54 protein-coding genes (1 of these 54 only partly in view) are annotated in these 57,400 nt (G+C 55.5%); 30 read left to right on the top strand and 24 right to left on the bottom strand.

The window, feature by feature from the left end; all coding sequences use genetic code 11:
- On the top strand, positions 1 to 1,052 hold the 3' portion of the coding sequence (gdhA, locus tag INF68_RS05535) for an NADP-specific glutamate dehydrogenase (protein ID WP_023311263.1). The gene continues 292 nt to the left of window position 1, outside the view; 1,052 of the gene's 1,344 nt are visible here — the last part of the coding sequence; its start codon lies off the left edge, out of view; it ends in the stop codon at positions 1,050 to 1,052.
- A gap of 69 nt (positions 1,053 to 1,121) precedes the next feature.
- On the opposite strand, the gene INF68_RS05530 is transcribed toward gdhA, so the two are convergent.
- From INF68_RS05530 to INF68_RS05520, 3 genes are all read right to left on the bottom strand, one after another.
- On the bottom strand, positions 1,122 to 3,029 hold the full coding sequence (locus INF68_RS05530; RefSeq protein WP_126786193.1) for a DNA topoisomerase III: 1,908 nt from the start codon (positions 3,027 to 3,029) through the stop codon (positions 1,122 to 1,124).
- A gap of 4 nt (positions 3,030 to 3,033) precedes the next feature.
- Positions 3,034 to 4,077 (bottom strand): selenide, water dikinase SelD, encoded by a 1,044-nt coding sequence (selD, locus tag INF68_RS05525; protein WP_008500702.1) that lies wholly within the window; start codon positions 4,075 to 4,077, stop codon positions 3,034 to 3,036.
- Between the two features lie 115 nt (positions 4,078 to 4,192).
- Entirely contained in the window at positions 4,193 to 4,744 is a 552-nt protein-coding gene (locus INF68_RS05520; RefSeq protein ID WP_109844432.1) for an NAD(P)H nitroreductase, read from the bottom strand.
- A 167-nt stretch (positions 4,745 to 4,911) separates the two neighbouring features.
- Between INF68_RS05520 and sppA the strand changes: the two genes are divergently transcribed.
- The 3 genes from sppA (at position 4,912) to pncA (ending at position 8,498) form a co-directional block, all read left to right on the top strand.
- Positions 4,912 to 6,768 (top strand): signal peptide peptidase SppA, encoded by a 1,857-nt coding sequence (sppA, locus tag INF68_RS05515; RefSeq protein ID WP_126786194.1) that lies wholly within the window; start codon positions 4,912 to 4,914, stop codon positions 6,766 to 6,768.
- Between the two features lie 62 nt (positions 6,769 to 6,830).
- Positions 6,831 to 7,847 carry an asparaginase gene (gene ansA / locus INF68_RS05510; RefSeq protein ID WP_008500705.1) on the top strand — a complete coding sequence of 339 codons (1,017 nt, stop codon included), beginning with the start codon at positions 6,831 to 6,833 and terminating at the stop codon, positions 7,845 to 7,847.
- A gap of 9 nt (positions 7,848 to 7,856) precedes the next feature.
- Positions 7,857 to 8,498 carry a bifunctional nicotinamidase/pyrazinamidase gene (pncA, locus tag INF68_RS05505; protein WP_064791064.1) on the top strand — a complete coding sequence of 214 codons (642 nt, stop codon included), beginning with the start codon at positions 7,857 to 7,859 and terminating at the stop codon, positions 8,496 to 8,498.
- A 45-nt stretch (positions 8,499 to 8,543) separates the two neighbouring features.
- Here the strand turns inward: pncA and INF68_RS05500 are convergent, their stop codons facing one another.
- Both INF68_RS05500 and msrB read right to left on the bottom strand, forming a co-directional pair.
- A complete protein-coding gene (locus tag INF68_RS05500; protein WP_126786195.1) occupies positions 8,544 to 8,822 on the bottom strand; it encodes a YeaC family protein in 279 nt (92 codons plus the stop codon).
- 41 nt (positions 8,823 to 8,863) lie between these two features.
- Entirely contained in the window at positions 8,864 to 9,277 is a 414-nt protein-coding gene (gene msrB, locus INF68_RS05495) for a peptide-methionine (R)-S-oxide reductase MsrB (protein WP_008500710.1), read from the bottom strand.
- 340 nt (positions 9,278 to 9,617) lie between these two features.
- Between msrB and gapA the strand changes: the two genes are divergently transcribed.
- Positions 9,618 to 10,613, top strand: a complete 996-nt coding sequence (gapA, locus tag INF68_RS05490) for a glyceraldehyde-3-phosphate dehydrogenase (protein WP_023311257.1) — start codon at positions 9,618 to 9,620, stop codon at positions 10,611 to 10,613.
- A gap of 74 nt (positions 10,614 to 10,687) precedes the next feature.
- The gene (locus tag INF68_RS05485) at positions 10,688 to 11,572 is read left to right on the top strand and encodes a D-hexose-6-phosphate mutarotase (protein WP_126786196.1); all 885 of its coding nucleotides are present in this window, start codon (positions 10,688 to 10,690) and stop codon (positions 11,570 to 11,572) included.
- Positions 11,573 to 11,650: 78 nt separating this feature from the next.
- Here the strand turns inward: INF68_RS05485 and INF68_RS05480 are convergent, their stop codons facing one another.
- On the bottom strand, positions 11,651 to 12,397 hold the full coding sequence (locus INF68_RS05480) for a MipA/OmpV family protein (protein ID WP_126786197.1): 747 nt from the start codon (positions 12,395 to 12,397) through the stop codon (positions 11,651 to 11,653).
- A gap of 431 nt (positions 12,398 to 12,828) precedes the next feature.
- Here INF68_RS05480 and yeaG point away from each other — a divergent pair, with 431 nt between their 5' ends.
- The 3 genes from yeaG (at position 12,829) to INF68_RS05465 (ending at position 16,722) form a co-directional block, all read left to right on the top strand.
- Positions 12,829 to 14,763 carry a protein kinase YeaG gene (yeaG, locus tag INF68_RS05475; protein ID WP_008500713.1) on the top strand — a complete coding sequence of 645 codons (1,935 nt, stop codon included), beginning with the start codon at positions 12,829 to 12,831 and terminating at the stop codon, positions 14,761 to 14,763.
- Positions 14,764 to 14,838: 75 nt separating this feature from the next.
- Entirely contained in the window at positions 14,839 to 16,122 is a 1,284-nt protein-coding gene (locus INF68_RS05470) for a YeaH/YhbH family protein (protein WP_032651499.1), read from the top strand.
- A gap of 99 nt (positions 16,123 to 16,221) precedes the next feature.
- On the top strand, positions 16,222 to 16,722 hold the full coding sequence (locus tag INF68_RS05465) for a YbaK/prolyl-tRNA synthetase associated domain-containing protein (protein WP_126786198.1): 501 nt from the start codon (positions 16,222 to 16,224) through the stop codon (positions 16,720 to 16,722).
- Between the two features lie 21 nt (positions 16,723 to 16,743).
- Here INF68_RS05465 and yoaI read toward each other — a convergent pair whose 3' ends face one another.
- Complete coding sequence (gene yoaI, locus INF68_RS05460; RefSeq protein ID WP_010430055.1) at positions 16,744 to 16,848, bottom strand: small membrane protein YoaI; 105 nt, start codon at positions 16,846 to 16,848, stop codon at positions 16,744 to 16,746.
- A 145-nt stretch (positions 16,849 to 16,993) separates the two neighbouring features.
- Between yoaI and INF68_RS05455 the strand changes: the two genes are divergently transcribed.
- A complete protein-coding gene (locus INF68_RS05455) occupies positions 16,994 to 17,440 on the top strand; it encodes a DUF441 domain-containing protein (RefSeq protein WP_023311252.1) in 447 nt (148 codons plus the stop codon).
- Here the strand turns inward: INF68_RS05455 and INF68_RS05450 are convergent.
- Positions 17,424 to 18,215, bottom strand: coding sequence for a helix-turn-helix domain-containing protein (locus INF68_RS05450; protein ID WP_126786199.1), 792 nt, complete (start codon positions 18,213 to 18,215; stop codon positions 17,424 to 17,426). The two genes, INF68_RS05455 and INF68_RS05450, sit on opposite strands and share 17 nt — an antisense overlap.
- Positions 18,216 to 18,314: 99 nt before the next feature.
- Between INF68_RS05450 and INF68_RS05445 the strand changes: the two genes are divergently transcribed.
- Positions 18,315 to 19,502, top strand: coding sequence for a CynX/NimT family MFS transporter (locus tag INF68_RS05445; RefSeq protein WP_109844440.1), 1,188 nt, complete (start codon positions 18,315 to 18,317; stop codon positions 19,500 to 19,502).
- Positions 19,503 to 19,533: 31 nt separating this feature from the next.
- Here INF68_RS05445 and INF68_RS05440 read toward each other — a convergent pair whose 3' ends face one another.
- A complete protein-coding gene (locus INF68_RS05440; RefSeq protein ID WP_126786200.1) occupies positions 19,534 to 20,241 on the bottom strand; it encodes a CTP synthase in 708 nt (235 codons plus the stop codon).
- A gap of 101 nt (positions 20,242 to 20,342) precedes the next feature.
- Here INF68_RS05440 and INF68_RS05435 point away from each other — a divergent pair, with 101 nt between their 5' ends.
- Positions 20,343 to 20,687 (top strand): DUF488 domain-containing protein, encoded by a 345-nt coding sequence (locus INF68_RS05435; RefSeq protein ID WP_126786201.1) that lies wholly within the window; start codon positions 20,343 to 20,345, stop codon positions 20,685 to 20,687.
- Here INF68_RS05435 and INF68_RS05430 read toward each other — a convergent pair whose 3' ends face one another.
- Together INF68_RS05430 and INF68_RS05425 are read right to left on the bottom strand one after the other, a co-directional pair.
- Positions 20,688 to 20,993, bottom strand: a complete 306-nt coding sequence (locus INF68_RS05430; RefSeq protein ID WP_023311247.1) for a hypothetical protein — start codon at positions 20,991 to 20,993, stop codon at positions 20,688 to 20,690.
- An 80-nt stretch (positions 20,994 to 21,073) separates the two neighbouring features.
- Positions 21,074 to 21,328, bottom strand: coding sequence for a DUF333 domain-containing protein (locus tag INF68_RS05425; protein ID WP_126786202.1), 255 nt, complete (start codon positions 21,326 to 21,328; stop codon positions 21,074 to 21,076).
- 309 nt (positions 21,329 to 21,637) lie between these two features.
- On the opposite strand from INF68_RS05425, the gene INF68_RS05420 reads away from it, so the two are divergent.
- Positions 21,638 to 22,666 (top strand): sensor domain-containing diguanylate cyclase, encoded by a 1,029-nt coding sequence (locus INF68_RS05420; protein WP_126786232.1) that lies wholly within the window; start codon positions 21,638 to 21,640, stop codon positions 22,664 to 22,666.
- Between the two features lie 45 nt (positions 22,667 to 22,711).
- On the top strand, positions 22,712 to 22,810 hold the full coding sequence (locus INF68_RS05415) for a YoaK family small membrane protein (RefSeq protein WP_029739841.1): 99 nt from the start codon (positions 22,712 to 22,714) through the stop codon (positions 22,808 to 22,810).
- Positions 22,811 to 22,940: 130 nt separating this feature from the next.
- On the opposite strand, the gene INF68_RS05410 is transcribed toward INF68_RS05415, so the two are convergent.
- The 3 genes from INF68_RS05410 to INF68_RS05400 all read right to left on the bottom strand — a co-directional run bounded on the left by INF68_RS05410 (position 22,941) and on the right by INF68_RS05400 (position 26,623).
- Positions 22,941 to 23,189 carry a GlsB/YeaQ/YmgE family stress response membrane protein gene (locus INF68_RS05410; protein ID WP_008500746.1) on the bottom strand — a complete coding sequence of 83 codons (249 nt, stop codon included), beginning with the start codon at positions 23,187 to 23,189 and terminating at the stop codon, positions 22,941 to 22,943.
- Positions 23,190 to 23,474: 285 nt separating this feature from the next.
- Complete coding sequence (locus INF68_RS05405; protein ID WP_370552422.1) at positions 23,475 to 24,959, bottom strand: diguanylate cyclase; 1,485 nt, start codon at positions 24,957 to 24,959, stop codon at positions 23,475 to 23,477.
- 113 nt (positions 24,960 to 25,072) lie between these two features.
- Positions 25,073 to 26,623, bottom strand: a complete 1,551-nt coding sequence (locus tag INF68_RS05400) for a cyclic diguanylate phosphodiesterase (protein WP_227412798.1) — start codon at positions 26,621 to 26,623, stop codon at positions 25,073 to 25,075.
- A 205-nt stretch (positions 26,624 to 26,828) separates the two neighbouring features.
- Here INF68_RS05400 and INF68_RS05395 point away from each other — a divergent pair, with 205 nt between their 5' ends.
- Entirely contained in the window at positions 26,829 to 28,328 is a 1,500-nt protein-coding gene (locus INF68_RS05395; RefSeq protein ID WP_126786203.1) for a cyclic diguanylate phosphodiesterase, read from the top strand.
- Between the two features lie 290 nt (positions 28,329 to 28,618).
- Here INF68_RS05395 and INF68_RS05390 read toward each other — a convergent pair whose 3' ends face one another.
- The 3 genes from INF68_RS05390 to icd form a co-directional block, all read right to left on the bottom strand.
- Entirely contained in the window at positions 28,619 to 28,864 is a 246-nt protein-coding gene (locus INF68_RS05390; RefSeq protein WP_063440335.1) for a DUF2543 family protein, read from the bottom strand.
- 74 nt (positions 28,865 to 28,938) lie between these two features.
- Complete coding sequence (locus INF68_RS05385; RefSeq protein ID WP_029739846.1) at positions 28,939 to 29,286, bottom strand: DUF1304 domain-containing protein; 348 nt, start codon at positions 29,284 to 29,286, stop codon at positions 28,939 to 28,941.
- 77 nt (positions 29,287 to 29,363) lie between these two features.
- On the bottom strand, positions 29,364 to 30,614 hold the full coding sequence (icd, locus tag INF68_RS05380) for an NADP-dependent isocitrate dehydrogenase (RefSeq protein WP_008500752.1): 1,251 nt from the start codon (positions 30,612 to 30,614) through the stop codon (positions 29,364 to 29,366).
- A gap of 117 nt (positions 30,615 to 30,731) precedes the next feature.
- Here icd and rluE point away from each other — a divergent pair, with 117 nt between their 5' ends.
- From rluE to INF68_RS05340, 8 genes are all read left to right on the top strand, one after another.
- Positions 30,732 to 31,385: a 23S rRNA pseudouridine(2457) synthase RluE gene (rluE, locus tag INF68_RS05375; RefSeq protein WP_023311239.1), complete on the top strand. Its 654-nt coding sequence runs from the start codon at positions 30,732 to 30,734 to the stop codon at positions 31,383 to 31,385.
- A 9-nt stretch (positions 31,386 to 31,394) separates the two neighbouring features.
- Positions 31,395 to 31,868: an NUDIX hydrolase gene (locus INF68_RS05370; RefSeq protein ID WP_045358066.1), complete on the top strand. Its 474-nt coding sequence runs from the start codon at positions 31,395 to 31,397 to the stop codon at positions 31,866 to 31,868.
- Between the two features lie 40 nt (positions 31,869 to 31,908).
- Positions 31,909 to 33,021 carry a tRNA 2-thiouridine(34) synthase MnmA gene (mnmA, locus tag INF68_RS05365; RefSeq protein WP_032657963.1) on the top strand — a complete coding sequence of 371 codons (1,113 nt, stop codon included), beginning with the start codon at positions 31,909 to 31,911 and terminating at the stop codon, positions 33,019 to 33,021.
- Positions 33,022 to 33,047: 26 nt separating this feature from the next.
- The gene (hflD, locus tag INF68_RS05360; protein WP_023311236.1) at positions 33,048 to 33,677 is read left to right on the top strand and encodes a high frequency lysogenization protein HflD; all 630 of its coding nucleotides are present in this window, start codon (positions 33,048 to 33,050) and stop codon (positions 33,675 to 33,677) included.
- A gap of 19 nt (positions 33,678 to 33,696) precedes the next feature.
- Positions 33,697 to 35,067, top strand: coding sequence for an adenylosuccinate lyase (gene purB / locus INF68_RS05355; RefSeq protein WP_044596802.1), 1,371 nt, complete (start codon positions 33,697 to 33,699; stop codon positions 35,065 to 35,067).
- A 123-nt stretch (positions 35,068 to 35,190) separates the two neighbouring features.
- Positions 35,191 to 35,862, top strand: coding sequence for a two-component system response regulator PhoP (gene phoP / locus INF68_RS05350; RefSeq protein ID WP_126786235.1), 672 nt, complete (start codon positions 35,191 to 35,193; stop codon positions 35,860 to 35,862).
- On the top strand, positions 35,863 to 37,326 hold the full coding sequence (gene phoQ, locus INF68_RS05345; protein ID WP_023311181.1) for a two-component system sensor histidine kinase PhoQ: 1,464 nt from the start codon (positions 35,863 to 35,865) through the stop codon (positions 37,324 to 37,326). It begins immediately after the preceding gene.
- A gap of 92 nt (positions 37,327 to 37,418) precedes the next feature.
- Positions 37,419 to 38,540, top strand: coding sequence for a cupin domain-containing protein (locus INF68_RS05340; protein WP_109844452.1), 1,122 nt, complete (start codon positions 37,419 to 37,421; stop codon positions 38,538 to 38,540).
- A gap of 89 nt (positions 38,541 to 38,629) precedes the next feature.
- On the opposite strand, the gene pepT is transcribed toward INF68_RS05340, so the two are convergent.
- The gene (gene pepT, locus INF68_RS05335) at positions 38,630 to 39,853 is read right to left on the bottom strand and encodes a peptidase T (protein WP_032665021.1); all 1,224 of its coding nucleotides are present in this window, start codon (positions 39,851 to 39,853) and stop codon (positions 38,630 to 38,632) included.
- Between the two features lie 237 nt (positions 39,854 to 40,090).
- Here pepT and potA point away from each other — a divergent pair, with 237 nt between their 5' ends.
- From potA to potD, 4 genes are read left to right on the top strand one after another with little or no spacing between them, the layout of a single operon-like run.
- Entirely contained in the window at positions 40,091 to 41,239 is a 1,149-nt protein-coding gene (potA, locus tag INF68_RS05330; RefSeq protein ID WP_170864495.1) for a spermidine/putrescine ABC transporter ATP-binding protein PotA, read from the top strand.
- A complete protein-coding gene (gene potB, locus INF68_RS05325) occupies positions 41,223 to 42,080 on the top strand; it encodes a spermidine/putrescine ABC transporter permease PotB (protein WP_096151223.1) in 858 nt (285 codons plus the stop codon). Before potA ends, potB begins: the two co-directional genes overlap by 17 nt.
- Positions 42,077 to 42,868, top strand: coding sequence for a spermidine/putrescine ABC transporter permease PotC (gene potC, locus INF68_RS05320; RefSeq protein ID WP_023311176.1), 792 nt, complete (start codon positions 42,077 to 42,079; stop codon positions 42,866 to 42,868). The genes potB and potC overlap by 4 nt, the downstream gene beginning before the upstream one ends.
- A complete protein-coding gene (gene potD / locus INF68_RS05315; protein WP_023311175.1) occupies positions 42,865 to 43,899 on the top strand; it encodes a spermidine/putrescine ABC transporter substrate-binding protein PotD in 1,035 nt (344 codons plus the stop codon). Before potC ends, potD begins: the two co-directional genes overlap by 4 nt.
- A 46-nt stretch (positions 43,900 to 43,945) precedes the next feature.
- Here potD and INF68_RS05310 read toward each other — a convergent pair whose 3' ends face one another.
- The gene (locus INF68_RS05310) at positions 43,946 to 45,175 is read right to left on the bottom strand and encodes an EAL and HDOD domain-containing protein (RefSeq protein ID WP_193525276.1); all 1,230 of its coding nucleotides are present in this window, start codon (positions 45,173 to 45,175) and stop codon (positions 43,946 to 43,948) included.
- Positions 45,176 to 45,411: 236 nt separating this feature from the next.
- On the opposite strand from INF68_RS05310, the gene INF68_RS05305 reads away from it, so the two are divergent.
- Positions 45,412 to 47,343 (top strand): methyl-accepting chemotaxis protein, encoded by a 1,932-nt coding sequence (locus INF68_RS05305; protein ID WP_126786205.1) that lies wholly within the window; start codon positions 45,412 to 45,414, stop codon positions 47,341 to 47,343.
- Between the two features lie 45 nt (positions 47,344 to 47,388).
- Here INF68_RS05305 and cobB read toward each other — a convergent pair whose 3' ends face one another.
- The 5 genes from cobB to lolC are packed head-to-tail and all read right to left on the bottom strand — an operon-like array spanning position 47,389 to position 52,327.
- Positions 47,389 to 48,210, bottom strand: a complete 822-nt coding sequence (cobB, locus tag INF68_RS05300; RefSeq protein ID WP_045357033.1) for a Sir2 family NAD+-dependent deacetylase — start codon at positions 48,208 to 48,210, stop codon at positions 47,389 to 47,391.
- 14 nt (positions 48,211 to 48,224) lie between these two features.
- Positions 48,225 to 49,136 (bottom strand): N-acetylglucosamine kinase, encoded by a 912-nt coding sequence (gene nagK / locus INF68_RS05295; RefSeq protein WP_126786206.1) that lies wholly within the window; start codon positions 49,134 to 49,136, stop codon positions 48,225 to 48,227.
- 53 nt (positions 49,137 to 49,189) lie between these two features.
- Positions 49,190 to 50,434 (bottom strand): lipoprotein-releasing ABC transporter permease subunit LolE, encoded by a 1,245-nt coding sequence (lolE, locus tag INF68_RS05290; RefSeq protein ID WP_032657985.1) that lies wholly within the window; start codon positions 50,432 to 50,434, stop codon positions 49,190 to 49,192.
- Positions 50,434 to 51,135 (bottom strand): lipoprotein-releasing ABC transporter ATP-binding protein LolD, encoded by a 702-nt coding sequence (gene lolD / locus INF68_RS05285; protein WP_109844458.1) that lies wholly within the window; start codon positions 51,133 to 51,135, stop codon positions 50,434 to 50,436. The genes lolE and lolD overlap by 1 nt, the downstream gene beginning before the upstream one ends.
- Entirely contained in the window at positions 51,128 to 52,327 is a 1,200-nt protein-coding gene (gene lolC / locus INF68_RS05280) for a lipoprotein-releasing ABC transporter permease subunit LolC (protein ID WP_032668182.1), read from the bottom strand. Before lolC ends, lolD begins: the two co-directional genes overlap by 8 nt.
- Positions 52,328 to 52,584: 257 nt before the next feature.
- Between lolC and INF68_RS05275 the strand changes: the two genes are divergently transcribed.
- Both INF68_RS05275 and mfd read left to right on the top strand, forming a co-directional pair.
- A complete protein-coding gene (locus INF68_RS05275; RefSeq protein WP_126786207.1) occupies positions 52,585 to 53,658 on the top strand; it encodes an acyltransferase family protein in 1,074 nt (357 codons plus the stop codon).
- Positions 53,659 to 53,807: 149 nt separating this feature from the next.
- Positions 53,808 to 57,254 (top strand): transcription-repair coupling factor, encoded by a 3,447-nt coding sequence (gene mfd / locus INF68_RS05270; protein WP_023311167.1) that lies wholly within the window; start codon positions 53,808 to 53,810, stop codon positions 57,252 to 57,254.
- The last annotated feature ends 146 nt before the right edge of the window (positions 57,255 to 57,400 follow it).

Genomic DNA, 57,400 nt, shown 5'->3' with positions numbered 1-57,400 from the left:
ATCCGTCCGTGAACCTGTCGATTCTGAAATTCCTCGGCTTCGAGCAGACCTTTAAAAACGCCCTCACCACGCTACCGATGGGCGGCGGGAAAGGCGGCAGCGATTTCGACCCGAAAGGCAAAAGCGAAGGGGAAGTGATGCGCTTCTGCCAGGCGCTGATGACCGAACTCTACCGCCACCTCGGCCCGGATACCGACGTTCCTGCCGGTGATATCGGCGTGGGCGGACGTGAAGTGGGCTTTATGGCCGGGATGATGAAAAAGCTCTCCAACAACAGCGCCTGCGTCTTTACCGGCAAGGGGCTGTCGTTTGGCGGGAGCCTGATCCGCCCGGAAGCGACAGGATACGGCCTGGTTTACTTCACCGAGGCGATGCTCAAGCGTCACGGTTTAGGCTTTGAAGGCATGCGCGTCGCGGTGTCCGGCTCCGGTAACGTGGCGCAGTACGCTATTGAGAAGGCGATGCAGCTTGGCGCTCGCGTGGTGACCGCCTCAGACTCCAGCGGCACGGTGGTGGATGAAGCCGGCTTCACGGCAGAGAAATTGGCGCGCCTGTGTGAAATCAAAGCCAGCCGCGACGGGCGCGTGGCGGATTATGCCCGGGAGCTTGGCCTGACCTACCTGGAAGGAAAACAGCCGTGGGGCGTGCCGGTGGATATCGCCCTGCCGTGCGCAACACAAAACGAGCTGGATGTGGACGCCGCGCGTACCCTGATTAGCAACGGCGTAAAAGCGGTGGCCGAAGGGGCGAATATGCCTACCACCATCGATGCGACGGACCTGTTCCTTGAGGCGGGCGTGCTGTTTGCGCCGGGCAAGGCCGCTAACGCGGGCGGCGTGGCGACCTCCGGCCTCGAGATGGCGCAAAACGCAGCGCGTCTCGGCTGGAAGGCGGAGAAAGTGGATGCGCGCCTGCACCACATCATGCTGGATATTCACCATGCCTGCGTGGAGTACGGCGGCGAGGCGTCGCAAACCAACTACGTGCGCGGGGCAAACATCGCCGGGTTCGTGAAGGTGGCGGATGCGATGATTGGTCAGGGTGTGATTTAAGGTTTATCGCGTGCGGCCGGGTGCCCTCACCCCGGCCCTCTCCCACGGGGAGAGGGAGAAAAACGTGTGTCAGGCCGCGCTCTTTTTCTTCTTGAACGGTTTCTTCGCGCCGCCACCGGGCGCAACCATGTCTCTGAACGTTTTCACCGGCGTGCTGCGCGCCTGATCGATCAGCTGATAAAGCGTCCCGACCAGCGGCTGCATAAAGTCCTGATAGCGGCACTGCTTCTCGCTGATCTGCGTCAGCACCGATTCCCAGTGCGCGGTCATGTCCGGCCTGGCGGCCAGCTCCGGCAGAGAGTGGATTAGCGCCCGGCCCGGTTCCGTTGAGTGGATGTAGCGTCCCTTTTTCTCCAGGAAGCCACGCTTAAAGAGCAGCTCGATGATCCCCGCTCGCGTCGCTTCCGTCCCCAGACCGTCGGTGGCGCGCAGGATCTTCTTCAGATCTTTATCCTGCACAAACCGGGCGATCCCGGTCATCGCCGACAGCAGCGTCGCATCGGTGAAATGGCGCGGCGGCTGGGTCTGGCGTTCAACCACTTCACCCTTCTCGCACAGCAGTTCGTCATCTTTGGCGACCACCGGCAGCGGCGTGCCGTCGTTCTCCTCGTCGCGCTCTTTGTTACCGAGCAGCGTGCGCCAGCCAGCTTCTGCGAGGAAACGCGCTTTGGCGATAAACTTGCCTTTGGCAATCTCAAGCTCAATCACGCACTTACGGAATACCGCGTCCGGGCAGAACTGCATCAGGTACTGACGGGCGATCAGGTTATAGACCTTCGCTTCGTTCTCGGTCAGGTTGACGTTGCTGGCGCGCGCCGTCGGGATAATCGCGTGGTGGGCATCGACTTTTTTGTCGTCCCAGCAGCGGTTATGGGTATCCGGGTTTACCGCCGGCTGCGGGAGCAGATCCGGCGCGTGCACGCTAATGGCGTTCATCACCGAGTGGCGACCGGCAAAGTGCTCTTCCGGCAGATAGCGGCTGTCCGAACGCGGATAGGTGATGAGCTTATGGGTTTCGTAGAGCTTCTGGCAGATATCCAGCACGTTCTGCGCGCTCAGTCCAAACTTTTTGGCCGCCTCAATCTGAAGTGCAGAAAGCGAAAACGGCAGCGGCGCGGGTTCTGATTCCCGTTTATCGTTATAGCTGGTGACGATAGCCGGCTGCCCGGTAATGCGGTTAACCACGTGATCCGCCAGCGGACGATGGAGCAGACGCCCCTCTTCATCCTGATACGATTCACAGGCATCGCTCGGCTGCCAGACGGCGGTAAAGCGCTCGTCCTTAGGCGTGACGATATGCGCTTTAACCTCAAAGAAGTCTTTGGCGACGAAGTTCTCAATCTCTTCGTCACGACGCACGACCAGCCCCAGCACCGGCGTCTGCACGCGCCCCACGGAAAGTACGCCCTGATAGCCCGCGTTGCGCCCGAGGATGGTGTACGCGCGGGTCATATTGATGCCGTACAGCCAGTCGGCGCGGGCGCGGGCTAATGCCGAGACGCACAGCGGAATAAATTCGCTGTTGGCACGCAGGCGCGAAATCGCCCGCTCGACGGCCTGCGGGTTGAGGTCGTTTATCAGGCAGCGCTGCACCTGCTGGCGCTTTTCCGGCGCCAGCTCCAGGTAGTCCAGCACCTCATCCACCAGCAGCTGCCCTTCCCTGTCCGGGTCACCCGCGTGCACGATTTCAGCGGCGTCATGCAGGAAGCGCTTGATCACGTTGAGCTGTTTGGTGACTGAAGGTCGGGGCTGCAGGCGCCATTTTTCCGGCACGATGGGCAGATCGTTTAAATTCCAGCGGGCGTAGCGGCTGTCGTAGACGTCCGGCTGCGCCTGCTCAAGCAGGTGACCAATACACCAGGTGACCACCTGCCCGTTACCGCATTCGATAAAGCCGTCACCTTTGCGATGCGGCTTAGGCAGCACGTCGGCGATAGCACGGGCCAGGCTCGGCTTTTCGGCAATAAACAACCGCATCGAATTAACGGATCTCAATCATCGGTCGACCGCCGCGCGCGGTCACCAGCTCGCCGATCGCCGTCAGGGTGATGCCGAACTCGGCGGCAGTGGCCTGAACCTCGGCTTCGGATTCCGGCGTGACCGCCAGCAGCAGGCCGCCGGAGGTTTGCGGATCGCACAGCAGGTTGCGCCACTCCTCAGGCATTTCGCCCATCAGGTGACCGTAGCTGGCGAAGTTGCGCTGGGTACCGCCCGGGACCGCGCCCTGCGCAATATACTCCTCCACGCCCGGCAGCTTCGGCACGTCCTGATACCAGACCTGCGCCTGCACGCCCGCGCCCTGACACACTTCAGAGAGGTGTCCCAGCAGACCAAAACCGGTGACGTCGGTCATCGCTTTCACGCCGTCGATATTGGCAAACGCCGCACCGGCAAGGTTCATCTGGCACATGACTTCGGTTGCTAGACCTTTGTGCTCCGGTTTCAGCAGGGATTTTTTCTCGGCGGTGGTCAGCACGCCAATGCCCAGCGGCTTGGTGAGGAACAGTTTGCAGCCCGCCTGCGCGGTGCTGTTGCGCTTCACGCGTTCGGTCGGCACTACGCCAGTAACGGCCAGGCCGAAGATAGGCTCCGGCGCATCAATAGAGTGACCGCCGGCCAGCGCAATCCCCGCCTGCTGGCAGGCAAAACGACCGCCATCAATCACTTCACGGGCCACTTCCGGCGGGATGGTGTTGATCGGCCAGCCCAGAATGGCAATCGCCATGATCGGCTTACCGCCCATCGCGAAGATATCGCTGATGGCGTTGGTGGCTGCAATGCGCCCGAAGTCGAACGGGTTATCGACAATCGGCATAAAGAAGTCGGTAGTACTGATAATGCTGGTGCCGTTACCTAAGTCATAAACTGCAGCATCGTCACGCGTTTCGTTGCCGACAAGCAGGTTCGGGTCGACAAACTTCGCCTGTTCACTGTGCAGGATAGTCTCCAGCACTTTCGGGGAAATTTTACAACCGCAACCGGCTCCGTGGCTGTACTGCGTTAAACGAATGGTTTGCTCGCTCATGGACGTCTCCTGTCATCTCAATCGCGCTATGGTAGCGCTCATTCCATAAAGAGGTAAGTATGACTGTCTGAATTCTGCGGCAGATGCTCAGAATCCAGACAGTTTAGGTGCGTTATCAGAAACGGCTGACGAAAGGCGTGGTGTCCGGAATGCTGATGTTGCTGGAGGCTTTAAGCTGCGGGGTGCCGAGATAGAGGAAACCGACAATTTTGTCATGCTCACCGCAGCCAAAACCGTCACGGACCGCCGGGCTTTCAGTCAGCGCACCGGTACGCCAGATACCGTTAAAGCCCTGCGCGACGGCGGCCATCTGCATCGCCATCACCGCACAGCCTGCGGACATTTCCTGCTCCCAGACCGGCACCTTATGGTCAGCCTGGCATTTCGCCACGACGGCGATAATCATCGGGGCGCGGAACGGGGCATTGCGCGCCTTGTCGATACCTTTCTCATCCTGCCCGGCGGCAACCGCGCCCTGCTCCAGCAGCTGACTGAAACGATCGCGGCCTTCGCCTTCAATCACAAAGAAGTGCCACGGCTGCAGCGTGCCGTGATCGGGGGCACGCATGCCGGCACGCAGAATGTTCTCCAGCTGCTCGCCTGCCGGGGCAGGTTCGGCCAGACGGGAAGCGCTACGGCGGTTAACAAGCAGTTCGAGTGCGTCCATTGGTTAACTCCTTTCTTGAAATTTACTCACAAAATTAACACGACGGCAGATTTTGTTACAGCCTGGCAGGCGATTCCTGCTGACAAGTGGCGGTTGGGTCATTACGATAACCCAACATTACCGTCCAGTGGCGACGGAAACAGTCATTTTCTGGTTAGGGAGAATACATGCGAACCCTTTGGCGAATCATTGCCGGTTTCTTTAAATGGACGTGGCGACTGCTCAACTTCGTCCGCAACCTGGTGATGAACATCTTCTTCATTTTTCTGGTTCTGGTTTGCGCGGGAATCTGGATGCACATCAGTAACGCAAATCAGGCGCAGCATTCGACCCGCGGGGCGCTGTTACTCGATATCACCGGCGTTATTGTTGATAAACCTTCCGCCAGCAGCCGTCTGGGCGTAATCAGCCGTCAGCTGTTTGGCGCGACATCAGACCGTCTGCAGGAAAACTCCCTGTTCGATATCGTCGATACCATCCGCCAGGCCAAAGACGACCGGAACATCACCGGGATCGTGCTGGATCTGAAAGATTTTGCCGGAGGCGATCAGCCGTCGATGCAGTACATCGGTAAAGCGCTGCGCGAATTCCGCGACAGCGGCAAGCCGGTGATTGCCGTGGGCGACAGCTACAGCCAGGGGCAATATTACCTGGCGAGCTTCGCCAATAAGATCTGGCTCTCACCGCAGGGGACGGTGGATCTGCACGGCTTTGCCACCAACGGTCTGTACTACAAATCCCTGCTCGACAAGCTGAAGGTCACCACCCACGTCTTCCGTGTCGGCACGTACAAATCCGCCGTCGAGCCGTTTATCCGCGACGACATGTCTCCAGCCGCCCGCGAAGCGGACAGCCGCTGGATTGGCGAGCTGTGGCAGAACTATCTCGGCACCGTTGCCGCTAACCGTCAGATTACGCCTGAGCAGGCATTCCCTGGCGCGCAGGGCGTGCTCGAAGGCCTGCGTAAGGTTGACGGTGATACCGCAAAATATGCGCTCGATAACAAACTGGTCGATGCCCTGGGCACCAGCGCCGAGATTGAAAAATCCCTGAGCAAACAGTTTGGCTGGAGCAAAGAGGACAAAAATTACAGCGCCATCAGCATGTATGATTACTCGACGAAAAAGCCGGATGAGAACGGTGACAGCGTCGCGGTGGTCTTTGCCAACGGTGCGATCATGGACGGTCAGGAGACCCCGGGGAACGTGGGCGGCGATACTACCGCGTCGCAAATCCGCGATGCTCGCCTCGATCCGAAAGTGAAGGCAATTGTCCTGCGGGTCAACAGCCCTGGCGGCAGCGTCAGCGCCTCCGAGGTGATCCGCGCTGAACTTGCCGCGGCCCGCGCCGCAGGCAAGCCGGTCGTCGTCTCAATGGGCGGAATGGCCGCCTCCGGAGGTTACTGGATCTCAACACCAGCCAACTACATCGTGGCTAACCCTAGCACGCTGACCGGTTCGATTGGCATCTTCGGGGTAATCAACACCGTGGAGAACAGCCTGGATTCTCTTGGCGTGCATACCGATGGCGTGGCCACCTCTCCGCTGGCGGATGTGTCGGTGACCAAATCCCTGCCGCCGGAAGTCTCTGAGATGATGCAGCTCAGCATTGAGAACGGCTATAAGCGCTTTATCACCCTGGTAGCGGACTCGCGTAAAAAGACGCCTGAGCAGATCGACCAGATCGCGCAGGGCCACGTCTGGACCGGCCAGGATGCGAAGAGCAACGGTCTGGTGGACAGCCTGGGCGACTTCGATGACGCGGTGAAGAAAGCCGCCGAACTGGCGAAGCTGAAACAGTGGCATATCGAGTATTACCAGGACGAACCGTCGTTCTTCGATATGGTCATGGACAGCATGTCCGGCTCGGTACGTGCCATGCTGCCGGAGGCGCTGCAGGCTTACCTGCCTGCGCCTGTCGCCACGGCGGCAAAAGCGATGAAGGCGGAAAGCGATAAGCTTGCGGCCTTTAACGATCCACAGAGTCGTTACGCGTTTTGCCTGACCTGCGCTAACGTCCGTTAAAACCGTCCCCTCTTCTCGCGAAGAGGGGATTTTTTTCTTTTGAAGAACAAGAACTCACTACCATGCAGAAGAAATCGATTTATGTAGCCTACACTGGCGGTACCATCGGTATGCAGCGCTCTGAAAACGGCTATATCCCCGTCTCCGGCCACCTGCAGCGTCAGCTTGCACTGATGCCAGAATTTCACCGTCCGGAAATGCCTGACTTTACCATCCACGAATACGAGCCGCTGATGGACTCCTCTGACATGACGCCGGAAGACTGGCAGCATATCGCGGATGATATTAAAGCCCATTACGACCAGTACGACGGCTTCGTGATCCTGCACGGCACCGACACCATGGCGTTTACCGCCTCGGCGCTCTCCTTCATGCTGGAGAACCTGAGCAAGCCGGTTATCGTCACCGGGTCGCAAATCCCGCTGGCGGAGCTGCGCTCGGACGGGCAGATCAACCTGCTAAACTCTCTCTACGTGGCGGCGAATTACCCGATTAACGAAGTGTCGCTGTTCTTTAATAACCGTCTGTATCGCGGCAACCGCACCACCAAAGCCCATGCTGACGGTTTTGACGCCTTCGCCTCCCCTAACCTGCAGCCGCTGCTGGAGGCCGGAATTCATATCCGTCGTCTGGGCACGCCGCCTGCGCCGAACACCGCCGGCGAGCTGATCGTGCATCCGATCACTCCGCAGCCGATTGGCGTGGTCACTATCTATCCGGGTATCTCTGCCGACGTGGTGCGTAACTTCCTTCGCCAGCCGGTGAAAGCGCTGATCCTGCGCTCCTATGGCGTAGGTAATGCCCCGCAGAACGGCGAATTCCTGAAAGAGCTCCAGGAAGCCAGCGAGCGCGGAATTGTGGTTGTGAATCTGACCCAGTGTATGTCCGGAAAGGTCAACATGGGCGGCTATGCCACCGGCAACGCGCTGGCGCATGCGGGAGTCATCAGCGGCTTCGATATGACCGTGGAGGCAACGCTGACTAAACTTCACTATTTACTGAGTCAGGATCTGGACATTCAGTCCATTCGCAGCGCGATGATGCAAAACCTGCGCGGCGAGCTGACCCCGGACGAATAAGGAGTGCTCATGAAGCAACGCGCCCTGCTACTGGTCGATTTGCAAAATGATTTCTGCGCGGGCGGTGCGCTGGCCGTCGCCGAAGGTGACAGCACCGTTGACGTGGCAAACACGCTGATTGACTGGTGCAAAGCCCGAGGTGTAGCAGTTGTCGCAAGCCAGGACTGGCACCCGGCGAACCACGGCAGTTTTGCCAGCCAGCACAACGTCGAGCCTTTCACTCAGGGGGAACTCGACGGGCTGGCGCAAACCTTCTGGCCGGATCACTGCGTACAGCAGACGGAAGGCGCGGAGCTGCATCCGCTCCTGAATCAGAAAGCCGTCGACGCGGTGTTCCATAAAGGTGAAAACCCGGCTATCGACAGCTATAGCGCGTTTTTTGATAACGGGCATCGCCAGAAAACGGCGCTGGACGCGTGGTTACGCCATCACGAAATCACGGAGCTGATCGTGCTGGGCCTGGCGACGGATTACTGCGTGAAGTTTACCGTGCTGGACGCGCTCCAGTTGGGGTATACCGTCAGCGTCATCACCGACGGCTGTCGCGGGGTGAACATTCACCCGCAGGACAGCGCTCAGGCGTTTATGGATATGGCTGCGGAAGGCGCAACGCTGTATACGCTCGAAGACTGGCTGGAAACGCAGGCGTAGTCTTTTACGCCCTCTCCCTGTGGGAGAGGGTATCAAGCTGCACCGTTATTGCATTTTCATCGTCGCAATTGGCTTCGGCGTGATGCCAAAGTCTTCTTTCAGCTCACGCTTGCTCTTCATGACCATCTGGCCTTTGGTGTCGATCGTCATGTGCTGCGCGTCGGTGTTATTGCGCGCCTGCCACAGCATCACCAGCTGCAAACTGTTCTCTTTTTGCTCCGGCGTCAGCGCAACGCCGTCGGGCCATTTTCCCAGTTCTACGGCGGTCACCAGACGCTGATAAATCTCCGGCGTCATGCCGTTAATCATGTCATCAATATTCACTCTCGCGCCCTTTCAAAGGAATAATTTGCTGAATCGTTTTTTCAACCCTTAATCTGGTCACCGTTTTCATCATCGGTGAAGCTCATTGAGGCCGAATTTACGCAGAAACGCTCGCCCGTAGGCTGTGGGCCATCCGGGAAGACGTGCCCAAGGTGCGCATCGCAGTTGCCGCAGCGAATTTCCGTACGCACCATGCCGTGCGACGAGTCGGTCAGGTAGCGGATGGCCTCATCGCTCACCGGCTCGTAGAAACTCGGCCAGCCGCAGCCAGAATCAAATTTCGTTTGTGAATTGAACAGGGGCGCATCGCAGACCAGGCAGTGGTAGACGCCGTCTCGCTTGTTGTGCAGTAAACGCCCGGTGAACGGCGGTTCCGTTCCGTGATTCTGCGTCACGTAAAACTGCATTTCTGTGAGGTTTTTTTTCAAATCGTCAGGGTTACGTTGGTTCGACATATGCTTACATCTCGCTGTAGAAACAGACATCTTTCAACCCGGATTCTAACAAAACATTAACACCCTTGCGTGCACTTTTGATCTAAACTTATGTGTCGCGAATAAGCGGTCAGGCAATTGTGATCATGTTCACATTTTTATCCTGCGATGACTTTAAAATCCCGGCTCAGCCCCCATATGGGTGCAAGCTCAAAGGGAAAGTGAGGCGAGTCAGTCGCACAAACGTTAGTCACAGGATTGATTTGTCGCAATGATTGACACGATTCCGCTTGACGCTGCGTAAGGTTTTTGTAATTTTACAGGCAACCTTTTATTCACTAACAAATAGCTGGTGGAATATATGACTATCAAAGTAGGTATCAACGGTTTTGGCCGTATCGGCCGTATTGTTTTCCGTGCTGCTCAGAAACGTTCTGACATCGAAATCGTTGGTATCAACGATCTCCTGGACGCTGAATACATGGCGTACATGCTGAAGTACGACTCAACTCACGGTCGTTTCGACGGCACCGTTGAAGTGAAAGACGGCCACCTGGTTGTTAATGGCAAAACCATCCGCGTTACTGCTGAAAAAGACCCAGCTAACCTGAAATGGAACGAAATCGGTGTTGACGTTGTTGCTGAAGCAACCGGTATCTTCCTGACCGACGAAACTGCGCGTAAACACATCACCGCGGGTGCGAAGAAAGTTGTTCTGACTGGTCCTTCCAAAGACAACACCCCAATGTTCGTTCGTGGTGCAAACTTCGAAACTTACGCTGGCCAGGATATCGTGTCTAACGCATCCTGCACCACCAACTGCCTGGCACCGCTGGCTAAAGTTATCAACGACAACTTCGGCATCATCGAAGGTCTGATGACTACCGTTCACGCAACCACCGCTACTCAGAAAACCGTTGATGGCCCGTCTCACAAAGACTGGCGCGGCGGCCGTGGCGCGGCTCAGAACATCATCCCATCCTCTACCGGTGCTGCTAAAGCTGTAGGTAAAGTACTGCCAGAACTGAATGGCAAACTGACTGGTATGGCGTTCCGCGTTCCAACTCCTAACGTATCCGTTGTTGACCTGACCGTTCGTCTGGAAAAAGCTGCTTCTTATGAAGAAATTAAGAAAGCAATCAAAGCTGCTTCCGAAGGCGCAATGAAAGGCGTTCTGGGCTACACCGAAGACGACGTTGTATCTACCGATTTCAACGGCGAAATCTGCACTTCAGTATTCGATGCTAAAGCAGGTATCGCACTGAACGACAACTTCGTTAAACTGGTTTCCTGGTACGACAACGAAACCGGCTACTCTAACAAAGTACTGGACCTGATCGCTCACATCTCCAAATAAGTTGAGATGAGTGTTTGATCCAAAAAGGCGACTTCGGTCGCCTTTTTTATTGTTTTTAGACAGAGGATTGCTTAATGATTAATAAAATTTTTGCACTTCCGGTAGTCGAACAACTTACCCCTGTGCTCTCCCGCCGTCAGATTGACGGTGCCGACGTTATCGTCGTTGATCATCCGCGCGTCAAAGCGTCCGTGGCGCTGAACGGCGCCCACCTGCTCTCCTGGAAACCGGAAGGCGAAGCCGAAGGTTTGTGGCTGAGCGATGCGACCTCCTTCAAAAAAGGGGCGGCTATTCGCGGTGGCGTGCCGATCTGCTGGCCGTGGTTCGGCCCGTCCACACAGCCGGGTTTGCCGTCTCACGGTTTTGCCCGCAACCAGCAGTGGACGCTGAAAGCGCATAACGAAGATGACAACGGCGCAGTGCTGACCTTTGAGCTGCAGGCTAATGATGAAACCCGCGCCCTCTGGCCTCACGATTTCACCCTGTATGCCCGCTTCAAACTGGGTAAAACCTGTGAAATCGAACTGGAAGCTCACGGCGAGTTCGAAACCACCTCTGCCCTGCACACCTATTTCAACGTGGGTGATATCAGCGCAGTGAAGGTGAGTGGCCTGGGCGATACCTATATTGATAAAGTCGATAACGCGAAAAAAGGCAAACTGAGCGACGGCGTTCAGGCATTCCCTGACCGTACCGACCGCGTTTACCTGCACCCGGAAGCGTGCAGCGTGATCCACGACGGCGCCCTGAACCGCGGCATCGAGGTGGTACATCACCACCATAGCAACGTGGTGGGCTGGAACCCGGGTCCGGCGCTGTCTGTCAGCATGGCCGACGTGCCTGACGACGGTTATAAAACGTTCGTCTGCGTGGAAACCGCCTGCGTGACCACCCCGCAGAAAGCGAGTGAAGAAAAACCGTCTCGTTTAGGGCAGACGATCCGCATTGTTAACCGATAATCTCGCCGCACCACGCTAAAGCAAACGGGGCCCAAGCGCCCCGTTTTAATGCATCAATTGCACGATATTAGTGCGCAATCAGAACTTGTAGCTCACACCCACAGAGAAGATGCCTGCCCAGGACTTATCGACCATCGGGCTATCCTTCACTTCGTCGCTCAGACGCTCATAGCGGCCGGTACCGTACACGCTCCAGTCGCCAAGGAAGTTGTAGCTCGCGGTCAGCTCCAGGTAAGGATCCCAGCCGTCATCTGCACTGTAGCTTTTCAGACCACTGCGGCGGGACTCGTTTTTAGAGACGCCGTAATAGTAGTCGTTGTAGTTCTCGCTGTTGTACTGCACACCGATTCCCGGCGTCAGCGTGAGCCCACCGTTGGTGTAGCGGTACAACCAGGCCAGATCCCAGATAAAACCGTTGCTGTTGTCCAGCGTGTCACCCGCCAGGGCCGTACGCAGGAAGCCATACTCGGTGTTATGTACATACGAGAGCCCGGCCATCATGGTGCTTTTACGCTTGTCGAGCTGGCGAAGCGCATGGCTGTCGCTGTCACCCGGCTTGAAGTGCGTTGGGTCGTAGTAGGCCATGATGGAGAGCTTATCGGCCTTATCGTTCCAGAGATAGTAGCCGCCGCCGAGCCCGCGGAACCAGACGTTGTCGCCTTCATAGGTGATAACGGGAACAGGATAAACATCACGGTCATACTGTTTATACGGGCTGTTAATGACGCCAACACCCGCGCCAACCGTCCACTGACTTTCCGCCTGTGCGGTGCTTACTGCGGTCGCGGCAAGGATGCCTAATGCCAGAAGTTTGAGTTTGGTCACAATCCATTCTTTCCTGTAGTCAAATAATCAGCGGGTGAAGTGTAACCGCCATTCCCGTACATCCCAAAATTTTTTGCCTGCTAATCAGTCTGATTAACCCGTTATTTTTAACTTTTCAGATGACAACCCGCTTTCATTTATATGACCGCTGAATGAAAAACGTGCATTTGTCTTATAGCGACAGTGGAAATTTTTGGATGAGTTATTGATATGTCATTGAAAGTAGATTTTCTGGGCATGCAAGTTTTGCAAATGCCATCTACGCTTTAATTTAAGAAGAGTTTTCCTGAACACCCTGCGGTTCTTAGCGTCTGACCTGGCACACAGGTTGCTGCTCTGGCAGTGAGGTGCGAGAGATTCTCTTCCGGGAGCCTCCACTACTCATACGAACGGCTCTTATCCTGTGCTAAAAAACGAAAGGACGGCATGCCATGAATATATTCGATCACTATCGCCAGCGCTATGAAGCTGCCAAGGACGAAGAGTTCACACTGCAGGAGTTTCTTACCATCTGTCGGCAAGATCGCAGTGCCTATGCCAATGCGGCAGAACGGCTATTGATGGCTATTGGTGAGCCAAACATGGTTGACACTGCCCTGGAGCCTCGGCTTTCCCGTCTCTTTTCGAATCGGGTGGTCGCCCGATACCCGGCGTTTGAAGAGTTCTATGGTATGGAAGATGCCATCGAACAGATTGTCTCCTATCTGAAGCATGCCGCTCAGGGTCTGGAAGAGAAGAAACAGATCCTCTATTTACTCGGCCCGGTGGGTGGCGGTAAGTCCTCGCTGGCTGAACGCCTGAAGTCGCTGATGCAGCGCGTCCCTATCTATGTGCTGAGCGCCAACGGTGAACGCAGCCCGGTGAACGACCATCCGCTGTGCCTGTTCAATCCGCAGGAAGACGCGCAGATTCTGGATAAAGAGTATGGCATCCCGCGTCGCTACCTCGGGACCATCATGTCGCCGTGGGCGGCAAAACGCCTGCACGAGTTTGGTGGCGACATCACAAAATTCCGCGTGGTGAAGGTCTGGCCGTCTATCCTTGAGCAGATCGCCATCGCCAAAACAGAACCCGGTGATGAGAACAACCAGGATATCTCGGCTCTGGTAGGTAAAGTCGATATCCGCAAGCTGGAAAACTTCGCGCAAAACGATCCGGACGCCTACGGTTACTCAGGCGCGCTGTGCCGTGCGAACCAGGGGATTATGGAATTCGTCGAGATGTTTAAAGCACCGATTAAGGTGCTGCATCCCCTGCTGACGGCTACGCAGGAAGGCAACTACAACGGGACGGAAGGTATCTCCGCCCTGCCGTTTAACGGGATTATTCTCGCCCACTCGAACGAATCTGAATGGGTGACCTTCCGTAATAACAAAAACAATGAGGCCTTCCTTGACCGCGTGTACATCGTCAAGGTGCCTTATTGCCTGCGGATCTCCGAAGAGATCAAAATTTACGAGAAACTGCTTAACCACAGCGAGCTGGTGCACGCCCCCTGCGCGCCCGGCACGCTGGAAACGCTGTCGCGCTTCTCCATCCTTTCGCGTCTGAAAGAGCCGGAAAACTCCAGCATCTACTCGAAAATGCGCGTCTATGACGGTGAAAGTCTGAAAGATACTGACCCGAAAGCGAAATCGTATCAGGAGTACCGCGATTACGCTGGCGTCGACGAGGGGATGAACGGTCTGTCCACGCGTTTCGCGTTTAAGATCCTCTCCCGCGTCTTTAACTTCGACCATGCGGAAGTGGCGGCCAACCCGGTTCATCTGTTCTACGTGCTGGAGCAGCAAATCGAACGCGAGCAGTTCCCGCAGGAGCAGGCTGAACGCTACCTTGAGTTCCTCAAAGGTTACCTGATCCCGAAATACGCCGAGTTCATTGGCAAAGAGATCCAGACGGCCTACCTGGAATCCTATTCAGAATACGGGCAGAACATTTTCGACCGTTACGTCACCTATGCTGACTTCTGGATCCAGGATCAGGAGTACCGCGACCCGGATACCGGCCAGCTGTTTGACCGTGAATCCCTGAACGCGGAGCTGGAAAAAATCGAGAAGCCTGCCGGGATCAGCAATCCGAAAGACTTCCGTAACGAGATTGTGAACTTCGTCCTGCGCGCCAGAGCGCATAACAACGGGCGCAATCCGAACTGGACCAGCTACGAGAAACTGCGCACGGTCATTGAGAAGAAAATGTTCTCCAATACCGAAGAGCTGCTGCCGGTGATCTCGTTTAACGCCAAAACCTCAACCGATGAGCAGAAAAAGCACGACGACTTTGTCGACCGTATGATGGAAAAAGGCTACACCCGCAAGCAGGTCCGCCTGCTCTGCGAATGGTATCTGCGCGTGCGTAAATCGTCTTAAAAACAAGTGCCCGGTGGCGGTTAGCGCTGACCGGGCCTACAAAATGCAAGTTGGCAAATGCAGTACGGGGGGTATATGACCTGGTTTATTGACCGGCGTCTTAACGGCAAAAACAAGAGCACGGTGAACCGCCAGCGCTTCTTGCGTCGTTATAAAGCGCAAATTAAACAGTCTATCTCCGAGGCCATCAACAAACGCTCGGTGACCGACGTCGACAGCGGCGAGTCTGTCTCCATCCCCACCGATGACATCAGCGAACCGATGTTTCATCAGGGGCGAGGCGGCCTGCGCCATCGCGTACACCCAGGTAATGACCACTTCGTTCAGAACGACAGAATTGAGCGTCCTCAGGGCGGCGGCGGTGGTTCAGGAAGCGGTCAGGGACAGGCCAGCCAGGACGGTGAAGGTCAGGACGAATTTGTCTTCCAGATTTCGAAAGACGAATATCTCGACCTGCTGTTTGAAGACCTGGCGCTGCCGAATCTGAAAAAGAATCAGCATCGTCAGCTTAATGAATACAAAACCCATCGCGCGGGCTATACCGCCAACGGCGTGCCCGCCAATATCAGCGTCGTGCGTTCGTTGCAGAATTCGCTGGCGCGACGAACGGCCATGACGGCGGGCAAACGGCGCGAACTACGCGAGCTGGAGAGCAGCCTGAAGGTCGTGGAGAACACGGAACCGGCGCAACTGCTGGAAGAGGAGCGCCTGCGTAAAGAGATTGCGGAACTAAGAGCGAAGATCGAACGGGTACCGTTTATCGACACCTTCGACCTGCGCTACAAGAATTACGAAAAACGCCCCGAGCCCTCCAGCCAGGCGGTAATGTTCTGTCTGATGGACGTGTCCGGCTCGATGGACCAGGCCACGAAGGATATGGCGAAACGTTTTTATATTCTGCTCTACCTGTTCCTGAGCAGAACCTATAAGAACGTGGAGGTGGTTTATATTCGTCACCATACTCAGGCGAAAGAAGTAGATGAACATGAGTTCTTTTACTCGCAGGAGACCGGCGGGACCATCGTATCAAGCGCTCTGAAGCTGATGGATGAAGTGGTCAAAGAGCGTTACGACCCGGCGCAGTGGAATATTTATGCCGCGCAGGCGTCCGATGGCGACAACTGGGCCGATGACTCACCGCTGTGTCACGAGATTCTGGCGAAGAAAATTCTGCCGGTGGTTCGTTACTACAGCTATATAGAAATTACCCGTCGCGCGCACCAGACCCTGTGGCGGGAGTATGAACATCTGCAGGCAATGTTCGATAATTTTGCCATGCAGCATATCCGTGACCAGGATGATATTTATCCGGTGTTCAGGGAGCTGTTCCACAAGCAATCTGCTACCAGCAACGCATAACCCAACAGCCAGCGAACGCGCTGGCTGTTTTCTTTCGACCCCGTTCATCCCGTGCTAATGTAGAACGCTGCATACTGGATTATCACCGGGAAAATCGTTATGACTGACGACGTTATTGGAACAGGCACCCACCAGCAGCTTATTACCTTACTCACAGAGCAGGGCGCGCGGTTTCGCGTCATGGAGCACGAGGCGGTCGGGAAATGTGAAGCGGTAAGTGAAATTCGCGGGACCGATCTGCGACAAGGCGCAAAGGCCCTCGTCTGCAAGGTGAAGGGAAACGGCGTAAAAAAACACGTTCTGGCGATCCTCGCCGCCGATCTGCAGGCCGACCTGGGCCAGCTTGCCAGCCATTTTGGCGGGCTGAAGGCCTCCCTCGCCAGCCCGGCTGAGGTCGATACCCTGACCGCCTGCGTTTTCGGCGCGATTCCGCCCTTTAGCTTCCATCCTGATTTGGCGCTGGTTGCCGACCCGCTGCTGTTCGAGCGCTTTGACGAAATCGCCTTTAACGCCGGTTTACTGGAGAAATCCGTGATAATGGATACCCAGGATTATCTGCGCATCGCCCGTCCTGAGCTGGTGACCTTCCACAAAGCGTAACCGCTATGGCTGGCGACCCCGTCACCCTTTTCTTTCCAGAAACAGCACGGAGGCGACGAGAATAACGGCAATAGCGAAAAACGATGAGGAGATAATCAGCGTTTCAACAAACATGTGATCGTTCATGATGGCGACCCCTTTTGCGATATCTGCCTCCGTTTTAATCAGCGTAAATGACAAGGTTATGACAACAATAAAATCTTTTTAAAACTACCCTGCGTCGCGTTTGCGCGTACTGTAAGCAGGTTAATTATTTTGGCAAGGATTCCCTATGTTTGACCCTACTCTTCTCATTCTTCTGGCACTCGCCGCGCTCGGCTTTGTCAGCCATAACACCACCGTCGCCATCTCGATTCTGGTGCTGATTATTGTTCGCGTGACCCCGTTAAATAGCTTTTTCCCGTGGATAGAAAAACAGGGCCTCACCATCGGGATCATCATCTTAACCATCGGGGTAATGGCGCCCATCGCCAGCGGCACGCTTCCCGCCTCAACGCTGCTGCATTCGTTTGTAAACTGGAAATCGCTGGTGGCGATCGCGGTGGGAATTTTTGTGTCATGGCTGGGCGGACGCGGCGTTACGCTGATGAGCAGCCAGCCCTCGCTGGTGGCGGGTCTGTTGGTGGGCACCGTGCTGGGCGTGGCGCTCTTTCGCGGCGTGCCGGTCGGCCCGCTGATTGCGGCGGGCCTGGTCTCTCTGTTTATTGGGAAGTCGTAGTCAGGCTGGCCATATAACGCGCCGGCGTCTGGCCGAGTCCCTTCCTGAACATGGTGATAAACGCGGTGGTAGAGTCATAGCCGAGTGACTGTGCCACCTGCTGTACCGATTTCCCACCAATCAAATGCTGTAAGGCCACAATCAACTGCAGCTGGTGGCGCCAGCGGCGAAAGCTTAAACCGGTCTCTTTCACCACCAGCCGCGCCAGGCTGCGTTCGCTCATGGCAAAGTGGCTCGCCCACTGAGTCAGCGTCTGCCAGGCGGCGGGCTCTTCCGCCATTTTCTCGCTCATCAGCCGAATTTTAGGATGGGGCGAGACGGGCAGCTGCAGATGCTCCTGACGCTGGAGCGGCAGCTCGTCAAACAGAACGTCCACCAGGCGCGACGTGGTCGCAAGAGAGAGCTGTTCACGCGATTTTTCCGCCAGGGATAAAATCAGTTCCCGCACCAGAGGGGAGATTTTCAGGGTGCAGCAGCGGTCGGGCAAGCTTGCCGCCCCCGGCTCAATGAACAAAAAGCAGAGCTGCGCCCCCGGGGTAGCCCTGTTGCTGTGCGGCATTTGCCCGGGGATCCAGACGGCGTACTGGGGCGGAACCATCAGCATGGCATTTTCCACTTCGCAGGTGATCGCGCCGCCGAGGGCGAGAATCAGCTGCCCCTTACGGTGATGATGTCGGGGAATATACTGTTCCTCCGCCACCACGCGGATGCGAAATGCGACGGCCGCATCGTGCTGGCTATCGGGATCATAGCCGTCCAGTCCCAGACCAATCATCAGTTTGTCCGATTTTAGCGATAAACTGTCATTTTAGCCTGATTTCAACCGCCGGGAAAATCGGTATTGTGTGCGCTCGCTTGAACGTATGAGAACATAATGACTACTGCTATTCGCACCTCAGGAAAACACGGCGCGCTGTTGATTGCAGGCATCCTGATGATTGCCACTACGCTTCGCGTCACCTTTACCGGCGCAGCCCCGCTGCTCGACACTATTCGTCTTGATTATGGCTTAAGCACGGCGCAAACCGGTCTGCTGACTACCCTGCCCCTGCTGGCTTTCGCCCTTGTCTCACCGCTCGCCGCAGGCGTTGCCCGACGTATCGGCATGGAGCGCAGCCTGTTTGTCGCCCTGCTGCTGATTTGCGCCGGAATTGCACTTCGCTCGCTACCTTCCGCCGCGCTGCTTTTCATCGGAACCGCGGTCATCGGCTGCGGGATTGCGCTCGGTAACGTGCTGTTACCCGGATTAATTAAGCGTGACTTCCCGGGTCAGGTAGCCCGACTCACCGGAGCCTATTCCCTGACGATGGGCGTCTCGGCGGCCTTCGGCTCAGCGATGATTGTTCCCCTGGCGCAGGGTAGCGCGGGCTGGCATGGCGCGCTGCTGATGCTGATGGCGTTTCCGCTGGTCGCGCTGCTGCTCTGGCTGCCGCAGTGGCGTCAGAAACACGTTGCGACGGTAACGGGCGCTGGCGCGCTGCATAATCGCGCCATCTGGCGCTCGGCCCTCGCCTGGCAGGTGACGCTCTTTTTGGGGATTAACTCGCTGATTTACTACGTCATCATCGGCTGGCTGCCGGCGATATTGCTCAGCCACGGCTACAGCGAAGCGCAGGCCGGCTCGGTGCACGGGCTGTTGCAGCTGGCCACGGCCGTGCCGGGGCTTGCCGTTCCTCTGGTACTCCACCGTCTGAAAGATCAGCGGGGGATCGCAGGTGCGGTGGCGCTGATGTGCGCGGTAAGCGCGGCGGGGCTATGGTTTATGCCTGACATGGCGGTGATGTGGACGCTGGTGTTTGGCTTTGGCTCCGGAGCAACGATGATCCTCGGCCTGACGTTCATCGGCCTGCGCGCCAGCTCTGCGCACCAGGCTGCGGCGCTGTCCGGCATGGCGCAGTCGATTGGCTATCTGCTCGCCGCCTGCGGCCCTCCGCTGATGGGGAAAATTCACGATAGCGCGGGAGACTGGCAAATCCCGCTTCTGGGCTGCGCCCTGGCCGCCGTGATAATGGCGCTCTGCGGCGTGCTTGCCGGGCGAGACCGGGAGATCGCGCCCCGTTAAACAGTGTGGCAGACCCTCGGGTCTGCCTTTTTTACCCACGAGCGGCGCGCAGCATCGCCTGCACCAGCACGACCGGACGGCCTTCCAGCGCGGCACGCTCGTGCTGGAATAAGGTAATCACGAAGAACGGATGCGTAACCAGCTCTGCGGCGCGAATTTCCCCCTGTTCGTCCCACCCCGTAACGTGCATATCACCGCTTTCCAGCGCCTGGGAAAACGCCGGCGACACGCCATAGCTACAGTGATAGCCCTCTTCAATTTCCGGCTTGCCGTACGCTTTCGCGATCAGCGTATTTTTGCGCAGCTCAATGGCATCGGTTTTTTCCACCAGCGAACAGGCCAGCGGCGCAATCACCATGGTGCCTTCGGTATCCGTCTCGGCATGTGCCGCATCGGCCCAGCCCAACACATTGCGGGCATACTCAATCAGCGCGTGCTGGAATCCGCCGCAGGTGCCAAGGAATGGAATGCCGTTTTCACGCGCATAGCGCGCGGCGATAAAAGCCGCCTCGGTGTTTTTATAGGGGCTGGCAGGCACCAGCCAGATGGCATCGTAGCCCACCAGATCTTCAGGGCTTGTCAGCTCCGTGGTGGCAAGCCAGTCGTAATCGGCGGTGAGGTCAAGGACTGCGGCGGCGTCGTCAATGGCTAGCGGGATCGCCTGATGCGCAATAACACTGGGATTGTAATCGCCAACCAGCGCAATGCGCAGCGTCGTTTTAACCGGGAGGTGTTCCATGAAAGGTTCCTTATGCCAGAGTATTATCAGATAACATAAGGAACCTCAGACTACCGATCTTCTGCAATTATCACAATACCTTAAATTGGGAGGGTGGAATTATGATTCAATGCAAACGCGTATACGAGCAGGCTGGCCCGGACGACGGCTATCGGGTGCTGGTGGACAAACTGTGGCCGCGCGGGGTTAAAAAGACGGACCTCGCGTATGATGAATGGTGTAAAGCGCTCACGCCCTCGAATGAATTACGCAAGGCCTTTCATAGCGAAACCATTGATTTCGCCGCCTTCCGTAAGGCCTATAAGGAAGAGCTGGCGCAGCATGCTGACGAGGGAATGCGTCTTGCGACGCTGGCGAACAGGCAGACCGTCACCCTGCTCTTTGCTGCCAAAGACACGAAGCAAAATCACGCCCTGGTATTAGCCGACTGGCTGCGCCATCTCTGATCAGCCGATCGCCAGCTCGTCAAGCATTTGCGGCGCTTCATCGGGGGTGAGCGGCATCAGATGTTCGGCGCGGACAAAGGCAAAGCCGTGCTGATTGTCAAAGGCATAAACATCGCCAGTCACCAGCCAAAGCGCGCGATCGGCGGTAGCGGGTAATTGCGTCATCACGCCGTTGACCGGGTTAACGAAACGCAGGCCGGGCTGACACAGGCCAAACAGCTCAACAGATTTACCAATATTGCGACGGCCTGACGCCGTGCGGGCACCGATGATCATCGCCATGCTGCCCGGTTTAAGCTGAAACATACTTCTCTCACGGTAACGGTAGCCAGGGTCTGGCTAAGAATAATCCTAAAGAGAAGTGTATCGCAGGCAATATACGTCTGTCACCTGGTGGGTTGCGGACGATCGCGACGGTAGAGCGTCCATTCATCAATCACTTCGCCGCCCGGTAGTTTGCACTCCGTGCGTACGCCCTGCGGGCTTTGAACCGGGATCTGTTCCCCGCCTTTCTCCAGGCAGTAGACGGAAGCCGGGTTCGCCATACCGATAACGTGCGGCGGTTTCGGCGCATCGGGTGGCGTAGTTTTTGCGGTGCAGGCGGCAAGGGGAAGCGCCAGCGCCAGAAGCAGAAATCTCATCTCATTGATCCTTTTGACGTCATTACAGTCTAAGGGTAACGGGTCATCGCCCCTTTCTCCATGATTTCTCCATTTTAACTGCACTTTTCAACACTATAGTGTGGCATGTTCTCGATATGACCAGAGAACATCATTCCGTAATCAAGATGTCTTTGCCCCGGTCTCAACAACGGGGCCTTTTTTCTATCCTGCGGCCCCCTCCCTGCATATATTAAATTTTTTATATTCATGTTTTACTATGCCTGAAGTCTAAAAACTCAGCATAACATGCAGATGCAGACGTCTTCTGCCTGGGAGTCATTCTACGTCATGTCGGATATTATCCTTGCCCGTGTTTCAGAAACCCTCGCCACTGAACAATCCCTTGAAGGTCTCGTTCGTCAGCTGCTGGAGATGCTGGAGATCGTGACTGACATGGAGTCGACTTACCTCACCAAGGTAGATATCGAAGCCCGACTGCAGCATATCCTCTACGCCCGCAACAGCAAGCAGATGACAATCCCTGAGGGGCTGAGCGTCCCTTGGGATGAAACGCTGTGTAAGCGCGCGCTGGATAGCGACACCGTATTCAGCAACGACGTTCCCGAACGCTGGCCGGAGTGCGAGGCGGCGAAAGCGCTCGGCATTACGACCTACATGAGTATTCCTGTCCATCTTGCGGATGGTTCACTTTACGGAACGCTCTGCGCCACCAGCACGGCCAGAAAGCCGCTAAGCGAGCGCGGTGAACAGGTTCTGAAGTTATTCGCCGGACTGATTGCCCAGTCCATTCAGAAAGAGTCGCTGGTAACCCAGCTTCGCGAAGCCAATGCGGCCCTCATCGCGCACTCTTACACGGATGCCCTTACCGGTTTACCAAACCGTCGCGCCATTTTTGAAGATCTGACCACGCTGTTTTCCCTGGCGCGGCACCTTAAGCGTAACACCGTCATCGCGTTTATCGATCTGGATGATTTCAAGCTGATTAACGATCGTTACGGCCACGAAGCTGGCGACCAGTTCCTGATAGAAGTGGGCAAGCGTTTGACCGAAGAGAAACAGCAGGACGATATTATCGGTCGTCTGGGCGGGGATGAATTTCTGGTCGCGTCATTGAGTACATCCCACAGCGAAGGAGATAACGCGCAGGTCACGCTGCTCAAAACGCGCCTCAGCGCCTGTATTGCCGGTGAATACTGGCTGGGTAGCGTCAACCTCATTTACCCCGGGGCCAGCGTCGGCGTTATCGAAGTGAACCCTCGGGTAACCGATCCGGACAGCGCATTACGCGACGCGGATGTCGCGATGTATCAGGATAAGAAAGGAAAAAGCAAAACACGCTTTCTCACTATGGATTAACCCCGTACACTCTACGGCGTTATAGAAACCGAAACAGGTGATGGTATGAGAATAGGGATCCTCTTCCCGGTCGTTATTTTTATAACGGCGGTGATTTTTTTAGCATGGTTTTTTGTCGGTGGTTACGCGGCGCCTGGGGCATAAATGAGAAAAACGACCCTCATTATGCTGATCGTAGCCATCGCGGCGTTTGCCGGCGCGCAGCTTGGCTGGTGGTAAACCCGCCACGTAAAAAAGGCCGCCATCTGGCAGCCTTTTTTAACGCTTTTAAGCCTTAGCTTTTGATTTTTCTGTAGATAAACAGAACAACCAGCGCACCAATCACCGCGACGGCAAAGCTGCCGAAGTTAAAGCCATCGACTTTGCCAAAACCGAACAGCGTACTGATCCAGCCGCCGACTACTGCGCCGACAATACCCAGTATTACGGTGACGATAAACCCACCGCCATCTTTGCCCGGCATGATCCACTTCGCCAGAATACCCGCAATAAGCCCAAAGATAATCCAGGATAAAATTCCCATAACTTTCCTCTCTGTATGGTTTTTGTCATTAAATCAACGACACAAAAAAGAATAGCACAGGATTTCAGAAAGGAAATTTGTGACAGGCATCACAATGAGAGAGGGAGTAATTATTCATCAACAAAAAGAGCGTGCCACATAAACTGTGGGGTTGCATCTTTTGTTGAGAAAGATTATCTTTCTCAACACTGAATAGTTGAGCGAAACACTCAGGTATTCAGTACGACATTGCTCACATTGCTTCCAGTATTTCTTGCCCACTCCTGAGTGGGCTTTTTTTTCTGCTCATACCCCAACAAATGCGTAACGGTTACGTCCCGCGCGCTTTGCCTGATAGAGCGCCTGGTCAGCGGCAATAATGATATTTTGCTGGCTGCCAGCGATGTCGACGGCACGTGCGGTAGAAATCCCGACGCTGACCGTTACCCGTCCGAAGGGGCTAAAAGCATGCGCGATTTGCAGGGAAAACACGTTGCGAATAATCGTCTGCGCCAGTCGGAGCGCATCCTGAATATCCGTATCCGGCAATATCAGCGCAAATTCCTCTCCGCCGTAGCGCGCCACAATCTGATTATCACGGGTAAGGCTCTCCCTGAGACTGTTTCCCAGCAGCGCCAGACAACGGTCCCCTTCCGGATGGCCGTAGTTATCGTTGTATTTTTTGAAGTAGTCCACGTCCACAATCAGTATCGAAATCGCTGCGTCATGCGCGGCACAAGTCGCGATTTCCGAGAGGATTCTTTCATCAAAAATGCGGCGGTTATACAGCCCGGTCAACGCATCCTCGGAAGCGATAATCTTCAGCGCCTTATTATCTCTGGTTTTTCTGGATAAGTCGGAATACAGGAAGTACGACGCGACGATAAGTATCGCAGTGAAAACGAAAATGAGTAGCGCCAGCTGAATGGCCTGCTTGCGCCACGGTGCGAGGGCTTCATCAATGCTGACGGCCACGGTGGTCACCAGCCCGTAGCGTCGGTTTTTTTCATAGGCGTAAATGCGTTCGATTTTATCAAACCGCGAAACGGAACTGGCTATCCCGGTATTTTGTACCTTTAGGTATTTCCTGAAGAGGGGTGAATCAGAAAAAATCGTGCCGACGTAGGTATTTTTAAAGGGGTGACGGACCAGCAGCACGCCGGATTGCGTCGTTAAGCCAATGACGCCCAGGTGACCAATATTAATCTGCCCGTAAAGCGCGAGAAAATTCTCGATACCCAGCGTCACCACCACGACACCGTTAAATGCCCCGGTGTGGGTTTCAAGGCGACGACTAATGGTAATGACCCATTTGCCATTGGTTCTGCTTACCACGGGCTCACCAATAAAAATCTGCTGATTTTTATTTTCCTTGTGATAGATAAAAAATGACCTGTCCGATCCTTTGCGTGGGCCTGTAAAAGTTTCGTGCAACGCGGTAAAGATATCGCCCTGAGCGTCGTAAACAACCACATTATTAATCTGGGTAAGAAGATTATCCTGATCATTTATCATCCGCTGAATATTGGTCGCCTGTTGCGGCGTCATGCCATAAATTTCGATTATGTCGGAAACGGTAGTAATTAACATTTCGCTTTGGCGCATGATCCCCTCGGTGTAGACATCAAGGGTATGGCTCAGGTTAGCAACGCTGGTATTAATTTGCTGAATTGACTGCTGTCTGGACGTGGCAATTTGGACGGCAAGCGACAGCGAGATGATCAATGAGACAATGATGACGGTAATGGTTGTTGTGTAAAAAGTATTTTTCACATGCACGAGCTTTTCCACCTTATCACGCCTGACATCCCTGGCTGACAACTCTTGTCACTGTAACAAAGCTCGGGATAAGAGGAAAATGAATTGCACTTAAGCATGCAACAGAAGCTCGTCTTTATTTCGTGTTACAAACTAACGGTCTCCCTGGGTTTAGATAAAATGACTTTAATAAAATCGATATAGGAGACGGGCTTACCAAAATAATATCCCTGTAACAGGGTTATCTCATTACGGTTGAGATACTCCAGTTGCTCTTTTGTTTCTACGCCTTCAGCAACAATGCGTAAAGAGAGTTTTTTCGCCAGGTCAATGACGCAGTCCAGCAGGATCGTTGAGTCCTTTTCCTCTGAAACCCGGTTTACAAAGCTTTTATCAATTTTAATATAATCAATGGCCAGCGCATTAAGGCATGACAGCCCGGAATAACCCGTACCAAAATCATCCAGGGCAATAACAAAGCCGGCGTTATGCAGCATGTTAAGGTTTTCCACGAGGTGGGGATTATCGATCAGCGGTTCACGCTCGGTCACCTCGAGAACCAGTTTCACCTCTTTACCCTGAAACCCCTTCCCGAAGACGCGACAGTCACCGATAAATGAAGGCGCATTAATATGTCTGGCGCTGATGTTTACCCCGATATGAAACCCGTCCGGTAGCTTAGGCAACAGCGGCTTAAGCTGGGTCACCACTTTTGCCATTAACCCTTTGGTCAGCGGTATAATCAACCCGCTACGTTCGGCAATCGGAATAAAGACATCCGGCGGGATAAAGCCTGACTTTGGATGCTTCCATCTTGCCAGGACCTCAACGCCATATAACCCGCCGGTATCGCCGTTCACGATCGGCTGGTAATATGGCACGATCTCCCCCTGCAAAATGGCCTTACGTAAGTCGTCTTCAAATGAGGTACTTTTCCCCTTGTATCGGCGGATCAAAATACCCACCGCCACCGATAGCGCAAGAATAAGCAGTATCAGGCTCCATCCCTGTTGCAAAAGCCGCGTCAGGCTGAAAAAGGCAGGAGGTTGCCAGGCGAGACTGAAGGGAAATTGCGTTGATGCCGTAAGCGCTCCCGCCCAGGAGGCCGCTTTCCAGCCCCTCACGGCACCGTTGCGAACAAGCATGCTTTCGCCGACAACCAGCCCCAGATCCATGCTGTTCGATGCGCTTGCAATGACGTCCTGCAAATGCGCGTCACTGATGCTGACGATGACGCGCCCTCCCGCGATGGGCATTTGAAAGACAAGCACCGGAATGCCGTTCACCAGTCGACTGCCCGGTAACAGCAGCAATTTTTCGGCAGGTAACGTCTCAGGATGAATAATCAACACGCCATTCCCGGGAAGGGAAGTACAGATGATTTTACCCTGCTGCTCAATCATGATGGCGCGCAGATGCGGTTTTAGCGCTGCCTCTGTCCCCAGCGCCAGCTGTCCGCTACTGGTACACCCTTCGGCCGCAACGCGCTTCGCCGTGCTGGCCGCACTGACTGCTTCAGCCAGAATGTTTTCTATTTTTTGGGTGCTGGCCGTGGCGGTATGACTATTACTCAGCTTCTCCATCTGCCATAGCTGCCAGTTAATAATCAAAATGCCGCTCAGAAAAAGAAACAGAGCGCTAAGAATAGGGATCATCACGTTGCGCACGATGTTTTCCTTAATAGAAAAATCAAGCATGGGTGTTCTGGTTGAAGAGCCTGTGCTAACCCGGTATTGCTTATAACAATGAAAATAGCTTAGCTGAGAATTGTCTTAAAAAACTGATACTTTCGTATGACTTCACCTGCCGTCATTTACTCACATGACGTGACTATCAGGCTTGTTCCTTGCCCTGGCTGTGTTAAGATTTGTGAAATCAGGGAGCGGACTGGATAACTGGAAAATGAAAAAGCTCATTGCCGTTGCTATCGTTTCGACGCTTCTGGTTTTCCTGTCTCTTTATGCGGTCAATGCTGTAATCATTGGTCAGCAGAAGAGCAAACAGCGTGAAATATCCCGTACCCTTTTACATTATTCAGAAGACGTATCCCAAAGCGTGGCGCTGGGTCTCAAAAGCATCACGACGCAGGGATGTGATAAAACCAGCCTCGATCGCTACAGACAAATTAAGCTTAATAATCTTTATTTTGCCGATATCGGCTTTATTGAGAAGGGGAAAATTGTCTGTACCGCTTTTTGGGGAAAACTCGCGACGCCCGTTGCACTTCCTGCAGAACTGCATAAAACGCCGAGGGGCTTTCTCCTGGCCCAGTTTTCGAGAAAAGACTTTTTCACGGGCAATGCGGCAATTTATAATAATATTATTATCTTCACCTCCCGCTATGCTTACGATAAATTCACACCGGTCACCGCAAGCTATTCGCTCAGTGCTACCACCAAAGATTTCGGAAGAGTCTTTTTTTCGGCCGCCACGGAGCTAAATCAGCAGAGCTGGCTGCATTCGACGTTGTTTACCCTGACTCTGACACAGTGCAGCGCCTTCTGGGACCTGTGCGTCATCGTGAAGCATCACGACGCCGGGCTGGCCTCGTTACCTCCATTTATCTTTGCGCTTCTCGCGGTCATTCTCTGTTTTATCTGGACTGCGATAACGTTATTTATCTTCCGTATCTATGAAGACCGTTTTTCTCTGGAACGTACGCTGATAAAAGCCGTCATCACGAATACCATCAGCGTTAACTATCAGCCCATTATTCGCATTCACGATCAAAAAATCGTGGGCGTCGAAGTTCTGTCGAGATGGCGCGATCAAAAGCACGGGGACGTCTCTCCGGAGCTGTTTATCCCATTAATTAAGAAGATCGGTCTGTATAAAAAATATTACAGTAATATTATCGAAAAATCCCTTTCCGAAATTGCCCCTCTGGCGATAAAACACCAGCTGATAGTCTCAATAAACGTTGGGCACAAGGAAATTGAAGATGGACAGTTCATTACCATTTTGCGCCGTGCGTGTTTTGCCAACCACCTTCCCCTTTCCCTGATGAAGGTCGAACTCTCCGAAAAAGCCGTTTCCACGGCAGATATCCTCGAGGGATTCTGTCAGGAGCTGAAATCGCTCGGCGTTAAAATATCAATAGATGATTTTGGCGTGCAAAACTCGAATCTCGCCCGCCTGTCGCTGCTTGAATATGATGAAATCAAAATCGATAAGTCGCTGGTGGACGGCATCAGCGAGCATTATAAGCAAAACATCTTTGTAATCTTCAGCGATGCCCTTGCAAGATTGAATAAAACGCTTGTTTTCGAGGGCGTGGAAAATGAAATTCAATATCGGTTTATTGCAAGCCGATATCCTGATGCGTTGATTCAGGGATGGTATTTTTCAAAAGCACTCACCCGAAGCGAGTTGGCGAAGCGACTCACCGGGGTCGCACCGTAATCCGAAGCCTTGCGCGTCCGTTTTTTTCCAGTCGGGCATTTCTATTTTTTACGCAAAAACATATAGTCGTCACATTCAGACGGTAGATTACCCTGAAGCACACTCATATTTTGGTTAAAAACGTGAAATTATCCTTACTATTACCAGTGGTACTCTTTTGTCTTACCGTTATTTTCGGGCTGTTTATAGACGCCCCCGCGTCGCATATTCTGCGGAAAAAATGCATGTGGTCCGATAGCGTGATGCTGAGCTGTATCGCCAAGCATCAGCATAACGGCTTTTGAAGCAGACTATTCATTTCCCCACTGATTGAGGAAGTTCGCAATATCATCGATGCGACCCGCACGGATCCCGGCCTCAGTGGCCATCTCCTGCTGAGCTTCCTCGCTAATCTCCTCATTATTCGATAAACGGGTGAGCAGCAGCTGGAAATAATGTGCCAGCGCGTCGCGCTCTGACTCAGCGACCTGCTCAGCGGCTTCCGTCGCGTACTCATCGGCAATGTCATAATATTTCAGTGGGATATCGTTGTTCATAACTGTCTCGTCGCTAATCTTTACGGGTAAAGCCATCAGTATATCGGACGCCTAATCTCAACCAAAGCATTGCTTCAGATGAGTAACGCAAGCAGCGCTGCGAGAGCGGGCGCGGCCTGTACATACAAAATTTTTCGGCTGGCGGTGGCTGCGCCAAAGAGCCCGGCGATCAGTACACAGGTCAGGAAGAAGATGGCTACCTGAATCCCCTTTTCGCCGAGCCAGAGGCTCCAGAGCAGACCGGCAGCCAGAAAACCGTTATACAGCCCCTGATTCGCGGCCAGCACGCGGGTGTCGCGCGCAAAATCAGGACGCAGATTAAAGGCCTTGTGCCCTGTTTTCGTATCCCACAGGAACATTTCCAGCACAAGAATGTAAAGATGGATGAATGCAACGACAGCGATAAGGACGGTGGCTAACATCGTGTTGTCTCCCGCAGGCAGAGGCAAAAAAAACGGGAACCCTCAGGCCCCCGCTCTTGTTTAACCCAGAATCTGGATTACATGTTCGCGATAATCGCGTCGCCAAACTCTGAACATTTCAGCAGCTTAGCGCCTTCCATCAGACGTTCGAAATCGTAAGTTACGGTTTTCGCGTTGATCGCGCCTTCCATACCTTTAACGATCAGGTCTGCGGCTTCGAACCATTCCATATGACGCAGCATCATCTCTGCGGACAGGATGATAGAGCCTGGGTTCACTTTGTCCTGACCCGCGTATTTTGGTGCAGTGCCGTGGGTCGCTTCGAACAGAGCGCACTCGTCACCGATGTTCGCGCCAGGGGCGATACCGATACCGCCAACCTGAGCTGCCAGGGCGTCAGAGATGTAGTCACCGTTCAGGTTCATACAGGCAATTACGTCGTATTCTGCAGGACGCAGCAGGATCTGCTGCAGGAACGCATCGGCGATCACATCTTTAATGATGATCTCTTTGCCGGTGTTCGGGTTCTTAATTTTCTGCCATGGGCCACCGTCGATCAGCTCACCACCGAACTCTTCTTTCGCCAACTGGTAACCCCAGTCTTTGAACGCGCCTTCGGTGAACTTCATGATGTTGCCTTTGTGAACCAGGGTCACAGAGTCACGGTCGTTGGTGATCGCGTATTCGATGGCCGCACGCACCAGACGTTTAGTACCCTCTTCAGAGCATGGCTTGATGCCGATACCGCAATGCTCAGGGAAGCGAATTTTCTTCACGCCCATCTCTTCGCGCAGGAATTTAATCACTTTTTCTGCGTCAGCAGAGTCCGCTTTCCATTCGATACCCGCGTAGATGTCTTCTGAGTTTTCGCGGAAGATAACCATATCGGTCAGTTCAGGGTGCTTAACCGGGCTTGGGGTGCCCTGATAGTAACGAACCGGACGCAGACACACGTACAGGTCCAGCTCCTGACGCAGTGCCACGTTCAGGGAACGGATACCGCCGCCAACTGGCGTCGTCAGTGGGCCTTTAATAGCAACGCGGTAGTCGCGGATCAGATCCAGCGTTTCTGCTGGCAGCCAGACGTCCTGGCCATAAACTTGCGTCGATTTCTCACCGGTGTAAATTTCCATCCAGGAAATTTTACGCTCGCCTTTGTAGGCTTTCTCAACAGCGGCATCAACCACTTTCAGCATCGCCGGGGTAACGTCTACACCGATACCGTCACCTTCGATGAACGGGATAATCGGATTGTGAGGAACGTTAATCTTGCCGTTTTGCAGGGTGATCTTTTTACCTTCCGCCGGAACAACTACTTTGCTTTCCATTAACCTCTCCTTCGAGCGCTTCTGGTTGTTACTGATCTTATGTTAATAAATTGTAATGAGCCCTTCGATAGTACCTGATTGTCCTGCGCCATGAAAGGTCTTCGTTATTAGGCTATAATGCGGCAATTGATAACGCCTGAAAATACCATGAAGAAAACTTCTTTTACAAAACACCGGGTTGAGCGATTCAGCTCGCGACAAGCCGCCAGAAGACCGCAGGAAACCCAGCCGAAGCGGGTTATTTTGTTCAATAAACCCTACGATGTTTTGCCTCAGTTTACCGATGAAGCCGGACGCAGCACGCTGAAGGATTATATCCCTGTTCAGGGCGTCTACGCGGCCGGGCGCCTGGACCGCGACAGCGAAGGCCTTCTGGTCTTAACCAACGACGGCGCGTTGCAGGCGAAGCTCACGCAGCCGGGCAAACGCACCGGCAAAATTTACTTCGTCCAGGTGGAAGGCGAGCCGGATGACGCGACGCTGGCAGCGCTACGCAGCGGCGTGACGTTGAACGACGGCCCAACCCTGCCGGCGGGTATTGAACGCGTGAATGAACCGGAGTGGCTGTGGCCGCGCAACCCGCCGATTCGCGAACGCAAATCCATTCCAACAAGCTGGCTCAAAATAACCCTTTATGAAGGCCGCAACCGCCAGGTTCGGCGCATGACCGCACACGTCGGCTTCCCTACCCTGCGTCTGATTCGCTACGCCATGGGCAGCTACACCCTGGAAACGCTGGCAAACGGCGAATGGCGCGACGTTACCCCTTAAGGAGTCACTATGTTTAAACCTCATGTCACGGTTGCCTGCGTGGTCCACGCCCGGGGTAAATTCCTTGTTGTCGAAGAGAGCATTAACGGCAAAGCGCTGTGGAACCAGCCTGCCGGACACCTTGAAGCCAATGAAACCCTGCTGCAGGCAGCGAAACGCGAGCTGTGGGAAGAGACCGGCATTCACGCTGAGCCTCAGCACCTCATCCGCATGCATCAGTGGATCGCACCTGACCACACGCCCTTCCTGCGCTTTTTATTCGCCGTTGAGCTTAGCGAAACGTGCGCCACAGAGCCGCAGGATGACGATATCGACCGCTGTCTGTGGGTCACTGCCGACGAGATCCTGAACGCGCCAAACCTGCGCTCGCCGCTGGTTGCGGAAAGCATTCGCTGCTGGCAGTCAGGCGCACGCCTGCCGCTGGATGTTATCGGCGCATTTAACTGGCCGTTTACAGAGGGTGCCAATGGTGGGGGGGCGTGATAGAATACGCCGCCTTGAAGTTCAATGTCGTGAGTATTCCATGTCAGATAACAGCCAGAAAAAAGTGATCGTCGGCATGTCCGGCGGTGTCGATTCCTCCGTTTCCGCCTACCTGTTACAGCAACAGGGCTATAAGGTGGAGGGCCTGTTCATGAAGAACTGGGAGGAAGATGATGGCGAGGAATACTGCACCGCCGCAGCGGATCTCGCCGACGCGCAGGCCGTATGCGATAAGCTCGGCATTGAGCTGCACACCGTTAACTTTGCCGCAGAATACTGGGATAACGTTTTTGAACTCTTCCTCGAAGAGTACAAAGCGGGCCGCACGCCGAACCCGGATATTCTGTGCAACAAAGAGATCAAATTTAAGGCCTTCCTGGAATTCGCCGCAGAAGATTTGGGCGCAGACTATATTGCGACCGGTCACTACGTGCGCCGTGCAGACGTGAATGGCAAAAGCCAGCTGCTGCGCGGTCTGGACGGCAACAAAGATCAAAGCTACTTCCTCTATACGCTGAGCCACGAGCAAATCGCCCAGAGCCTGTTCCCGGTCGGCGAGCTGGAAAAGCCGCAGGTGCGTAAAATCGCCGAAGAGCTGGACCTGATCACCGCGAAGAAAAAAGACTCTACCGGCATCTGCTTCATCGGCGAGCGCAAATTCCGCGATTTCCTGGGACGTTACCTGCCTGCACAGCCGGGTAAAATTGTCACCGTCGACGGGGAAGAGATTGGCCAGCATCAGGGGCTGATGTACCACACGCTCGGCCAGCGTAAAGGCCTGGGTATTGGCGGGACCAAAGAAGGTAGCGAAGATCCATGGTATGTTGTCGACAAAGACGTCGAAAACAATATTCTGGTTGTTGCCCAGGGCCACGATCATCCGCGTCTGATGTCCGTTGGCCTTATCGCGCAGCAGCTGCACTGGGTCGATCGTGAGCCGCTGAAAGGCACGCTGCGCTGCACGGTGAAAACCCGCTACCGTCAGACCGATATTCCTTGCACCATTACCGCGCTCGATGACGATCGCATTGACGTGCGTTTCGACGAGCCGGTCGCGGCCGTCACCCCGGGCCAGTCTGCTGTCTTCTACAGCGGCGAAATCTGTCTGGGCGGCGGGATCATTGAACAGCGCCTGCCGCTGCCTGCTGTTTAATACGATTCACACCTAAAGGAGACCGTGTGGCGAAGAACTACTATGACATCACCCTGGCGCTGGCGGGAATTTGCCAGTCAGCCCGTCTGGTGCAACAGCTGGCGCATCAGGGTCATTGCGACGCTGACGCCCTGCACGTTTCGCTGAACAGCGTTATCGATCTCAACCCCGGCTCGACCCTGGGCGTGTTCGGCGGCAGTGAAACCAATCTTCGTCTCGGTCTTGAAACTCTGCTGGGCGTGCTTAACGCCAGCAGCCGTCAGGGATTAAACGCGGAGCTGACCCGCTACACGTTGAGCCTGATGGTGCTGGAGCGTAAGCTGAACGCCGCAAAAGGTGCAATGAATACGCTGGGCGATCGCATTGCCGGGCTGCAGCGTCAGCTCGATCATTTTGACCTGCAGTCGGAAACGCTGCTGAGCGCTATGGCCGGCATTTATGTTGACGTCATCAGCCCGCTGGGGCCGCGTATTCAGGTCACCGGATCCCCTGCCGTGCTGCAAAGTCCGCAGGTACAGGCAAAAGTGCGCGCGTCCCTGCTGGCAGGGATCCGCGCCGCCGTGCTGTGGCACCAGGTGGGCGGTGGCCGCCTGCAGTTAATGTTTTCTCGTAATCGCCTGACCACTCAGGCAAAACAAATTCTTGCTCATTGTTAACCTCCCGGAGTTGCGAATTATGGAATTATCCTCACTGACGGCCGTATCCCCTGTCGATGGACGCTACGGCGATAAAGTCAGCGCGCTGCGCGGGATCTTCAGCGAATATGGTTTGCTGAAGTTCCGTGTTCAGGTTGAAGTACGCTGGCTGCAGAAGCTGGCCGCCCAGGCAGCAATCAAGGAAGTTCCTGCTTTTGACGAAAAGGCAAACGATTACCTTGATAAAATCGTTGCCGAGTTTAGCGAACAAGACGCCGCGCGGATTAAAACCATCGAACGCACCACCAACCACGATGTGAAAGCGGTTGAGTACTTCCTAAAAGAGAAAGTGGAAAGCGTCCCTGCGCTGCACGCCGTGTCTGAGTTCATTCACTTCGCCTGTACCTCTGAAGACATCAATAACCTGTCTCACGCGCTGATGCTCTCCACCGCGCGCAAAGAAGTGGTGCTGCCTTACTGGCGTAAAATCATCGACGCGGTAAAAGCGCTGTCCGTGGAATACCGCGACATTCCGCTGCTCTCCCGTACCCACGGCCAGCCAGCCACCCCATCCACGATGGGTAAAGAGATGGCGAACGTCGCGTACCGTATGGAGCGCCAGTACCGTCAGCTGGAACAGATTGAGATCCTCGGCAAAATCAACGGCGCGGTCGGTAACTATAACGCCCACATCGCCGCTTACCCGGAAGTGGACTGGCACCAGTTCAGCGAAGAGTTCGTGACCTCTCTGGGCATTCAGTGGAACCCGTACACCACGCAGATTGAGCCGCACGACTATATCGCCGAACTGTTTGACTGCATCGCGCGCTTCAACACCATCCTGATCGACTTCGATCGTGACGTGTGGGGCTACATCGCCCTGAACCACTTCAAGCAGAAAACCATCGCCGGTGAAATCGGCTCTTCCACCATGCCGCACAAAGTTAACCCAATCGACTTCGAAAACTCCGAAGGCAACCTGGGCCTGGCGAACGCCGTGCTGCAGCATATGGCAAGCAAACTGCCGGTATCCCGCTGGCAGCGCGACCTGACCGACTCCACCGTACTGCGTAACCTGGGCGTGGGCATTGGCTACGCGCTGATCGCGTATCAGTCCACCCTGAAAGGCGTGAGCAAACTGGAAGTGAACCGTGACCGTCTGCTGGACGAGCTGGACCACAACTGGGAAGTGCTGGCGGAGCCAATCCAGACCGTGATGCGCCGTTACGGTATCGAAAAACCGTACGAGAAGCTGAAAGAGCTGACCCGCGGAAAACGCGTTGACGCCGAAGGCATGAAGCAGTTTATCGACGGTCTGGCGCTGCCGGAAGAAGAGAAAACGCGCCTGAAGGCGATGACCCCGGCGAACTACATTGGCCGCGCCATCACCATGGTCGACGAGCTGAAGTAACGCCCCTCTCCCCCTTTTCGCCCGAAAAGGGGGATGCTTTTCCCCGGTTTACTCAATGTTTATCCCCACAACAACATAATCAGCGTTAAACTATTCATACCAATTATTTAGGGAGAAGAGATGATGCGCGTACTGGTTGTTGAGGATAACGCATTACTACGCCATCACCTGAAGGTTCAGCTTCAGGAGATGGGACATCAGGTGGACGATGCTGAAGATGCAAAAGAAGCCGATTATTATCTCAATGAACACCTGCCGGATATCGCCATTGTCGATTTAGGGTTGCCTGACGAAGACGGTCTGTCGTTAATTCGCCGCTGGCGCAGCCACGATGTCTCCCTGCCGGTTCTGGTTCTGACAGCCCGTGAAGGCTGGCAGGATAAGGTCGAAGTGCTCAGCGCGGGTGCAGACGATTACGTCACCAAGCCGTTTCATATTGAAGAGGTGGCGGCGCGTATGCAGGCGCTGTTACGCCGCAACAGCGGGCTGGCTTCACAGGTTATTTCCATCCCGCCTTTCCAGGTCGATCTCTCCCGCCGGGAATTAGCGATCAATGATGAAGTGATTAAGCTCACCGCCTTCGAATACACCATCATGGAAACGCTGATCCGTAACAATGGCAAAGTGGTGAGCAAAGATTCCTTGATGCTCCAGCTTTATCCTGATGCTGAACTGCGCGAGAGCCATACCATTGACGTGCTGATGGGACGCTTGCGTAAGAAAATTCAGGCGCAGTATGCGCAGGATGTGATTACCACCGTCCGTGGCCAGGGCTACCTGTTCGAATTACGCTAAATGAGAGGGATTTTACGCCACATACTGCCCCTCTCGCTGCGGGTTCGTTTCTTACTGGCAACAGCCGCCGTCGTGCTGGTGCTGTCGCTCTCCTACGGCATGGTCGCCCTGGTAGGCTACAGCGTCAGCTTTGATAAAACCACCTTTCGGCTGTTACGTGGCGAAAGCAATCTGTTTTATACCCTGGCGAAGTGGGAAAACAATCAAATTACCGTCGAAATGCCGGAAAACCTCAACCAGCAGAGCCCGACGCTGGCCCTGATTTATAACGAAAAGGGGAAATTACTGTGGGCGCAGCGTGATATTCCCTGGCTGGTCAAAAGCATTCGTCCGGAATGGCTCAAAACCAACGGATTTCACGAAATTGAAGCCGATCTCAACACCACCAGCTCGCTGATCCATGAAGATCGCTCCCTGCAGCAAAAGCTGAACGAGATCCGCGCCGACAACGCCGAGACGGAGATGACGCACTCCGTCGCGATTAACCTCTATCCGGCGACGCTGAACATGCCGCAGCTGACCATTGTGGTGATCGACACCATTCCGGTCGAGCTGAAGCGTTCTTATATGGTCTGGAGCTGGTTCATCTACGTTCTGGCTGCGAATCTCCTGCTGGTGATCCCGCTGCTGTGGGTAGCGGCGTGGTGGAGCTTGCGCCCCATTGAGTCACTGGCGAAAGAGGTTCGTGAGCTGGAAGAACATCATCGCGAGAAGCTGAACCCGGAAACCACCCGTGAGCTCACCAGCCTGGTGCGTAACCTCAACCGCCTACTGAAAAGTGAACGCGAACGCTACGATAAATACCGTACCACCCTTACCGACCTGACCCACAGCCTGAAAACTCCGCTGGCCGTCATGCAAAGTACCCTGCGTTCAATGCGCAGTTCGAAGCTGAGCGTCGATGATGCCGAGCCGGTGATGCTGGAGCAGATCAGCCGTATTTCCCAGCAAATTGGCTATTACCTGCACCGCGCCAGCATGCGTTCCGGCAGCGCGCTTCTGAGCCGCGAGCTGCACCCGGTAGCCCCGCTTCTGGATAACCTCACGTCCGCCCTCAACAAGGTGTATCAGCGTAAAGGGGTGAACATCAGCCTCGATATCTCGCCAGAGATAAGCTTTGTGGGTGAAAAAAATGATTTCATGGAGGTGATGGGTAACCTGCTGGATAACGCCTGCAAATACTGTCTGGAGTTCGTGGAAGTGTCAGCGCGTCAGACGGAAACCGAACTGCATATCATCGTTGAGGATGATGGTCCGGGCATCCCGCGCAATAAGCGTGACGTGGTGTTCGATCGCGGTCAGCGCGCCGATACGCTACGTCCTGGCCAGGGCGTAGGATTAGCTGTCGCCCGTGAGATTGTCGACCAGTACGACGGTAAAATAGAAACCAGTGAAAGCCTGCTGGGCGGCGCCAGAATGGAGGTTATTTTTGGTCGCCAGCAGCCCACATTGAACGATAGTTAACCCGTTATGTGAAAAATGCGAGGATCTCGCAGCCGGGGGGCTGAGCTTCCGTTATAATCCGAGTCAGTAAGAGCCTGCGGAATAAAAAAATTATGGATTATCACTTAACGCTTAACTGGCCCGAGTTTATTGAACGTTACTGGCAAAAACGCCCGGTGGTTCTGAAACGCGGATTCAGCAATTTTGTCGACCCTATCTCGCCTGACGAGCTGGCAGGTCTGGCCATGGAAAACGAAGTCGACAGCCGTCTGGTCAGCCACCAGGACGGGAAATGGCAGGTTAGCCACGGTCCTTTCGAAAGCTACGATCACCTCGGTGAAAACAACTGGTCGCTGCTGGTACAGGCGGTCAACCACTGGCACGAGCCGACTGCCGCCTTAATGCGCCCGTTCCGCGTCCTGCCCGACTGGCGCATGGACGATCTGATGATCTCCTTCTCCGTGCCTGGCGGCGGCGTAGGTCCGCATCTGGACCAGTACGACGTGTTCATCATTCAGGGGACGGGCCGCCGCCGCTGGCGCGTGGGCGAAAAAGTGCCGATGAAGCAGCACTGCCCGCATCCTGACCTGCTTCAGGTTGACCCGTTTGAAGGGATTCTCGACGAAGAGCTGGAGCCGGGTGATATTCTCTACATCCCGCCGGGATTCCCTCACGAAGGCTACTCCCTGGAAAACTCACTCAACTACTCCGTGGGGTTCCGCGCGCCGAGCGGCCGCGAGATGATCAGCGGATTTGCCGACTATGTTCTGCAGCGCGAGCTGGGCAGCTATCGTTACAGCGATCCTGATGTGCCTGCGCGCGAGCATCCGGCGGATATTCTGCCAGAAGAACTCGATAAGCTGCGCGGCATGATGCTGGATTTGATCAACGAGCCGGAGCACTTCAAACAGTGGTTTGGTGAGTTTATCAGTCAGTCTCGTCATGAGCTGGACGTTGCGCCGCCGGAGCCGCCGTATCAGGCTGACGAGATTTATGATGCGCTTCAGCAGGGCGATAAGCTGACGCGTCTGGGCGGGTTGCGCGTGCTGCGCATTGGTGAAGAGGTATTCGTCAACGGCGAGAAGCTGGACTCTCCGCACCGTCCGGCGCTGGAAGCCATTGCCAGCCATCTGGTGCTCACTGCCGACACCTTTGGCGATGCGCTGGAAGATCCTTCCTTCCTCGCGATGCTGGCCGCGCTGGTCAACAGCGGTTACTGGTTCTTTGAGGACTGAGTCGTGATATTTGCCGGGTGGCGGCTTCGCCTTACCCGGCCTACATTCCGATCGTAGGCTCGGTAAGCGTAGCGCCACCGGGCTTTTTCTTACCGCTTCGCGGTCAACTCCGCTATCCGTACTATCACCTTCACCGCTTTTTCCATCCCTTCCAGCGTCACAAACTCATGCTTGCCATGGTAGTTGTAGCCACCGGTAAACAGGTTCGGGCACGGCAGCCCCATAAACGACAGCTGAGAACCGTCGGTGCCGCCGCGAATCGGCTTCAGCTGCGGTTCAATATCGCAGTCGCGCATCGCCTGCTGGGCGATATCGAGAATATGCGGATGCGCCATCACCTTCTCGCGCATGTTGTAATAGCTGTCTTCAATGATCAGCTCAATATAGCAATCAGGGTGTAACCCTTTACCGACCTTCTTCGCGATCTCCATCATCTTGCGCTTGCGCGCCTCAAAGGCTTTGCGGTCGAAATCGCGGATGATGTAGTGCATCTGCGCGCTATCTACGGTGCCTTTGATGCTGGTCAGGTGATAGAAACCTTCATACCCTTCGGTCTGTTCAGGGCTCTCTTCCGCCGGGACTTCTGCATGAATTCGCGACGCCAGCGACAGCGCGTTCACCATGACGCCTTTCGCCGAGCCGGGATGAACGTTGTTGCCGACAATTTTGATGGTAACAGACGCGGCATTGAAGTTTTCATACTCCAGTTCACCGACGCCGCCGCCGTCGACGGTATAGGCCCATTGCGCGTTAAAGGCTTCCACGTCGAAATGTTTTGCGCCCTTTCCCACCTCTTCGTCCGGCGTAAAGGCCACGCGGATATCCCCGTGCGGGATGTTTTTGCCCTTCAGCACCGCCAGCGCGGTCATAATTTCCGCGATACCCGCCTTGTCATCCGCCCCCAGCAGCGTTTTACCGTCGGTGGTGATCAGCGTCTGGCCCAGCAGCTGATGCAGTACCGGGAACATCACCGGCGAGAGCACTTCGTCACCAATGCCCAGCGCAATATCGCCGCCGCGGTAGTTTTCCACAATCTGCGGGTTCACATGTTTACCACTAAAATCCGGAGAGGTGTCGACATGGGAGATAAAGCCAATCGCCGGAATATCACCCTGGACATTCGCCGGCAGCGTTGCCATCACAGTGCCTTTTTCGCTTAACGTGACGTTGACCAGCCCCATGGCGTCAAGCTGCTCTTTAAGCAGGTTTAACAACTTCCACTGGCCTTCGGTGCTGGGCACCTGGCGAACACCCGGCTTAGATTGGGTATCCAGCGAAACGTACTGTAAAAAACGCTCAAGTAATTTATCCATGCAGTCACCCTCACTTTTTGTGACAACATTATCAATAAGCATCAAAACGCAAATATTGCGTCAGGTCACTTTTATCCCGCAAACGAGAATATTTTCCGTTTATATGGTTATGCGTTAGTAAATGTAGCTTATGAATCAGTGACAAGGTTTGGCGTTCGCAGGGGATTGCCGTAGAATGTCCGCCCTCATTACGAGTCACCAAGGTGGTTACACACAAACCCCGCTTCAGTCTGCTGCCTGAGGCGTCTATATGGGACAGCGCAAAAATTGAATACACAATCCCGTTCACGTTCACCGCTGGTGCAACTGGAACGAATTCGTAAAAGTTTTGATGGTAAAGACGTTATTTCCGACCTCACTCTGACCATCAATGACGGTGAGTTTCTGACGCTGCTTGGCCCCTCGGGCTGCGGCAAAACAACCGTACTGCGCCTTATCGCCGGGCTGGAAAGCGTCGATAACGGCCATATCCATCTTGAAAACCAGGACATCACCCAAGTTCCTGCCGAAGATCGCCACGTCAATACCGTCTTTCAGAGCTACGCCCTGTTCCCGCACATGACCGTGTTTGAAAACGTGGCGTTTGGCCTGCGGATGCAAAAAACGCCGGCGAATGAGATCGAACCGCGCGTCACCGACGCCCTGCGCATGGTGCAGCTTGAGACGTTTGCCCAGCGTAAACCCCATCAGCTTTCCGGCGGCCAGCAGCAGCGCGTGGCCATCGCCCGCGCCGTGGTCAATAAGCCGCGCCTGCTCCTGCTGGATGAATCCCTCTCCGCGCTGGATTACAAGCTGCGCAAGCAGATGCAGAACGAGCTCAAAGCCCTGCAGCGCAAGCTCGGCATTACCTTTGTCTTCGTCACCCACGATCAGGAAGAAGCCCTGACCATGTCCGACCGCATCGTGGTGATGCGCGACGGCAAAATCGAGCAGGACGGCACGCCGCGCGAAATCTACGAAGAGCCGAAGAATCTGTTTGTCGCCAGCTTCATTGGCGAGATCAATATCTTCGACGCCACGGTCATTGAGCGTCTGGACGACCAGCGCGTGCGCGCCAGCGTTGAAGGACGCGAGTGCAATATCACGGTGACTTTCCCCGTCGAAAAGGGACAAAAACTCAACGTTCTGCTGCGCCCGGAAGATCTGCGCGTCGATGAAATTCACGGCAATACCGAGGCCGAAGGGTTGATTGGCTATATCCGCGAGCGCAACTACAAAGGGATGACGCTGGAGTCCGTTGTCGAGCTGGAGAACGGCAAAATGGTGATGGTCAGCGAATTCTTTAACGAAGACGATCCTGACTTCGACCACTCTCTCGACCAGAAAATGGTTATCAACTGGGTTGAAAGCTGGGAGGTTGTGCTGGCTGATGAAGAACACAAGTAAATTCCAGAATGTGGTGATCGCCACGATCGTCGGTTGGCTTGTGCTGTTTGTCTTTTTGCCCAACCTGATGATCGTTGCCACCAGCTTTCTGACCCGCGACGACGCTAGCTTCGTTTCGCTGGTCTTTACGCTGGACAACTACGCGCGCCTGCTCGATCCGCTCTATTTAGACGTGCTGCTGCACTCGCTCAACATGGCGCTGATTGCCACCCTTGCCTGTCTGGTGCTGGGATATCCTTTCGCATGGTTCCTCGCGGGCCTGCCGCAAAAGGTGCGGCCCCTGCTGCTGTTTTTACTGATTGTTCCCTTCTGGACCAACTCGTTAATCCGCATCTACGGGCTGAAGATCTTCCTTAGCACAAAAGGCTATCTCAATGAATTTCTGCTGTGGCTGGGAGTGATTGATACGCCGATCCGCATCATGTTTACCCCGAGCGCGGTGATTGTCGGCCTGGTCTATATCCTGCTGCCGTTTATGGTGATGCCGCTCTACTCCAGCATCGAGAAGCTGGATAAACCGCTGCTGGAGGCGGCAAAAGATCTGGGCGCTAATAAGCTGCAGACCTTCATCCGCATTATTATCCCGCTGACCATGCCCGGCATTATCGCGGGCTGTCTGCTGGTAATGCTCCCGGCGATGGGGTTGTTCTACGTGTCGGATCTAATGGGCGGCGCGAAAAACCTGCTGATCGGTAACGTGATCAAGAGCCAGTTCCTCAACATTCGCGACTGGCCGTTCGGATCCGCGACGAGCATTACGCTGACGGTGATCATGGGCCTGATGCTGCTGGTCTACTGGCGCGCCTCACGCTTGCTGAATAAAAAGGTGGAACTCGAATGATCGGTCGACTGCTTCGCGGCGGTTTTATGACCGCCATTTATGCCTATCTCTATATCCCGATCGTTATTTTGATCGTGAACTCGTTTAACAGCTCACGCTTCGGGATTAACTGGCAGGGCTTTACCACCAACTGGTACAGCCTGCTGATGAACAACGATAGCCTGCTGCAGGCCGCGCAGCACTCGCTGACGATGGCGATCTTCTCCGCCACCTTCGCGACGCTGATTGGCTCGCTCACCGCCGTGGCGCTCTACCGCTATCGCTTTCGCGGCAAACCGTTCGTCAGCGGCATGCTGTTTGTGGTGATGATGTCGCCGGACATCGTGATGGCCATTTCGCTGCTGGTGCTGTTTATGCTGCTGGGCGTACAGCTTGGCTTCTGGTCGCTGCTGTTCTCGCACATCACCTTCTGCCTGCCGTTTGTGGTGGTGACCGTTTTCGCGCGCCTGAAAGGGTTCGACGTGCGCATGCTGGAGGCGGCGAAAGATCTGGGTGCCAGCGAGATGATCATCCTGCGCAAAATCATCCTGCCTCTGGCGATGCCCGCCGTGGCGGCCGGATGGCTACTTAGCTTCACCCTGTCGATGGATGACGTGGTCGTGTCCTCCTTCGTCACCGGTCCGAGCTATGAAATTCTGCCGTTGAAGATCTATTCAATGGTGAAAGTCGGCGTCTCACCGGAGGTGAACGCGCTGGCGACCATTCTGCTGGTGTTTTCGCTGGTTCTGGTGATTGCCAGCCAGGTTATTGCTCGTGATAAAACAAAATCTCAGGGGACAATGAAATGAAAAAAATGCTCGCCGCTGCGGCGCTGGTGCTTGGCATGGGTGCCGCGCACGCTGATGACAGCAAAACGCTCTACTTCTACAACTGGACCGAATACGTGCCGCCGGGCCTGCTGGAACAGTTCACAAAGGAAACGGGCATCAAGGTTATCTACTCGACCTACGAGTCGAATGAAACCATGTACGCCAAGCTGAAAACCTACAAAGACGGCGCGTACGATCTGGTCGTGCCTTCCACCTACTTTGTCGACAAAATGCGCAAAGAGGGCATGATCCAGAAGATCGACAAAACGAAGCTAACCAATTTTGCAAACCTCGATCCGGAGATGCTCAACAAGCCGTTCGACCCGAATAACGACTACTCCATTCCGTATATCTGGGGGGCAACCGCGATCGGCGTGAACAGCGAGGCCGTCGATCCAAAAACGGTGACAAGCTGGGCCGATCTCTGGAAACCAGAGTACAAGGGTAGCCTGCTGTTAACCGACGACGCGCGTGAAGTGTTCCAGGTCGCGCTGCGCAAGCTGGGCTACTCGGGCAACACGACGGATCCGAAAGAGATTGAAGCGGCGTATAACGAGCTGAAAAAGCTGATGCCTAACGTGGCGGCGTTCAACTCTGATAACCCGGCAAATCCGTATATGGAAGGCGAAGTGAACCTGGGGATGGTGTGGAACGGCTCCGCGTATGTCGCCCGCCAGGCCGGTACGCCGCTTGAGGTGGTCTGGCCGAAAGAAGGCGGGATCTTCTGGATGGACAGCCTTGCGATCCCCGCCAACGCGAAAAACGCTGAAGGGGCGCACAAGCTGATTAACTTCCTGCTGCGCCCGGACGTGGCGAAACAGGTTGCCGAGACGATTGGCTACCCGACGCCAAACCTCGCCGCACGCAAGCTGCTGAAGCCTGAAGTGGCTAACGATAAATCGCTCTATCCCGATGCCGAAACCATCAGCAAAGGTGAGTGGCAGAACGATGTCGGTGACGCCAGCCGCCTCTACGAAGAGTATTACCAGAAATTAAAAGCGGGCCGGTAAACGGTATCGCGTTCTTCCTCACGCCGCCCGTACGGCGTGAGGAGGATTAACTGACCGCATTCTCCCCTGCCCAGATTGTCGCCTTTCTCATCGCCTCAACCACATCCTCATCCGTCAGACCCAGAGCCTGACGAACCCGGGTCGCCTCGTCCCACTGCTGCTGTTCATAGTAACGGCACAGGCTCACCATATCGGCTAAACGTCCTTCCTGATGGCACAGCGCATTGCTCACGCTCTGCGGGACCGCAATTTGCTTCATCAACTCGGCCATCGGCAGCTCAAGGAGGGTATCGAGCAGAGAAAACAGGCCGCACATGAAGGCATTTTCAGCCAGCGTCGGTTCGTTCATCGTCTCTGCGATCAGTTCGCAGAACTTGCCGCGCATCATGCTCAGCGGGTAAAGCTCGCTGACGGTGTCATTGCCCGCACTGGCGAGGACCACGACCGCAACAAACCGTCTCAGCTGGTTTTCCCCGAGGTATCTGAGGACTTCGCTCAGGGTTAACTTGCTGAAATTACAGGCACCGATATGTTTAAATGCGGTGTGCTTCATGTAGCGCATAATCTTATAGGACAGCGTGAGATCGGTTTTAATCAACGACTCGACGATCCGAAAATCGGGTTTATTGCGTCCGACCTCCATTTGCAGCCGAAAAATCGCCAGCTGATTTTGCGATAGCCGTTTATATTTAATGACCTCCGGACGGCAGAAAAAATAGCCCTGAAACAGCGAGAATCCCTCTTCCCGGTATTGGCTGAATTCCTCTTTAGTCTCAATTTTTTCAGCGAGATATTTAATATGCCCGGTTAAATGTTTACGCTCTTTCAGATACTGTTTAATTTGCGCTAAGGTATAATTTCTGACGTCAAACTTCAGTATTGAAATATAGGGTAAAAAAACATCCCATTCTGGCGCAAGCGTGAAATCATCAAGCGCAAACTGATAACCATCCGCACTCATCTCCCTGACAGCCTGCAACAGCTCCGCTCCCGGCACAGCATCTTCCAGGATCTCAATGACCACGCTTTCTTTATCCAGCGCTTCTCCACTGCGGTCTATGACCATTCGCGACGGGAAATTAATAAACGACGTATGTGCCCCGGCGATGCGCTGGGACGGCACGCATAAAAACTGATCTGAGATCATCCTGGAGGTGGCATATTCTGCCGACACATCCGGAAAACGGTTTGTCATCCCATCTCTGAAGAGCAGCTCGTAGGCCACCGTCTTCATCTCAGGGTTAAAAATGGGTTGTCGCGCAATAAATCCGTACATATCCCATCCTCCTCTACAACTTTATATTTATTAGCATCCTCTTTCTACACGACGATAACGAGCTTTATCGAGCACTATTTTGATTGAATGCACAAAATAAAAGCATCCACACTAATTAACTGGATTTACGAAACAAAATTTAAATTAAATATTCCTGACGCTCTACAGAAAGAGGAGAAAATATCCGATAAGGAATATGTGCCTGCCCGACATGCACGATATTACGGGAGATGAGAATGAAAGACGCCATGGTCCGAAGAAAAAAAATAAGCGTCAAGACGTTGATGCTGTTGTCCATTTTCCTCACCGTAACGGTGGGCTTTACGGCAACGATCGGGTTTATGATGTGGCAGTGGATGGCACAGCAGGAGGTTCTGGCCAAAAAACATATCCGCCAGATTGCCGAGGTGCAAGCGTTGCAGGTCAGCAAACAGCTGGATTCTGCCCTGACTGCCGCCCGGGACATGGGCAACAGCGCCCTGGCGCTGCGCGAGGCTGGCGTATCCGAGCGCCAGAGCCTGAACCAGCTGCTCATCCACTACCTTTCGGCTCACCCACAGTTTCTCTCCATGTCGATGGCCTTTGAGCCTAACGCGTTCGACGATAAAGATGCCGTCTGGGCCGGTCAAAGCGGTGAAGATCCTGCCGGGCGCTACGCCCGCTACGTTGACCGGGACGCCAACGGCAAACCGGCATTACACCTGCTGACGGACATCGAAACGCCCGGCAGCGGCGATTATTATCTGCTGCCGAAACAACGCCATAAAGATGTGATCATCGAACCCTATATCTATCCCTACAACGGCGTGGACGTGATGCTCACCTCGATTGCCGCACCCATCATGCGCGACGGTCAGTTTCTGGGTTCGGTCACCTCTGACTTCTCCCTCGCCACGCTGCAATCGACGATCGGCGCGATTAAACCGTGGAACGGCACAGGCTACGCCCTGCTCCTCTCCGCAGCTAATAACGTGGTGTCCAGCCCGGACAAACGCGCGGCAGGCAAGCCTTACGCCGGTCAGATTGCCGGTCATGACGTCACCCGAGTAAACGATCCGCTGCTGAAGGAGGACGTGTTCATCACCTGGCAGGACATCGCCGTCGGTAATAGCCAGACGCCGTGGAAACTCGCCATTATCACGCCGGTCAGCGAAGTGATGGCCGAAGCGCGCGCATTTTTACTGAAAGCCATCATCATGATGGTGTTAAGCATCGTGGCGGTTAGCCTGGTCATGGCACAGATCTTCACCCGTAAGGTTGACCGTCCGGTGGGGGGCGAACCTTCGGAGGCCGCCGGGATCGCCCTGGCCGTTGCCCGGGGAGATCTGAACAACACCATCCCGGTGCGTTCCGGAGATACTCACAGCATTTTTTATGCCCTGCACGCCATGCAGATGCAGCTCAAGCGCATCGTCGACAATATCAGCGAAGCCAGCCACTCCGTGCACGGCGGCACCAGCGAAATTTCGGCGGGCAACCTTGACCTCGCCTCGCGAACCGAGGAACAGGCGGCTGCGATTGTTGAAACGGCAGCCAGCATGGAAGAAATTTCGGTCACGGTGAAGAATAACGCCGACAACGCCCACAAGGCGACCACGCTGACCGATCGCGCCGCGAGCCTCGCCGGGCATGGCGAAACGCTGGTGAACGACGTGGTTGTGGTGATTGGGGAAATTGATGAAAGCGCGCGCAAGATCGGCGAGATTAACACCATTGTCGATGGCATCGCCTTCCAGACCAATATCCTGGCGCTAAATGCTGCCGTTGAAGCGGCACGGGCAGGCGAACAGGGGCGCGGTTTCGCGGTCGTCGCAGGGGAAGTCCGCAATCTTGCCCAGCGAAGCGCTAACGCGGCAAAAGAGATCTCTCAGCTGATTGCCGAGTCCTCAGGGCGCGTGAGCAAAGGCGTTGAACTGGTCAATGAAACCGGGGTGATGATGAAACAGGTGATTGAAGCGGTATCGCATGTGCATCTGGTCATCAACGATATCGTTCAGGCGCTGGACGAGCAAAATCGTGGGATTAGCCAGGTCAGCACCGCCGTTAACCAGATGGACAGCACGACCCAGCAGAACGCCTCTCTGGTTCAGCAGATCTCTGCGGCGGCGCTCTCCCTGGATGAGCAGGCTAAATCGCTCGAGAAGACGCTGGCGTTCTTCCATTCATAAATAAAAAGGCACCCGCTGGACGGGTGCCTTTTCACGCGATTGCCGTTACAGCCCTTTCAGCAGCTTGTCGACAAACTCCGGGACGACCGTGCTTGCCAGACCGTAGTGTTTCTCTTCAAACTCGCTGCCCACCTGGCTTGGCTCAAGATTGAGTTCTACCGTATGCGCGCCGTGCAGTCGCGCTTCGTGGACAAACCCCGCCGCCGGGTAAACATGACCGGATGTGCCGATGGCGATAAATACGTCGGCCATCGCCAGCGCGCTGTAGATATCATCCATTCCCAGCGGCATTTCACCGAACCAGACCACGTGCGGACGCAGGCGCGACGGGAACTGGCAGCAGTGGCACTTATCCTCAGGCAGCACGTCCTCTTGCCAGTCCAGCACCTGACCGCTCCAGGCGCAGCGAACCTTGAGCAGCTCGCCGTGCATGTGGATGATATTCTTGTTACCGGCCCGCTCGTGCAGGTTGTCGATATTCTGCGTTACCAGCAAAAAACGATCGCCGAGCGCCTCTTCCAGCTTCGCCAGCGCCATATGCGCCGCATTCGGCGCGACTTCAGGCTGCTGAAGCTGACGGCGGCGGGCGTTGTAAAACGCCTGGACGAGATCCGGATCGCGGGCAAAGCCTTCCGGCGTGGCCACATCCTCCACGCGGTGCTCTTCCCACAGCCCGTCCGCCGCGCGAAAGGTTCGAATTCCTGACTCGGCGGAGATCCCCGCTCCGGTCAGTACCACCACTCTGGGTTTATCCATCGCTTCTGGCATCATTCTGTCTCTGAAAAAGATCCGCTGGCGCAAGCGCTCACGCAAGCGGCGTTTGTTTTTGCGAAAACGGCTGAGTCGACCCTGGCGACGCGACAGCATAGAAACCTCGTAAACTAATCGGTGAGATGAAGGAATGCGGCTCCGCGCATGCCTCCTGCGTCCCCGTGTCGCGCGCGTTCAATACGCGGCACGCGGGCAACCGGCAATAAATGTCGGGGCAAACGCCCGGACAACCGTTCCGTAATCGCGGTAAAGTTTGACAGCCCTCCCCCGATCACCAGCAGATCCGGGTCGACGATAGTGAGAATATTTCCCAGACACACCGCCAGCAGATCCAGATAGCGCTCGACGTGCTCGCGCGCCTGCGCATCCCCTTGCTCCCACAGGGTAATGATTTGAGGGGCCTCAAGTTTCTGATGATAGAAGTGTTCGTAAAGCCATGCAAACCCGCGGCCGGAGAGGTAGTTCTCAATACAGCCGTGCTGGCCGCAGCCGCAGCGGGTCAGCGGAAAATCACGCCCCACCACTTCCAGCGCGTCGACCGGCAGACGGATATGGCCAAATTCGCCGGTGATGTAGCTGCGCCCGGTGATTGGCTTACCGTCGATCACAATCCCCCCGCCGACGCCGGTACCGAGGATCATCCCCATCACCAGCGGATACTGACGGAACTCATCGTCCCAGGCTTCGGAGAGCGCAAAGCAGTTAGCATCATTGTCTAAACGCACGTCGCGTTCAAGGAGAGCAGAGAGATCGGCGCGCAACGGTTTACCGCTGGCGGCAGGCACGTTGGCGGCATACAGCGTGCCGTCGTCGGTTTCGGGCATACCCGGAATGCCGATGCCGACGCTGCCTTTGACGCCAAAGCGTTCATCGGCCTGCGCCACCAGCGCAGCAATCGCGGTTAAAAATTCGTCGTAGCTTTCGCGCGGCGTAGGAACGCGGGTTTCCCACTGTAGTTTGAGGTCTTTATCAAACACGCCGAGCGCAATCTTGGTGCCGCCAATATCAAATCCGTAATACATAACGCATTCCTCTTTTAACCTGGCGGCCCGAAAGCCGCTAGATCATGACGTAATTACTGGCCACTTAATACCCTCGCCGGATCAATTCGGCTTGCGCGACGCGCCGGATACCAGCTTGCCAGCAGACTCAGTAAAAGTGCTGTAACCAGCACATAAAAAACGTCCAGCCAGTGCAGTTCAGACGGCAGGAAGTCAATAAAGTAGATATCACCCGACAGGAACTGGTGGCCGATAAGCTTTTCGATCCCGTTGATAATCGGGGTCAGCTGCAGGGAAACCACCACGCCAATCACCACGCCGCACAGGCTGCCGAACAGCCCCGCCAGCAAACCGTACCAGACGAAGATGGCGCGAATAAGACCGTCTTTCGCCCCCAGCGTACGCAGCACGGCGATGTCGCCGCTCTTGTCCTTGACCGCCATCACCAGCGTCGAGACGATATTAAAGCACGCCACACCAATCACCAGCACCATCGCCAGATACATAATGGCGCGGATCATCTGGATATCACGGTACATATATCCGTAGGTGCCGATCCAGCTTTTGATGTAGACATAGTTATTGGTCACGCTGCCCGCGTCGCGAACCAGCTTGTTGGCGTTAAAGACGTCGTTCACCTTAATGGCAATGCCCGTCACGCTGTCAGCCATGTCGAGATACTGGCGCGCATCCTCCATCGGCACCATCGCAAAGCTGTGATCGAGCTGACCGCTCAGCTGAAGAATACCGGTGACGTGCAGGCGCACGCGCTTAGGCTGCTGCAGCTTGTGGTCGGCGCTGGCGTTCGGGATCATGATTGACACCCAGTCGCCCTGCTTCACCTTCAGGGCATCGGCCACGCCTTTACCCATGATGATCTGCTGCTCGCCGGCCTTAAAGTTGGCCCACGCGCCGTTCTGCACATAGTTTGGCAGCGCGCTGAGGCGCGCTTCCTGGGCAGGGTTAACCCCTTTCACCTGTATGGCGCGCAGGTTGACCCCGCTCTCCACCAGCCCGGTAAAGTTAATATAGGGCGCGGCCGCGGCGATGCCCGGCACCTTTTCGACTTTGGCGAGCGCATCGCTCCAGTTCGTCCACGGCTGGTTAACCGGCTCAATCTCCCCGTGCGGCACCACCGCCAGAATGCGGTTATTCAGCTCGCGCTCAAAGCCGTTCATGGCGCTCAAGCCCACAATCAGCACCGCCACACCGAGCGCAATACCGATGGTCGAGATGACGGAGATCAGCGACACCATGCCGCCGCGACGGCGGCCGCGGCTAAAACGTAAACCGATGAGTAACGATAACGGTGACGCCATTACTCTGCTCCCATCAGGGTCAGTTCCGCGTTCAGATGGCCGTCGCGCATCTCAAGCTGACGCCCCATGCGTTTTGCCAGCTGCAGATCGTGGGTCACCACCAGAAACGCGGTGCCCTGCGAGGCGTTCAGCTCGCCCAGAAGCTGGAATATACTGTCCGCATTGCGGGCATCCAGGTTACCGGTAGGCTCATCCGCCAGCACCAGACGCGGGTTGTTGACCAGCGCGCGGGCAATCGCCACGCGCTGGCGCTCGCCGCCGGAAAGCTCAGAGGGACGATGGTTACCGCGATGGCCCAGGCCTACCGCTTTCAGCATGTCGCTGGCGCGAGCGTTAATTTCTGACGGTTTCTTTTTACCAATCAGCAGCGGCATCGCGACGTTTTCCAGCGCCGTGAAATCCGGCAGCAGGTGGTGGAACTGGTAGATAAAGCCCAGCTCGCGGTTGCGCAGCTCGGCCTTCGCCGCGGAGGACATTTTGCTCATCGGCTGGCCGGAGAAAATCACGTCGCCCTCGGTTGGCGTATCCAGCCCGCCAAGCAGATGCAGCAGCGTACTTTTGCCCGAGCCGGAGCTGCCAACAATCGCCATCATCTCGCCTTCGCCCACGCTGAAGCTCACATTGTGCAGCACGTCGGTTTGCACAGTGCCTTCCTGATAGCGTTTGGACAGGTTGTCGCATTGCAACAGGATCTTATTCATAACGTAAAGCCTCAGCGGGTTGAGTGGCGGCAGCGCGCCAGGAAGGATAAAGCGTAGAAAGCAGCGCAATGGCCATCGCGGCCAGAGCAATACCGACCACCTGCAGCGGCTCGATAGCCACCGGCAGCGCCGCGCCGTCGAGCAGGGCGCCGATGATCGGCATTAAGTTGTTGAGCTGGCTGGCAAGCAGTGCCCCCAGCACGGCACCGAGCAGCGCGCCGATGATGCCTGCGCTGGCCCCCTGCACCATAAACACCGCCATGATCTGGCGCGGCGTGAGCCCCTGGGTTTGCAGAATGGCGACTTCGCCCTGCTTCTCCATTACCATCAGGCCCAGCGAGGTGATGATGTTAAATGCGGCCACGGCCACGATCAGGCTCAGCAGCAGCCCCATCATGTTTTTTTCCATCCGCACGGCCTGGAACAGTTCGCCTTTCCGCTCACGCCAGTCCTGCCATTTGGTACCGTCCGGCAGTTTTTGCTGGCTGAGGGTATCGACCTTCAGCGGCGCATCGAGCCACAGGCGCCAGCCGGTAATATTCCCTGCCGGGTAGCGCATCAGGCGTGAAGCGTCCTGAATGTTAACCAGCATCTGGTAGCCATCGACTTCGCTGTTGGCGGCAAAGGTACCAATCACGTTGAACAGGCGCTGGCTTGGCAGGCGCCCCATCGGCGTAAACTGGCTGGCAGAAGGGACCATCACGCGCAGCTGATCGCCACGGTTGACGCCAAGCTGGCCGGCAAGCTGTTCACCCAGAATCACGTTGTATTTTCCGGCTTCCAGATCGGTCTGCTTCACGTTAACCAGATACGGCGTCAGCGGATCGTTTTGCGCCGGGTCAATACCCAGCATCACGCCGACCGCCACGCTGCGGGCGCTTTGCAGCACCACGTCGCCGGTCGTCAACGGCGCTACGCGCGTGACGCCCTGTAACTTCGCCGCGCTTTCCGGCAGCTGTTGCGGGTTAACCGAACCGTTGGATGATGAAAGAACGGCCTGCGGCATCAGCCCCAGGATATTGTTTTGCAGCTCGCGTTCGAAGCCATTCATGACGGAAAGCACCGTCACCAGTGCCATCACGCCAAGCGTAATGCCAATAGTCGAAAGCCAGGAGACAAAGCGACCGAAGCGGTCCGCGGCGCGCCCACGCATGTAACGTAAGCCTATGAAGAGTGCGACAGGTTGATACATGAAATCCGTCTGTTTGCTGATAGCAGACCCACGAGTATATAAGCGAATCCGTTAAGCGTAAATGACTGAAACAGTAAGCTTTGGTAATCATTCTTCCGAAAAATTCAGATAAATCAGGGTGCTATTGTCTGAATACTCACCTCGCAACCTCCACCTTTTCCGAAAAACCTCCTGATACATACTGTTACCCATTACATCCTGGTGTCGTTTTACAACAATTGCTCGTTCGTTTATGGCAATTAAGGTAGTGGCGAACAATGAAGCAAAAAGCATTATGGATTAACCAGATAAAAGGGCTGTGTATCTGCCTGGTGGTTATCTATCATTCGGTTATCACGTTTTATCCGCATCTGATCGGGCTACAACACCCGCTCTCCGGCCTTCTCGCCAAATGCTGGGTCTATTTTAACCTCTATCTCGCACCGTTTCGTATGCCGGTCTTCTTCTTTATCTCCGGCTATCTGATCCGTCGTTATATTGACGAAGTGGACTGGCGAACCAGTTTCGATAAACGGATCTGGAGCATTCTCTGGGTCCTGGCGCTGTGGGGCCTCCTGCAATGGCAGGCGTTGACCCACCTGAACGCCTGGCTGGCGTCCGAGCGTGAGCTTGCCACCTCGTCGAACGCGGCCTACGCCGACTCGTTCTCAGGCTTTGTGCTGGGGATGATCACCGCCAGCACCAGCCTGTGGTATCTGTATGCTCTGGTGGTCTACTTCACGCTGTGTAAACTGCTGAGCCGCTGGAAGCTGCCGGTACTGGGACTGCTGGCGCTGGCAAGCATCGCGATTAACTTCCTGCCGCTGCCGTGGTGGGGGATGAACAGCGTGGTACGCAACATGATCTACTACAGCCTCGGGGCGTGGTATGGCGCAGAGCTGATGGCGTGGATGAAAAGCGTCAACCTGCGCCGCATCTGGCTGGCAACCGGGGCTTTCGCCGCCGTCTCCGTGGTGCTGTGGTTTGCTAACGTTCCGCTGCTGCTCTCATTGCTGTCGATTGTGCTGATCATGAAGCTGTTCTACAGCCTTGAGCAGCGCTATGCCGTTCACCCGAACAATCTGCTGAACGTGATTGGCTCAAATACCATTGCGATTTATACCACCCACCGCATCCTGATTGAGGCCTTTAGCCTGTTCCTGATTGGCGAAATGAATGCCGCCTCGTGGCCGGTCTGGGCAGAGCTCACCCTGGTGCTGGTCTACCCGTTTGCCAGCCTGTTTATCTGTACCCTTGCCGGGCTCGGGGTGCGTAAGATCTCCACCGCGCTGTTTGGAGACGTTTTCTTCTCTCCTCCGTCTACGCTGACCCTGTCACCTTCAACGCGTTAATGCCCTCTCCGCCCCCGTTTTGGGGGCGTTTAGCCCTGCCGTGCGGTTACGATTTGCTTATGTAAAACGATCGAGGATAATAAAGACATTGCGTATCAGTGATATGCCCCAATACTGTTGGTATATCCATAAGAGACTCTGACATAGCCATGCCTGAACACTATCGTTATTCCTTGCCTGTCAAAGCGGGCGACCAGCGCCAGCTGGGTGAACTCACGGGCGCGGCGTGCGCCACGCTGGTGGCGGAAATCGCCGAGCGTCATCCAGGCCCGGTGATTCTGGTTGCCCCGGATATGCAAAACGCCCTGCGCCTGCACGATGAAATTCGCCAGTTCACCGATAGCCTGGTGTTCAGCCTGGCCGACTGGGAGACGCTGCCGTATGACAGCTTCTCTCCGCATCAGGAGATCATCTCCTCGCGCCTGTCGACGCTCTATCAGCTGCCGACCATGCAGCGCGGCGTGCTGATTGTGCCGGTGAACACCCTGATGCAGCGCGTCTGTCCGCACAGCTATCTGCACGGTCACGCGCTGGTGATGAAAAAAGGCCAGCGCCTGTCCCGTGACGCCCTGCGCGCGCAGCTTGACGGTGCCGGCTATCGCCACGTCGACCAGGTGATGGAGCACGGGGAATACGCCACCCGCGGCGCGCTGCTTGACCTTTACCCGATGGGCAGCGACCAGCCGTATCGTCTGGATTTCTTTGATGATGAAATCGACAGCCTGCGCGTATTCGACGCCGACACGCAGCGCACGCTGGAAGAGGTGGAGTCCATCAATTTACTGCCCGCGCATGAGTTCCCCACGGACAAAACCGCTATTGAACTGTTCCGCAGCCAGTGGCGCGATAAGTTCGAGGTGAAGCGCGACGCGGAACATATTTATCAGCAGGTCAGTAAAGGCACGCTTCCTGCCGGGATCGAATACTGGCAGCCGCTGTTCTTCAACGAGCCGCTGCCTGCCCTGTTCAGCTACTTCCCGGCGAATACGCTGATTGTCAACACCGGGGATATCGACGCCAGCGCCAGCCGCTTTGAGAGCGAAACCCGCGCCCGCTTTGAAAACCGTGGCGTTGACCCAATGCGTCCACTGCTGCCGCCGGAAGCGCTGTGGCTGCGCACCGACGAGCTCAACGCCGAGCTGAAGCGCTGGCCGCGCATGCAGCTGAAAACCGATTCGCTTGCCGATAAGGCCGCCAATACCAACCTCGCCTTCCGGACGCTGCCGGACCTGGCCGTTCAGGCGCAGCAGAAATCCCCGCTGGATAATCTGCGCAAGTTCCTGGAGTCCTTCACCGGCCCGGTGGTGTTCTCCGTTGAGAGTGAAGGCCGCCGTGAAGCGTTAGGTGAACTGCTGGGACGCATTAAGGTGGCGCCGAAGCGCATCCTGCGCCTGAGCGAAGCGACCGGAAACGGTCGTTATCTGATGATTGGCGCCGCCGAGCACGGGTTCATCGATACGCTCAACAACCTGGCGCTGATTTGCGAAAGCGACCTGCTGGGCGAGCGCGTCGCGCGCCGCCGTCAGGACAGCCGTCGGACCATCAACCCGGACACGCTGATCCGTAACCTTGCCGAGCTGCACCCGGGCCAGCCGATTGTTCACCTGGAACACGGCGTTGGGCGCTATCAGGGGATGACCACGCTGGAAGCGGGCGGCATCAAAGGTGAATACCTGATGCTCACCTATGCTAACGACGCCAAACTGTATGTCCCGGTCTCCTCCCTGCATCTGATCAGCCGCTACGCGGGCGGCGCCGAAGAGAATGCGCCGCTGCACAAGCTGGGCGGCGACGCCTGGGCGCGCGCGCGCCAGAAGGCGGCGGAAAAAGTGCGCGACGTGGCGGCCGAGCTGCTGGATATCTACGCCCAGCGCGCGGCTAAACAGGGCTTTGCCTTTAAGCATGATAAAGAACAGTACCAGCTGTTCTGCGACAGCTTCCCGTTTGAAACCACGCCGGATCAGGCCCAGGCCATCAACGCCGTGCTGAGCGACATGTGCCAGCCGCTGGCTATGGACCGCTTAGTCTGCGGCGACGTCGGCTTCGGTAAAACCGAAGTGGCGATGCGCGCCGCCTTCCTTGCGGTCGAAAACAACAAGCAGGTGGCGGTGCTGGTGCCGACCACCCTGCTCGCACAGCAGCACTTCGACAACTTCCGCGACCGTTTCGCCAACTGGCCGGTACGTATCGAGATGCTCTCGCGTTTTCGCAGCACCAAAGAACAGACGCAGATCCTCGAACAGGCAAGCGAAGGCAAAATCGATATTCTTATCGGCACCCACAAGCTGCTGCAAAGCGACGTGAAGTGGAAAGATCTGGGGCTGCTGATCGTCGACGAAGAGCACCGCTTCGGGGTGCGTCATAAAGAGCGCATCAAAGCGATGCGCGCCGACGTCGATATCCTGACCCTGACCGCGACGCCGATCCCGCGAACACTCAACATGGCGATGAGCGGCATGCGCGATCTGTCGATTATTGCCACGCCGCCGGCGCGCCGTCTGGCGGTGAAAACCTTCGTCCGCGAGTACGATAATCTGGTGGTGCGGGAGGCTATTCTGCGTGAGGTGCTGCGTGGAGGTCAGGTCTACTATCTCTATAACGACGTGGAAAACATCCAGAAAGCGGCGGACAGGCTGGCGGAGCTGGTGCCGGAAGCGCGCATCGCTATCGGTCACGGGCAGATGCGCGAGCGCGAGCTGGAACGGGTAATGAACGACTTCCACCACCAGCGCTTTAACGTGCTGGTGTGTACCACCATCATTGAAACCGGGATCGACATTCCGACGGCAAACACCATCATCATTGAGCGTGCGGACCACTTTGGCCTGGCGCAGCTTCACCAGCTGCGCGGCCGCGTCGGGCGTTCGCACCATCAGGCCTACGCCTGGCTGCTGACGCCGCATCCGAAAGCGATGACCACCGACGCGCAAAAGCGTCTGGAAGCCATCGCCTCGCTGGAAGACCTCGGCGCAGGCTTTGCGCTGGCTACGCACGATCTCGAGATCCGCGGTGCCGGCGAGCTGCTGGGTGAAGACCAGAGCGGCTCCATGGAGACCATCGGCTTCTCGCTCTATATGGAGCTGCTGGAAAACGCGGTTGATGCCCTGAAGGCCGGACGCGAGCCGTCGCTGGAAGATCTCACCAGCCAGCAGACCGAGGTAGAGCTGCGTATGCCTTCCCTGCTGCCGGACGATTTTATTCCGGACGTGAATACCCGACTGTCGTTCTACAAGCGCATCGCCAGCGCGAAGAAGGAGAACGAGCTGGAAGAGATTAAGGTGGAGCTGATTGACCGCTTTGGCCTGCTGCCCGATCCGGCGAGAAATTTGCTGGATATCGCGAGGCTGCGCCAGCAGGCGCAAAAGCTGGGGATCCGCAAGCTCGAAGGCAATGAAAAAGGCGGCGTGATTGAATTCGCCGAGAAGAATCACGTCAACCCGATGTGGCTGATCGGCCTGCTGCAAAAACAGCCGCAGCATTTCCGTCTGGATGGTCCAACCCGTCTGAAATTTACCCAGGAGCTGACGGAGCGCAAAACCCGTATGGACTGGGTGCGTAACTTTATGCGCCAGCTGGAAGAGAACGCGATCGCCTGACCTCCATTCCCCTCTTAACTGAGGAATTTCATGTAGTTTATTAACCGGAAGCGATAAAAGTTGCTTCAGGAAAATGAATAGCTTACAGCGACACCCTGGTCCGGCTGTAAATCGCTGAGGCGTTTCCTGCAGGCCGGGGCGAGGCG

Origin of the sequence: Enterobacter cloacae complex sp. P16RS2 (assembly GCF_014982155.1) — a bacterium.
GTDB lineage: Bacteria > Pseudomonadota > Gammaproteobacteria > Enterobacterales > Enterobacteriaceae > Enterobacter > Enterobacter cloacae_M.
This window is presented reverse-complemented; position numbering and strand designations above follow the sequence as displayed.

Coding starts and splice junctions, on each gene's coding strand:
- lolE (WP_032657985.1), bottom strand. CDS start 50,434: ATGGCGTCACCGTTATCGTTACTCATCGGTTTACGTTTTAGCCGCGGC.
- INF68_RS05430 (WP_023311247.1), bottom strand. CDS start 20,993: ATGTTTCAGCTTAAACCGGGCAGCATGGCGATGATCATCGGTGCCCGC.
- INF68_RS05275 (WP_126786207.1), top strand. CDS start 52,585: ATGAAGCAAAAAGCATTATGGATTAACCAGATAAAAGGGCTGTGTATC.
- purB (WP_044596802.1), top strand. CDS start 33,697: ATGGAATTATCCTCACTGACGGCCGTATCCCCTGTCGATGGACGCTAC.
- INF68_RS05425 (WP_126786202.1), bottom strand. CDS start 21,328: ATGAGATTTCTGCTTCTGGCGCTGGCGCTTCCCCTTGCCGCCTGCACC.
- lolD (WP_109844458.1), bottom strand. CDS start 51,135: ATGAATAAGATCCTGTTGCAATGCGACAACCTGTCCAAACGCTATCAG.
- mfd (WP_023311167.1), top strand. CDS start 53,808: ATGCCTGAACACTATCGTTATTCCTTGCCTGTCAAAGCGGGCGACCAG.
- potB (WP_096151223.1), top strand. CDS start 41,223: ATGAAGAACACAAGTAAATTCCAGAATGTGGTGATCGCCACGATCGTC.
- INF68_RS05485 (WP_126786196.1), top strand. CDS start 10,688: ATGATTAATAAAATTTTTGCACTTCCGGTAGTCGAACAACTTACCCCT.
- INF68_RS05455 (WP_023311252.1), top strand. CDS start 16,994: ATGTTTGACCCTACTCTTCTCATTCTTCTGGCACTCGCCGCGCTCGGC.
- pncA (WP_064791064.1), top strand. CDS start 7,857: ATGAAGCAACGCGCCCTGCTACTGGTCGATTTGCAAAATGATTTCTGC.
- yoaI (WP_010430055.1), bottom strand. CDS start 16,848: ATGAACGATCACATGTTTGTTGAAACGCTGATTATCTCCTCATCGTTT.
- INF68_RS05395 (WP_126786203.1), top strand. CDS start 26,829: ATGAAAAAGCTCATTGCCGTTGCTATCGTTTCGACGCTTCTGGTTTTC.
- potD (WP_023311175.1), top strand. CDS start 42,865: ATGAAAAAAATGCTCGCCGCTGCGGCGCTGGTGCTTGGCATGGGTGCC.
- ansA (WP_008500705.1), top strand. CDS start 6,831: ATGCAGAAGAAATCGATTTATGTAGCCTACACTGGCGGTACCATCGGT.
- INF68_RS05530 (WP_126786193.1), bottom strand. CDS start 3,029: ATGCGGTTGTTTATTGCCGAAAAGCCGAGCCTGGCCCGTGCTATCGCC.
- rluE (WP_023311239.1), top strand. CDS start 30,732: ATGCGGCAATTGATAACGCCTGAAAATACCATGAAGAAAACTTCTTTT.
- sppA (WP_126786194.1), top strand. CDS start 4,912: ATGCGAACCCTTTGGCGAATCATTGCCGGTTTCTTTAAATGGACGTGG.
- INF68_RS05390 (WP_063440335.1), bottom strand. CDS start 28,864: ATGAACAACGATATCCCACTGAAATATTATGACATTGCCGATGAGTAC.
- INF68_RS05450 (WP_126786199.1), bottom strand. CDS start 18,215: ATGATTGGTCTGGGACTGGACGGCTATGATCCCGATAGCCAGCACGAT.
- gapA (WP_023311257.1), top strand. CDS start 9,618: ATGACTATCAAAGTAGGTATCAACGGTTTTGGCCGTATCGGCCGTATT.
- yeaG (WP_008500713.1), top strand. CDS start 12,829: ATGAATATATTCGATCACTATCGCCAGCGCTATGAAGCTGCCAAGGAC.
- phoQ (WP_023311181.1), top strand. CDS start 35,863: ATGAGAGGGATTTTACGCCACATACTGCCCCTCTCGCTGCGGGTTCGT.
- INF68_RS05370 (WP_045358066.1), top strand. CDS start 31,395: ATGTTTAAACCTCATGTCACGGTTGCCTGCGTGGTCCACGCCCGGGGT.
- INF68_RS05385 (WP_029739846.1), bottom strand. CDS start 29,286: ATGTTAGCCACCGTCCTTATCGCTGTCGTTGCATTCATCCATCTTTAC.
- lolC (WP_032668182.1), bottom strand. CDS start 52,327: ATGTATCAACCTGTCGCACTCTTCATAGGCTTACGTTACATGCGTGGG.
- msrB (WP_008500710.1), bottom strand. CDS start 9,277: ATGTCGAACCAACGTAACCCTGACGATTTGAAAAAAAACCTCACAGAA.
- cobB (WP_045357033.1), bottom strand. CDS start 48,210: ATGCTGTCGCGTCGCCAGGGTCGACTCAGCCGTTTTCGCAAAAACAAA.
- INF68_RS05410 (WP_008500746.1), bottom strand. CDS start 23,189: ATGGGAATTTTATCCTGGATTATCTTTGGGCTTATTGCGGGTATTCTG.
- INF68_RS05305 (WP_126786205.1), top strand. CDS start 45,412: ATGAAAGACGCCATGGTCCGAAGAAAAAAAATAAGCGTCAAGACGTTG.
- icd (WP_008500752.1), bottom strand. CDS start 30,614: ATGGAAAGCAAAGTAGTTGTTCCGGCGGAAGGTAAAAAGATCACCCTG.
- pepT (WP_032665021.1), bottom strand. CDS start 39,853: ATGGATAAATTACTTGAGCGTTTTTTACAGTACGTTTCGCTGGATACC.
- INF68_RS05470 (WP_032651499.1), top strand. CDS start 14,839: ATGACCTGGTTTATTGACCGGCGTCTTAACGGCAAAAACAAGAGCACG.
- nagK (WP_126786206.1), bottom strand. CDS start 49,136: ATGTATTACGGATTTGATATTGGCGGCACCAAGATTGCGCTCGGCGTG.
- INF68_RS05465 (WP_126786198.1), top strand. CDS start 16,222: ATGACTGACGACGTTATTGGAACAGGCACCCACCAGCAGCTTATTACC.
- mnmA (WP_032657963.1), top strand. CDS start 31,909: ATGTCAGATAACAGCCAGAAAAAAGTGATCGTCGGCATGTCCGGCGGT.
- INF68_RS05415 (WP_029739841.1), top strand. CDS start 22,712: ATGAGAATAGGGATCCTCTTCCCGGTCGTTATTTTTATAACGGCGGTG.
- INF68_RS05435 (WP_126786201.1), top strand. CDS start 20,343: ATGATTCAATGCAAACGCGTATACGAGCAGGCTGGCCCGGACGACGGC.
- INF68_RS05520 (WP_109844432.1), bottom strand. CDS start 4,744: ATGGACGCACTCGAACTGCTTGTTAACCGCCGTAGCGCTTCCCGTCTG.
- INF68_RS05420 (WP_126786232.1), top strand. CDS start 21,638: ATGTCGGATATTATCCTTGCCCGTGTTTCAGAAACCCTCGCCACTGAA.
- selD (WP_008500702.1), bottom strand. CDS start 4,077: ATGAGCGAGCAAACCATTCGTTTAACGCAGTACAGCCACGGAGCCGGT.
- phoP (WP_126786235.1), top strand. CDS start 35,191: ATGCGCGTACTGGTTGTTGAGGATAACGCATTACTACGCCATCACCTG.
- INF68_RS05340 (WP_109844452.1), top strand. CDS start 37,419: ATGGATTATCACTTAACGCTTAACTGGCCCGAGTTTATTGAACGTTAC.
- INF68_RS05400 (WP_227412798.1), bottom strand. CDS start 26,623: ATGCTTGATTTTTCTATTAAGGAAAACATCGTGCGCAACGTGATGATC.
- potC (WP_023311176.1), top strand. CDS start 42,077: ATGATCGGTCGACTGCTTCGCGGCGGTTTTATGACCGCCATTTATGCC.
- INF68_RS05445 (WP_109844440.1), top strand. CDS start 18,315: ATGACTACTGCTATTCGCACCTCAGGAAAACACGGCGCGCTGTTGATT.
- INF68_RS05310 (WP_193525276.1), bottom strand. CDS start 45,175: ATGTACGGATTTATTGCGCGACAACCCATTTTTAACCCTGAGATGAAG.
- INF68_RS05440 (WP_126786200.1), bottom strand. CDS start 20,241: ATGGAACACCTCCCGGTTAAAACGACGCTGCGCATTGCGCTGGTTGGC.